44 protein-coding genes and 1 rRNA gene (1 of these 45 only partly in view) are annotated in these 51,780 nt (G+C 38.3%); 18 read left to right on the top strand and 27 right to left on the bottom strand.

The annotated features are described in order from the left end of the window. Positions 1 to 141: 141 nt before the first annotated feature. The 3 genes from rrf (at position 142) to G9H65_RS06715 (ending at position 3,058) form a co-directional block, all read left to right on the top strand. A 5S ribosomal RNA gene (rrf, locus tag G9H65_RS06725) occupies positions 142 to 253 on the top strand. Between the two features lie 454 nt (positions 254 to 707). Then, positions 708 to 920, top strand: a complete 213-nt coding sequence (locus tag G9H65_RS06720; RefSeq protein ID WP_166374577.1) for a hypothetical protein — start codon at positions 708 to 710, stop codon at positions 918 to 920. A gap of 692 nt (positions 921 to 1,612) precedes the next feature. Next, on the top strand, positions 1,613 to 3,058 hold the full coding sequence (locus G9H65_RS06715) for a Kelch repeat-containing protein (protein ID WP_166374576.1): 1,446 nt from the start codon (positions 1,613 to 1,615) through the stop codon (positions 3,056 to 3,058). Here the strand turns inward: G9H65_RS06715 and G9H65_RS06710 are convergent. The 4 genes from G9H65_RS06710 to G9H65_RS06695 are packed head-to-tail and all read right to left on the bottom strand — an operon-like array spanning position 3,055 to position 8,951. After that, positions 3,055 to 3,480 (bottom strand): Fur family transcriptional regulator, encoded by a 426-nt coding sequence (locus G9H65_RS06710; protein ID WP_166374575.1) that lies wholly within the window; start codon positions 3,478 to 3,480, stop codon positions 3,055 to 3,057. The two genes, G9H65_RS06715 and G9H65_RS06710, sit on opposite strands and share 4 nt — an antisense overlap. A gap of 4 nt (positions 3,481 to 3,484) precedes the next feature. Beyond that, complete coding sequence (locus G9H65_RS06705; RefSeq protein WP_166374574.1) at positions 3,485 to 5,284, bottom strand: ABC transporter ATP-binding protein; 1,800 nt, start codon at positions 5,282 to 5,284, stop codon at positions 3,485 to 3,487. 4 nt (positions 5,285 to 5,288) lie between these two features. Then, positions 5,289 to 6,326: a gliding motility protein GldB-related protein gene (locus tag G9H65_RS06700; protein ID WP_166374573.1), complete on the bottom strand. Its 1,038-nt coding sequence runs from the start codon at positions 6,324 to 6,326 to the stop codon at positions 5,289 to 5,291. Continuing rightward, positions 6,327 to 8,951 (bottom strand): valine--tRNA ligase, encoded by a 2,625-nt coding sequence (locus tag G9H65_RS06695; protein ID WP_166374572.1) that lies wholly within the window; start codon positions 8,949 to 8,951, stop codon positions 6,327 to 6,329. A gap of 131 nt (positions 8,952 to 9,082) precedes the next feature. On the opposite strand from G9H65_RS06695, the gene G9H65_RS06690 reads away from it, so the two are divergent. Beyond that, entirely contained in the window at positions 9,083 to 9,514 is a 432-nt protein-coding gene (locus G9H65_RS06690) for a sterol desaturase family protein (RefSeq protein WP_262887528.1), read from the top strand. A 2-nt stretch (positions 9,515 to 9,516) separates the two neighbouring features. On the opposite strand, the gene G9H65_RS06685 is transcribed toward G9H65_RS06690, so the two are convergent. The 3 genes from G9H65_RS06685 to G9H65_RS06675 are packed head-to-tail and all read right to left on the bottom strand — an operon-like array spanning position 9,517 to position 12,414. Beyond that, positions 9,517 to 10,767, bottom strand: a complete 1,251-nt coding sequence (locus G9H65_RS06685) for a sulfate adenylyltransferase subunit 1 (RefSeq protein WP_166374571.1) — start codon at positions 10,765 to 10,767, stop codon at positions 9,517 to 9,519. Positions 10,768 to 10,785: 18 nt separating this feature from the next. Further along, positions 10,786 to 11,706, bottom strand: a complete 921-nt coding sequence (cysD, locus tag G9H65_RS06680; protein WP_166374570.1) for a sulfate adenylyltransferase subunit CysD — start codon at positions 11,704 to 11,706, stop codon at positions 10,786 to 10,788. A gap of 15 nt (positions 11,707 to 11,721) precedes the next feature. Further along, positions 11,722 to 12,414 (bottom strand): phosphoadenylyl-sulfate reductase, encoded by a 693-nt coding sequence (locus G9H65_RS06675; protein ID WP_166374569.1) that lies wholly within the window; start codon positions 12,412 to 12,414, stop codon positions 11,722 to 11,724. 126 nt (positions 12,415 to 12,540) lie between these two features. On the opposite strand from G9H65_RS06675, the gene G9H65_RS06670 reads away from it, so the two are divergent. From G9H65_RS06670 to G9H65_RS06650, 5 genes are all read left to right on the top strand, one after another. Further along, entirely contained in the window at positions 12,541 to 13,236 is a 696-nt protein-coding gene (locus G9H65_RS06670) for an AlbA family DNA-binding domain-containing protein (RefSeq protein WP_235927474.1), read from the top strand. Further along, positions 13,233 to 14,606: a monooxygenase gene (locus G9H65_RS06665; protein WP_166374568.1), complete on the top strand. Its 1,374-nt coding sequence runs from the start codon at positions 13,233 to 13,235 to the stop codon at positions 14,604 to 14,606. The genes G9H65_RS06670 and G9H65_RS06665 overlap by 4 nt, the downstream gene beginning before the upstream one ends. Before the next feature lie 48 nt (positions 14,607 to 14,654). Beyond that, positions 14,655 to 15,515 carry a dienelactone hydrolase family protein gene (locus G9H65_RS06660; RefSeq protein WP_166374567.1) on the top strand — a complete coding sequence of 287 codons (861 nt, stop codon included), beginning with the start codon at positions 14,655 to 14,657 and terminating at the stop codon, positions 15,513 to 15,515. Between the two features lie 342 nt (positions 15,516 to 15,857). Then, entirely contained in the window at positions 15,858 to 17,819 is a 1,962-nt protein-coding gene (locus G9H65_RS06655; protein WP_205753257.1) for a KUP/HAK/KT family potassium transporter, read from the top strand. A 1-nt stretch (position 17,820) separates the two neighbouring features. Beyond that, on the top strand, positions 17,821 to 18,213 hold the full coding sequence (locus G9H65_RS06650) for an HIT family protein (RefSeq protein ID WP_166374566.1): 393 nt from the start codon (positions 17,821 to 17,823) through the stop codon (positions 18,211 to 18,213). Here the strand turns inward: G9H65_RS06650 and G9H65_RS06645 are convergent, their stop codons facing one another. Genes G9H65_RS06645 through G9H65_RS06630 form a run of 4 tightly spaced genes read right to left on the bottom strand, consistent with a single transcriptional unit; the run spans position 18,214 to position 25,052 of the window. Beyond that, complete coding sequence (locus G9H65_RS06645) at positions 18,214 to 19,239, bottom strand: NAD(P)H-dependent glycerol-3-phosphate dehydrogenase (protein WP_166374565.1); 1,026 nt, start codon at positions 19,237 to 19,239, stop codon at positions 18,214 to 18,216. A gap of 38 nt (positions 19,240 to 19,277) precedes the next feature. Beyond that, the gene (locus G9H65_RS06640; RefSeq protein ID WP_166374564.1) at positions 19,278 to 20,954 is read right to left on the bottom strand and encodes a hypothetical protein; all 1,677 of its coding nucleotides are present in this window, start codon (positions 20,952 to 20,954) and stop codon (positions 19,278 to 19,280) included. 12 nt (positions 20,955 to 20,966) lie between these two features. Then, entirely contained in the window at positions 20,967 to 24,260 is a 3,294-nt protein-coding gene (locus tag G9H65_RS06635; RefSeq protein ID WP_166374563.1) for a hypothetical protein, read from the bottom strand. Positions 24,261 to 24,290: 30 nt separating this feature from the next. Next, positions 24,291 to 25,052 (bottom strand): hypothetical protein, encoded by a 762-nt coding sequence (locus tag G9H65_RS06630; RefSeq protein ID WP_166374562.1) that lies wholly within the window; start codon positions 25,050 to 25,052, stop codon positions 24,291 to 24,293. A gap of 442 nt (positions 25,053 to 25,494) precedes the next feature. Here G9H65_RS06630 and G9H65_RS06625 point away from each other — a divergent pair, with 442 nt between their 5' ends. Next, complete coding sequence (locus tag G9H65_RS06625) at positions 25,495 to 25,932, top strand: Lcl domain-containing protein (protein ID WP_166374561.1); 438 nt, start codon at positions 25,495 to 25,497, stop codon at positions 25,930 to 25,932. A gap of 1 nt (position 25,933) precedes the next feature. Here the strand turns inward: G9H65_RS06625 and G9H65_RS06620 are convergent, their stop codons facing one another. From G9H65_RS06620 to ettA, 5 genes are read right to left on the bottom strand one after another with little or no spacing between them, the layout of a single operon-like run. Next, positions 25,934 to 26,392: a DUF1569 domain-containing protein gene (locus G9H65_RS06620; RefSeq protein WP_166374560.1), complete on the bottom strand. Its 459-nt coding sequence runs from the start codon at positions 26,390 to 26,392 to the stop codon at positions 25,934 to 25,936. Positions 26,393 to 26,402: 10 nt separating this feature from the next. Then, positions 26,403 to 28,613, bottom strand: a complete 2,211-nt coding sequence (locus G9H65_RS06615; RefSeq protein ID WP_166374559.1) for a glycosyl hydrolase family 28 protein — start codon at positions 28,611 to 28,613, stop codon at positions 26,403 to 26,405. Between the two features lie 56 nt (positions 28,614 to 28,669). Then, complete coding sequence (locus G9H65_RS06610; protein WP_166374558.1) at positions 28,670 to 29,629, bottom strand: AAA family ATPase; 960 nt, start codon at positions 29,627 to 29,629, stop codon at positions 28,670 to 28,672. Positions 29,630 to 29,659: 30 nt separating this feature from the next. Further along, positions 29,660 to 30,031: a DMT family protein gene (locus tag G9H65_RS06605; RefSeq protein ID WP_166374557.1), complete on the bottom strand. Its 372-nt coding sequence runs from the start codon at positions 30,029 to 30,031 to the stop codon at positions 29,660 to 29,662. After that, entirely contained in the window at positions 30,032 to 31,699 is a 1,668-nt protein-coding gene (gene ettA / locus G9H65_RS06600; RefSeq protein ID WP_166374556.1) for an energy-dependent translational throttle protein EttA, read from the bottom strand. It lies immediately after the preceding gene. A gap of 219 nt (positions 31,700 to 31,918) precedes the next feature. Between ettA and G9H65_RS06595 the strand changes: the two genes are divergently transcribed. Beyond that, the gene (locus tag G9H65_RS06595; RefSeq protein ID WP_166374555.1) at positions 31,919 to 33,193 is read left to right on the top strand and encodes a DUF349 domain-containing protein; all 1,275 of its coding nucleotides are present in this window, start codon (positions 31,919 to 31,921) and stop codon (positions 33,191 to 33,193) included. Here G9H65_RS06595 and G9H65_RS06590 read toward each other — a convergent pair. Further along, positions 33,179 to 34,549, bottom strand: coding sequence for a UDP-N-acetylmuramate--L-alanine ligase (locus G9H65_RS06590; RefSeq protein WP_166374554.1), 1,371 nt, complete (start codon positions 34,547 to 34,549; stop codon positions 33,179 to 33,181). The genes G9H65_RS06595 and G9H65_RS06590 overlap by 15 nt on opposite strands. A gap of 102 nt (positions 34,550 to 34,651) precedes the next feature. Between G9H65_RS06590 and G9H65_RS06585 the strand changes: the two genes are divergently transcribed. Both G9H65_RS06585 and G9H65_RS13455 read left to right on the top strand, forming a co-directional pair. Further along, positions 34,652 to 36,133, top strand: a complete 1,482-nt coding sequence (locus tag G9H65_RS06585) for a type III PLP-dependent enzyme domain-containing protein (protein WP_166374553.1) — start codon at positions 34,652 to 34,654, stop codon at positions 36,131 to 36,133. Between the two features lie 10 nt (positions 36,134 to 36,143). Then, complete coding sequence (locus G9H65_RS13455; protein WP_262887527.1) at positions 36,144 to 36,266, top strand: hypothetical protein; 123 nt, start codon at positions 36,144 to 36,146, stop codon at positions 36,264 to 36,266. On the opposite strand, the gene glpK is transcribed toward G9H65_RS13455, so the two are convergent. Both glpK and G9H65_RS06575 read right to left on the bottom strand, forming a co-directional pair. Beyond that, entirely contained in the window at positions 36,263 to 37,753 is a 1,491-nt protein-coding gene (gene glpK / locus G9H65_RS06580; protein WP_166374552.1) for a glycerol kinase GlpK, read from the bottom strand. The genes G9H65_RS13455 and glpK overlap by 4 nt on opposite strands. Positions 37,754 to 37,759: 6 nt before the next feature. Next, positions 37,760 to 38,464, bottom strand: a complete 705-nt coding sequence (locus tag G9H65_RS06575) for an MIP/aquaporin family protein (protein WP_166374551.1) — start codon at positions 38,462 to 38,464, stop codon at positions 37,760 to 37,762. A gap of 162 nt (positions 38,465 to 38,626) precedes the next feature. Between G9H65_RS06575 and ruvB the strand changes: the two genes are divergently transcribed. Further along, a complete protein-coding gene (gene ruvB, locus G9H65_RS06570) occupies positions 38,627 to 39,652 on the top strand; it encodes a Holliday junction branch migration DNA helicase RuvB (protein WP_166374550.1) in 1,026 nt (341 codons plus the stop codon). Positions 39,653 to 39,910: 258 nt separating this feature from the next. On the opposite strand, the gene G9H65_RS06565 is transcribed toward ruvB, so the two are convergent. Then, entirely contained in the window at positions 39,911 to 40,717 is an 807-nt protein-coding gene (locus G9H65_RS06565) for a T9SS type A sorting domain-containing protein (protein WP_166374549.1), read from the bottom strand. Between the two features lie 173 nt (positions 40,718 to 40,890). Between G9H65_RS06565 and G9H65_RS06560 the strand changes: the two genes are divergently transcribed. Both G9H65_RS06560 and G9H65_RS06555 read left to right on the top strand, forming a co-directional pair. Continuing rightward, the gene (locus G9H65_RS06560) at positions 40,891 to 42,750 is read left to right on the top strand and encodes an ATP-binding protein (protein ID WP_166374548.1); all 1,860 of its coding nucleotides are present in this window, start codon (positions 40,891 to 40,893) and stop codon (positions 42,748 to 42,750) included. 11 nt (positions 42,751 to 42,761) lie between these two features. Further along, positions 42,762 to 43,469, top strand: coding sequence for a response regulator transcription factor (locus tag G9H65_RS06555; RefSeq protein WP_166374547.1), 708 nt, complete (start codon positions 42,762 to 42,764; stop codon positions 43,467 to 43,469). Here G9H65_RS06555 and serS read toward each other — a convergent pair. The 4 genes from serS to G9H65_RS06535 all read right to left on the bottom strand — a co-directional run bounded on the left by serS (position 43,462) and on the right by G9H65_RS06535 (position 47,311). Then, positions 43,462 to 44,733 carry a serine--tRNA ligase gene (gene serS, locus G9H65_RS06550; RefSeq protein ID WP_166374546.1) on the bottom strand — a complete coding sequence of 424 codons (1,272 nt, stop codon included), beginning with the start codon at positions 44,731 to 44,733 and terminating at the stop codon, positions 43,462 to 43,464. The genes G9H65_RS06555 and serS overlap by 8 nt on opposite strands. A gap of 10 nt (positions 44,734 to 44,743) precedes the next feature. Continuing rightward, complete coding sequence (locus tag G9H65_RS06545; protein ID WP_166374545.1) at positions 44,744 to 46,066, bottom strand: aspartate kinase; 1,323 nt, start codon at positions 46,064 to 46,066, stop codon at positions 44,744 to 44,746. A gap of 18 nt (positions 46,067 to 46,084) precedes the next feature. Further along, positions 46,085 to 46,561: a 6,7-dimethyl-8-ribityllumazine synthase gene (gene ribH, locus G9H65_RS06540; protein ID WP_166374544.1), complete on the bottom strand. Its 477-nt coding sequence runs from the start codon at positions 46,559 to 46,561 to the stop codon at positions 46,085 to 46,087. Between the two features lie 72 nt (positions 46,562 to 46,633). Then, positions 46,634 to 47,311 (bottom strand): tetratricopeptide repeat protein, encoded by a 678-nt coding sequence (locus tag G9H65_RS06535; RefSeq protein WP_166374543.1) that lies wholly within the window; start codon positions 47,309 to 47,311, stop codon positions 46,634 to 46,636. 189 nt (positions 47,312 to 47,500) lie between these two features. Between G9H65_RS06535 and G9H65_RS06530 the strand changes: the two genes are divergently transcribed. Beyond that, positions 47,501 to 49,084 carry a glycerol-3-phosphate dehydrogenase/oxidase gene (locus tag G9H65_RS06530; protein WP_166374542.1) on the top strand — a complete coding sequence of 528 codons (1,584 nt, stop codon included), beginning with the start codon at positions 47,501 to 47,503 and terminating at the stop codon, positions 49,082 to 49,084. On the opposite strand, the gene G9H65_RS06525 is transcribed toward G9H65_RS06530, so the two are convergent. Next, complete coding sequence (locus G9H65_RS06525) at positions 49,081 to 49,302, bottom strand: DUF2795 domain-containing protein (protein WP_109324052.1); 222 nt, start codon at positions 49,300 to 49,302, stop codon at positions 49,081 to 49,083. The genes G9H65_RS06530 and G9H65_RS06525 overlap by 4 nt on opposite strands. 180 nt (positions 49,303 to 49,482) lie before the next feature. Between G9H65_RS06525 and G9H65_RS06520 the strand changes: the two genes are divergently transcribed. Continuing rightward, a complete protein-coding gene (locus G9H65_RS06520; protein WP_166374541.1) occupies positions 49,483 to 50,241 on the top strand; it encodes a copper homeostasis protein CutC in 759 nt (252 codons plus the stop codon). Here the strand turns inward: G9H65_RS06520 and ftsZ are convergent. Further along, positions 50,238 to 51,524 (bottom strand): cell division protein FtsZ, encoded by a 1,287-nt coding sequence (gene ftsZ / locus G9H65_RS06515; protein WP_166374540.1) that lies wholly within the window; start codon positions 51,522 to 51,524, stop codon positions 50,238 to 50,240. The two genes, G9H65_RS06520 and ftsZ, sit on opposite strands and share 4 nt — an antisense overlap. A gap of 55 nt (positions 51,525 to 51,579) precedes the next feature. Then, positions 51,580 to 51,780, bottom strand: partial view of a M20/M25/M40 family metallo-hydrolase gene (locus G9H65_RS06510; RefSeq protein ID WP_166374539.1) — the 3' portion only. It continues 1,290 nt past the right edge of the window; the window shows 201 of its 1,491 coding nt (coding positions 1,291–1,491); its start codon lies off the right edge, out of view; its stop codon occupies positions 51,580 to 51,582.

Here is a 51,780-nt window from a genome sequence, read left to right as displayed (position 1 = left end):
GGTCGATAGGCTACAGATGTAAAGGCAGTAATGTCAAAGTCGAGTAGTACTAATTACCCGAAAGCTTACTTTTATTAAAAAAATGCAACGACTGTTTATTTTATCTCACAATATGGAAAAAGGCTAAAACCTTGCAAGATTTATGGAGCCGATAGGACGGGTGTTCACCTCTTCCCATCTCGAACAGAGAAGTTAAGCCCCGCACCGCTGATGATACTGGGATCAAACCCGGGAAAGTAAGTAAGCTCCAAGTTATTATTACACAAGCCCGCTAGATTCTAGTGGGCTTTTTTTTGCTAAATGAAGAATGTAAAATGAAGAATGTAGAATTAGTGGTTAGTTATTAGGACATAAATTGAAGCCAATTCCATTTATAATTTATCATTCATCATTTGCCATTTATTCGTGTAGCATTGTTGGCATAAACCATTTCACGGTCTTTCTTTTTTTTATAAAATAAGAAACAGAAAAAACGGAAGTAATACGGTTAATCCAAAACGAATTCCGCATGCGCGGAACCGATGCTCACTCCGCATACGGCTTTAATCTTTGACGCCAACGCACGCAGCCTATGCGCATGGTCAAATATTCGCCTTCCGCTTCGCTCATGCTACGTTCCAATTTTTCGTTTGGATTAACCGTTCAATGTAAAATGAAGAATGTAAAATTTTTGATAGAAAACTTGTCGTGCAGCCCTGCGAAAGGTGATGAAAGAAGCGGTAGACGAGGTTTTGACCTCAGCATCAGCATGGGCGATGCGCGTCGGAGTCAAAAGTATAGGCGATAGCGGAGTGAATCACGGTTCCGCAAAGCGGAATTCGCCTTGGCTGAACGACAAAGAAAGAAGTTTTTTTGTTTCTTTTTTTCAAAAAAAGAAAGGCCTTGGTAAGTTTGATTCAGTAAAAAGAATTGTTAAATAAATTCACATAATTACATTTCCTAGTTAAAAATCTCATTGGTCTTTCTTTTTTTTTATAAAAAAAGAAACAAAAAAAACAGATGAAATACGGTTAATCCAAAACGAATTCCGCATGCGCGGAACCGATGTTCACTCCGCATACGGCTTTAATCTTTGACGCCAACGCACGCGGCCTATGCACATGGTCAAATATCCGCCTGCCGCTTCGCTCATGCTACGTTCCAATTTTTCGTTTGGATTAACCGTTCAATGTAAAATGAAGAATGTAAAATTTTTGATAGGAAACTCCGTCGTGCAGCCCTGCGAAAGGTGATGAAAGAAGCGGTAGTATTAGTTAGTATGGTTTCTTTTTTATTGTTTAGGATGTAGAATGATATTGTTTGCGAATAATGTTGGCTGAGGTTCTCGAAGCCAACATTTGACATGGGATTGAAAATTTCGATTATCTCTCATTCGACATGCCCCTTCGGTTAACCTCTCCATGTAGAATGTAAAATGAAGAATGTAGAAATATTGGTTAGTTATAAGGGTTTAGTTATCTAGATAAAGAATTGAGCTAAAATCCATTTATAATTTATACTTCATCATTTATAATTTCGTACCTTCTTTTCTCTTCTTAATTTAGGATAATAGCTTACCGATAAATTTAAATGCTTCAGGTGGCATTCTTATTATATTTAATACATTTGGGGCATGAAGCTTTTTTGGTTTATTTTATTTTTCTTCCTAGTTCCAGGTTTCATCAAGGCCAACCAATTCGCCTATTTTCTGAGTAGTAAGGACCATCATGCTTATCGAATTGATTTAGTAAAGAATGAAATAGCCCGACTGGATTCTAATTCTAATTGGGCCTTTTTCAATAGCCTAAAAACGGATTCTACTTATCATCCAGATTTTATGAAGACTGCCGAGTTTACTGTCTTGCAGAAAACTAATTCCAACATTATTTACATCTTTCAAGAATGCACCAATCAAATATATGTGGTTGATTTAACTAATTTTAAATTGATGCGTAAAGATGAAACTTATTATAGAGGTGATAATTGCTTTGCATATCGTTTTTTCAGAGGAGACAAAATGTATTCTTTAGGAGGTTATGGTTTTTGGAGAACCAATAATCATTTGATTTATTTTGATACAAAGACCAAAGAGTGGGAATCAGTAAATGCTGAAGGACAAGCTCCATCAGGAATGTACCATGGTTTTGTTTCTTATTTTCCTGAAAAAGATGTCATCATTTCTTTTTCAAATTATTCTACTGATGTGAGTACTAATTATGGAAAACTTCAGTTAGATCAAACTATTTATCAGTTTTCTTTCTTTACAAAAACTTGGACGAAATTAGGTAAAATTACCCACTCAGTTATTAGACAAATTTTAGAAGACTATAGCTATCATGATAGACGTCATTTATTCTATACCGGTAAATATTTTGTCTTTGAAACATCTTCCAATAGAAATGGAATTCATACATATTATTTTATTAATCCACGTACTTTAGAAGTTTTGGAATATAAAGATCTAGAACTTAAATATGCGCGCATTGCCTTAGGGGCCTCTCAACCTCAAAATCCTAGTATTTTTATACATGGGCCTTGGTTATTAAACGTTTTACAAAATCCAAATCCAGAATCTCCTGATAGTTTTCTTTACATCAATTTCGATGATCTGGCAGCCAATGCCACCTTCATTGGTTTTTTGACTGATTTACCATGGTATCAAAGTGATTGGTTTTTTGCTTCCGTTTTAATCACATTGGTTTCTTTACTCATTCTTTTGATGAGGAAGATAAAACCTAATAGCTCCCATAAAGAAGCGCTTAAGCCGCATATTCAAGAGGTTAAATGGGATATTGATCCAACTTCATTACGACTTTTACAAGCTATCCTTACTAATCAAAATACAGATGGAGCAACTATTGATGAGGTTAATCGGATTTTGGATATTGAGAATGTCGCATTTGATTCCCAGCGCTATCGAAGAAGTTCCATGATTAATCAAGTAAATCAAACACTAGCTCTGCTTACAGGGGAAAAGAATAGTATTATTCGAGTGAATTCAGAGGAAGACCGAAGGCAAAAGCGTTATAAAATTAATCCTAATTGCCTTACGTTACTTCAAAGTAAATTGAACAATTAAGGTCGATTGCATAGATTACAAATTCCTTGAATCAATAAATTACTTTCTTTTTTTGTGAAATTTTCAGGTAAACTGATGCTTGGAATATGAACCAATTCCAAACAAGTAGTTTGTCCACATTGGTCACATTTAAAATGCACGTGATCGTGCTGATGAGGGTGCCCTCCTTGATGACAAAGTTCCTTACATAAGGCATATTTGATTCCGCCTATGTCATCTAGGACTTTATGTATTAAACCTTGACTTAAGAATGTTTTGAGCGTACGATATACGGTAACACGGTCAAATTTACTACTCAATTCCTGCTCAATATCACCTTGACTTAAGGCATATTCATGTGATTGCAATAAACCCAATACCTCCATTCTACAGGGTGTAGGTCTAAGGTCAAAATCAGATAAACTAAGTGCTTTGTGCCCCATTCTCTTAGAGATGATCAGACTGCAATTTGACCATTTTTTGATAAATTCCATCGTTTAGGCTCATCAATTCCTCATGATTACCCGTTTCAACAATCTGACCTTCTTGCATGACAATGATTTTGTCGGCCGATCGGATGGTCGATAGACGGTGAGCGATGATTAAACTGGTACGATTTTTCATTAATTCCTCTAATGCCGATTGAACCCATTTTTCCGACTCCGAATCTAAAGCACTTGTCGCTTCATCCAACAACAAAAACTTGGGGTTTTTTAAAATAGCTCTCGCAATGGCAATGCGCTGTCTTTGTCCGCCTGATAATTTTACACCTCTTTCCCCAACCAAGGTTTCCCACTTTTCAGGAAATGATTCAATGAATTGTTTGGCAAAGGCTAATTCAGCAGCTTTTTCTATTTCTTCCATCGTTGCACCCGGTTTACCATATGCAATGTTCTCACGGATACTTCCTCCAAACAGTAAAACTTCTTGAGGTACTAAAGCCACTAATTTTCTCCAATCACCCACATCGAACGATTGTATATCCTGATTTACCAATTCAATTTTCCCCGAATTCGGTTCATAAAAGCGCATGAACAACTGGGCTAATGTTGACTTACCTGTACCAGAACTACCTACTATGGCTACTTTCTCACCAGGTTCAATGGAGAAGTTGATACCTTTTAATATTGGGACATTCGGCCTGCCAGGATAAGTAAAATGTAAATCTTTGACTTCAATTCTTCCAAATGGAATTTCAATTTCTGATTCCTTTTCCATGTTTATTTCAGATGGATCATCTAAAATTTCTAAAATCCTTTCAGAAGCTCCAATAGTCTTTTGTAACTGAGCATAAATGTCGCCTAGTCCACCTACCGAACCCCCAATAAAAGCAGTATAAAAGATAAAAGTCAGTAGCTCAGCCAGAATTAAATCACCTGATGAAACTAATTGTGCTCCATACCAAACCACTCCAACGATTCCACCAAAAAGAGCGAAGATGATAAAGCTGACAAAACCTCCTCGAAAAGTCGCCGCCTTTAACGCTTGATCCACCACTAAATTTAAGGATTGTGTATAGCGATTAACCTCCCATTTTTCATTGGTAAAAGATTTGACTGCCTGAATGGATTGGAAAGTTTCTTCCACAATGATGTTGGTGGATGCCAATTCATCTTGAGATTTTTTAGAAACTTTGCGAATAAATCGTCCAAAAACTAAGGCCGCAATGACTAAAACAGGAAATGTGGCTAACATAAACAAGGTTAGTTTCCAGGATATGTAGGTAATTAAGGCAATTCCACCTACTAGAGTGAAGATTTGTCTAAAGAATTCCGCCAAGGTAATGGAAAGTACATCTTGCAATTGGGTGATATCGGAGGTAATTCGACTCATCATTTCTCCTACTCGGCGTTTTTCAAATTGGAAAATAGGGAGAGTAATGATCTTGGAATAGAGATGTTGACGAACGTCCCTCATCGCTTTTTCGGATACCTGAGCAAAGGTATAAATCCTGAAAAAGGATAAAATGGCCTGTATTACTAAGATTGAAAAAAAGAAGATGGTTACTTGATTGATGGTAAAATGCGATTTCCCTTCCATTACTTTGGTCATTTCGCCAATTAATAATGGGAAACTCAAGGTGGTTAAATTCGAAAAAAACAAAAAGAACATTCCTGCAATGAATGTCCATTTATACGGCAAAATAAATTTGTAAATACGTAATGCTTTGCGAATTCCTTCTTTATTAACTTTTTTGGCATCTTTAGGGTCAGCTCCTTCTCCAAATTTCTCGTGTCTCTTTGCCATATGATTATTCTTTCGCTTTACCTCTATATCCTGAGGCCTGGAATAGTTGATTGGCATTTGGTTTTGCCATGATAGAAGCCAAACTTTCTTTTGGATGATTTGTTTGATAAGCATCAACGATTCTCCATCCTAACCATCGACCTATAGAACCCGGACATGCGGGACCTATTTCAATCGTTTTGGGTCTTTCCCCCAAATATTTGGCTTTGGTGAATTCATCCTGTTTGTACAACAAAGATTGATCAATAAAATGTTCCCAAATTTCTTGTTGGAACATGTCTGATTCCGCTAATTCTGTTTGAGTGTATCCAAATAATAAGCTATCCGCTAAAGCAGGGGCCATTTTTTTAGCAAATGCATAGCTTTTCCCATACCAAATCATATCGCTTAGCATAGTCGCATTTTCTGCATCATGTTGGTTGAAATAGCCCGCATACAATAATAAAATTTGACCGACTATTGCTCTAGGTTCTAAGCGCCTTAATTGGTAGTCATATACATTCTGAGGGAGATACAGACCCTTTTTTCCCATGAAATAATCTAATCCGATGATGATTAGGGTATCGCTTACAACAAGATGTTGGGTTTTGAAATTTCCTACAGCTCCAAATCCAGTAAATACTGTTCTGATTTTAGGTATTTTAGCTTGAGGGAATTCATTCTTTATTTCTTGGAATGCAGCTTGTAACTCATTCTCCAATATTTTTCCACCAAAAAAAGCTTGTTGCTGACTTTGTTCATAAAATTTCTTAAGTGCAGGATTTTGGAAAAGTGCAAAGAAATTTTTCGCTAGCTCAACAGAGCGATTTGTTCCAACAGAAAAATAAGCCTGTAAGACCTCAGGATGCTTGCGAAGAATACTGTCGATTTGTTTTTCAGTCGTACTATTCGCAATAGTCTGATCTAAACGCTGTATATCCAATTGAATGGTTGGCGCATTAGCCTTGGTTTCCTTTTTGTCTTCCGCATTACCGCAAGACCCAAAGAAAAAAGGGGCAATGATCAAGCCTAAAAATCCAACATAGCGCTGAACGTTTTTCATCTAGTTTAAACGGGCTAATAACTCTTTCAAGGATTTGATTTTGTTTTCAGCATCAGAAAGCTTTTGTCTTTCTCTTTCTACCAAATCCGCTTTGGCATGTTGAACGAATTTTTCATTGGCTAATTTTGCCTCAACGGATTTTTTAAACCCTTCCAAGTAAACCAATTCCTTTTCCGTCTCTTCTTTTAACACAGTTGGATCCTCGTCATTGGCTAATGGAACAAAAAACTGATCGGATTTTACGACAAAAGTTTGTGCCTCTGAAATAGATTCTTGAATGAAAGAAACCGAATCTAAATTGGCCAATTTAATTAAGATCGCATTAATGGCATCATATGCACTAGACTGATCCGTTTTGATACATAAACTAAGCGCTATTTTAGGAGAAATCTGCTTGGTATTTCTAATCTCTCGGATTTTTGTAACAATCTCAAACATGGCATCAAACTGGGAAATAATCGAAGCTTGAACGGGCTTTGCTTTCGGGAATTCAGCTTTGCAAATACTGATTCCTTCTTTTCTTTCTTCCATATTCTGCCAAATTTCTTCGGTAATAAAGGGCATATATGGATGTAATAATCGCATCAATTGATCAAATAAACCTAAGGCTTTGGCCAAAGTCTCAGATGCAATTGGGCTTTGGTATGGAGGTTTGATAATCTCCAAATATTTGGCACAATAATCATCCCACACCAAATTATAGATACTTAATAAAGCATCCGAAATACGGAATTTTTGGAAATGATCCTGTACATCTAGGATTGTTTGAGATAATTTAGATTCAAACCATTCCGTCGCTAACACATGTTCTGGTAAAGATTTACCTGATTGAACTTCTAATCCCTTCAATAAACGGAATGCATTCCAGATTTTATTGGAAAAATTTCTCCCTTGTTCGCATAATTTATCATCAAACAACAAATCATTACCAGCTGGTGCAGAAAACAATAATCCCGAACGGACACCATCCGCTCCAAATTTTTCGATTAATTCCAATGGATCAGGTGAATTTCCCAAGGACTTAGACATTTTTCTGCCTTGCTTGTCGCGGACAATACCCGTTAAATACACATTTCTAAAAGGTAATTCGCCTCTCCATTCATATCCTGCCATAATCATACGGGCTACCCAAAAGAATAAAATATCAGGTCCCGTTACTAAGTCGTTGGTTGGATAGTAGTAATTGATTTCTTCATTATCCGGGTTTTCGATACCATCAAACACGGAGATTGGCCACAACCACGAGGAGAACCAAGTATCCAATACATCAGGATCTTGCGTTAAATCATCTTCTACTAAGGCAAATAATTGGTATGTATCTCGAGCGATGCGCAACGCTTCTTTCTTATCTTTCGCCACAATCAGCGTTCCATCTTGTAAGTAAAATGCAGGGATTTGTTGGCCCCACCATAATTGGCGAGAAATACACCAATCGTGTACATTTTCCATCCAAGAACGGTAGGTATTTTTGAATTTGGCTGGATGCAATTGGATGTTGTCATTCATGACATTTTCCAAAGCAGGTTTCGCCATTTCCTCCATTTTCAAAAACCATTGCAATGAAAGCTTAGGTTCAATAACGGCTCCTGTACGTTCAGAAGTACCAATAGTCGATTTATATTCTTCGGTTTGAATTAAATATCCTTCTTCCGTTAATTGTTTGACAATTCGTTTTCTGGCTTCAAAACGATCCACGCCTACAAATAGCACGGCTTTTTCATTCAAAGCACCATTGTCGTCAATGATATCAATTACCGGTAATTTATGTTTAATACCTAGTTCATAGTCATTTAAATCATGGGCTGGAGTTACTTTAAGACAACCTGTTCCAAAGTCGGTACTGACATATTCGTCAGGAATAATGCTGATTTCACGATTGATCAATGGAATAAAGACCTTTTTGCCATGCAAGGAAAGATAGCGTTCATCCGTTGGATTAACACAGATGGCAGCATCGGCCATGATGGTCTCAGGGCGCGTAGTGGCAATGGTAACATGTCCAGAACCATCAACTAGAGGGTATTGGATATGGTATAATTTGGCTTGAACATCCTTGTAAATAACTTCTTCATCTGACAAAGCCGTTTTACCTTGTGGGTCCCAATTGACCATTCTAACACCTCGGTAAATTAATCCTTTGTTGTACAAACGAACAAAAGTATCAATTACAGCCTCATATAATGAAGGCTCCATCGTGAATCGGGTACGATCCCAATCACACGAAGCACCTAATTTTTTTAATTGATCTAAGATAATTCCGCCATACTTTTCTTTCCAGTCAAAAGCATATGTTAGAAATTCTTCCCGACTAATATCCTTTTTTTCGATGCCTTTTTCTTTCAACATCGCAACTACTTTTGCTTCGGTAGCAATGGAAGCATGGTCTGTCCCAGGTACCCAACATGCTTCTTTTCCTTCCATACGTGCTTTTCTAATCAACACGTCTTGGATGGTATTATTTAACATATGCCCCATGTGCAAAACACCCGTCACATTGGGAGGAGGGATGACGATGGTATAGGCTTCTTTATTGGGATCTGGTTTGGAAGCAAATAGCTTATTTTCCATCCAATAGGCATACCATTTTTGCTCTATTTCTTGGGGGGCGTAATTTTTGTCAATCATAAAGGAAGATTCTTGCCGTATTCTAGGAACGGTTTATTATAGCCTACAAAGATAATTGATTTAGCTCAAAGAGGAAGGTGGAATTTTAAAACAATTCGACGTAATTTCGGTTGAAATTGAAAACAGAAATCATGGAAATAGGATTGTGGCTAGGTACTTTTTTGCTGATGGAAGGAATGGCCTGGTTTACCCATAAATACATCATGCACGGTATCATGTGGAATTGGCATGAGTCACATCATGTACATCACAAACATGTATTGGAAAAAAATGATTTGTTTTCGGTGGTGTTTGGAGTTTTGTCGACCCTAACCATCATCATAGGTGCTGAAATAGAAGCTTACAGGCCCTTATTGTGGATAGGTTTGGGTATAGCAACCTATGGTTTGTGCTATTTTATCTTTCATGATATCATCGTCCATCGACGAATCAAAATCAAGTTTAAAACAAAGAATAGTTATTTGAAGCGCTTGATTAAAGCCCACTACGTTCACCATGAAGTGCATGAAAAAGAGGGCGCAGAAGCTTTCGGTTTCTTGTACGCCCCCAAAAAATATGAATAGGTTTATTTAACGAAACCTACGCCAACCGTTGAGTTAGAAAACTCGTCTACCAATATAAAAGCTCCATTGGAAGGATTTTCTGCATAGACATCCGCCATGATGGGCTGTGCTGTACGCAATTGTATTCCTCCAATTTCATTGAGTTTTAGAGAGTCTACATCTTGGCTAGATGTTTGCGCTACCACATCCAATCGCTCTGTTATTTGAGAGATTTTGGCTTTAGTCAAATTTACTCCATGCTGTAATAAATATGTTTTTCCTGGACTTAAAGCTTGGTGATCTAACCAGCAAATTTGGGCAGTAAAATCTTTTAATTGGGGTGCTTGCGTATCTGAAGCTAATACCAAAGAATTTCCACGAGAAATATCCACGTCTGTTGTTAATGTAATCACGACCGAATCTCCAGCGACAGCACGCTCTAATTGCTCCCCAAATTTTTCAATAGAAGATATAGTGCTTTCTTGGCCAGTGGGTAAAGCTTTGATGACATCCCCAACTTGAAATGTACCTGAACTGATTTTTCCGGCATAGCCACGGTAGTCATGGTATTCCTCTGTTTTTGGGCGAATAACCCATTGAACAGGAAAACGAGCGGGAGCATGAGCTAGGCTTTCGGCATATTCAAATGCTTCTAATTCACCCAATAAGGTATTTCCTTGATACCAAGGCATCTTATCCGCAGCTTGGGTGATGTTCTGTCCAAACAGGGAAGAAATAGGCAAAAAGCTGATTTCTTGTCCTTCAAAAGTGGTTTGAGCGACCAATGAACCTAAACTATCTTTGATGGCTTCAAATTTAGCTTCGTCATATTGAACCAAATCCATTTTATTCACACAAACAATGACTTTGGGAATGCGGAGTAATGCCGCAATAGATAAATGCCTAGCTGTTTGTTCTACGACACCTTGGCGAGCATCCACCAAAATCAATGATACTTTGGCATTGGAAGCCCCAGTAACCATGTTACGGGTATATTCCACGTGACCGGGTGTATCTGCAATGATGTATTTACGTGTGGGAGTGGAGAAATAAATATGTGCCACATCGATGGTGATGCCTTGTTCTCTTTCCGCGATTAAACCATCTGTTAAAAGAGAAAGATCTAAAAAATCTAAACCTTTTCTTTTGGAAGCACTTTCTAATGCTTCAATTTTATCTTTAGTAATTGAATTGGTTTCATATAATAATCGACCAATTAAAGTACTTTTTCCGTCGTCTACAGATCCTGCAGTAGCTATACGTAAAATATCCATATTCCTTTCTCTCTCCTGTTAAAAATATCCCTGTTGCTTTCTTTTTTCCATGGCGGCTTCCGAGCGCTTATCGTCGATACGAGCGCCACGTTCTGAAATTTCCGCTGATAAAATCTCTTCAATGATGATGTCAATTTCAACCGCATCAGATTCTACCGCAGCTGTACATGTCATATCACCCACGGTTCTAAAACGTACGGTGGCTTCAAATGGAATTTCATCGGCTTCTTTATTCAGGTAGGCTGAATCTGCCCAAAGCATACCATCACGTTCAATAACTTGGCGTTGGTGCGAGAAATAAATGCTTGGGATTTCCATTTTTTCTTCCTTGATGTAATTCCAAACGTCTAGTTCTGTCCAATTGGAAATAGGGAAAACACGCACATTTTCACCCACGGCAATACGGCCGTTCAACATATCAAATAACTCAGGTCTTTGTCTTTTGGCATCCCATTGACCGAAATCGTCACGAACAGAAAAGATGCGTTCTTTTGCTCTGGCTTTTTCTTCATCTCTTCTAGCTCCGCCGATACAAGCATCGAATTTGAATTCTTCGATGGTATCTAATAATGTTACGGTTTGAAGGACATTGCGAGAGGCATATTTACCCGTTTCTTCTTTGGCTTTTCCTTGGTCGATGGAATCCTGAACATAACGTACGATCAATTCTGCTCCAGTTTCTTTGGCTAGCCAATCTCTAAATTCAATGGTTTCAGGGAAGTTGTGCCCTGTATCAATATGTACCAAAGGGAAAGGGATTTTTCCAGGGAAAAATGCTTTTTGAGCTAATCTAACTAGAGTAATAGAATCTTTACCTCCAGAAAACAGTAAAGCTGGGCGCTCAAATTGAGCGGCAACTTCACGCATGATATAAATAGATTCATCTTCCAGTTTTCTTGGAAACTGTCCTATTTTGTCTTTAATGGTTGAATTTGTCATAAAATGGCTAATAAATTAGGCGTGTAAACCACATTCTTTTTGAGAGTTTTCCCACCACCATCTGCCTGCCCTAGGGTGTTCACCCTCTGCGATGGCACGGGTACATGGTGCGCAACCGATGGAGATAAAACCTTTTTTATGCAAGGGGTTTTGGGGTATTTTATGGTGTACTAAATATTGATTTAATTCATCCAATGTCCAATCAATTAATGGGTTGATTTTGAATAATTGTCTTTGTTCATCCCATTCTACAATGGGCATATTGGCTCTATTTTCAGATTGCTCAGCTCGTAAACCTGTTATCCAAACCTTTGCTCCTTGCAAAGCTCGGGATAAAGGTTCCATTTTGCGAATAAAACAACATTCTTTTCTGTTTTCTACTGAATTATAAAAGGAGTTGAAGCCCTTTTCTTTCACTAGTTTTTCCACCGATTCTGATTTTGGGAAAAAAGTATCAATCGTAATTTGATACTTTCGAGTAGTTAAATCCATTAATTCATAGGATTCTTGAAACTGACGGCCGGTATCTAAGGTGAATATGTGTATAGCTAAAGATTGACTAGCTATGGCGTATAAAATGGCTTGATCCTCTTGCCCAAAAGAAGTAGAAAATACTATTTTCTCAAGGGGGAATAGTTGAGTCAATACACGCAATCGTTCTTCTAGAGATAGATTTGCTAAGGTTTTTTCAAGGGTTGAAATATCCATGCTCTTAAAATTTTCACAAAAATACACAATGTCTATTGAATTACTATACTTGACATTAAAAAGATTTGCATGATGTGTGCGAAGGCAATAAATCTTTTGTAAATTCATCACGATAAATAAGGTAGAATGCATCAAGGCTCTGAGATTTGGTGGAATGAGGGAATGGAGGAAGATAAATCCCCCTTTTTGGACTTGAAGGCTATAAAAAACTTGGTTAAGCAGGGCGAGGGTTTGCGCTTGGAGTTTAAAATGAAAGTGAAATTCCCAGAAAAGATTATCAAAGAAATGGTAGCTTTTGCGAATACGGATGGAGGAACACTTTTAATAGGTGTCAGTGATGAGGGGCAAGTTCAAGGAGTGAAATTTGTGGATGAAGAACAATTTCTATTGGATCGGGCTATTGAAAAGTATTGTTTCCCTGTGTTTTCCTACACTAATTATCGCGTGGAAATAGATTCTCAAAGGGCAATTCTTGTTTATCACATATTTCCCAGTATCGACAAGCCTCACTTAGTACAAGTAGCAGATGAATCTCAGCCCAAGTGTTATGTGCGCATCAAAGATCGTACGGTACAAGCGAGCAAGGAGATGAAACAAATACTTAGAAGAGAAAATGAGGAAGGCATTCAATTTAGTTTTGGGCCGGCTGAAAAATGGTTGATGGAGTATTTGCATGAAAATCAACAGATTACATTAGCTTTGTTTGCAGAGAAGCAATCCTTACCACTTTGGCTAGCTTCACGGAAATTAGTTCTATTGGTTTTGGCGCGTGTTTTACGCATTTTGCCAGGCGAAGTATACGATATTTATACCTTAAGATGAAAAACTGTTATTGGGCAATATTTGCTTTAAGCCTGCTTTTTTCTGCTTGCACGAAGCAAGCTGTAGAGCCTGAAAATTCCACCAATCCAGCTAGTTCAGTTACCTCCTCGTTTGATTTAATCCAGGATCGAATATTGACTCCTTCTTGTGCTACTGCAGGTTGCCATCTAGCTACCACCGATGCTTCCTTTGCCCAACATGGCTTAGTACTTGCTAAATCATCCTCTTACGCTCAACTGGTAGGAGTCGCTGCTAAAAACTCCAATGCCGTCCTCAATAAAATCTTACGAGTTACCAAATATCAATCCACGCAAAGTTTATTGTATCATAAATTGAATTGGGATGTTGCCCATCATTCCAGCATAGATTATGGTGTGCCCATGCCTTTAGGAGGCAAGCCACTGTCAGTTGGACAATTGAAATTTATCCAAAATTGGATTGAAGCTGGAGCTCCTGAAAAGGGAGAAGTAGCCGATGCCAAACTATTGGATGATACCACACCTAGTTATGCGGCAAGCTCAGATTTTAGTCCATTATCTGAACCATCCGCCGAAGGAAAAGAGGGAATTCAATTGAAAGTCGAGAAGTTTTCTGTCGCACCTAATTTTGAACGTGAGTTATTTGTTCGCAAGCCTTTAAATAATTCAGCTCCCGTCTATGTTTCCCGCATTAAGTTAAAGTCAAGGCCCAATAGCCACCACATGGTTCTGTATGATTTCGAAAATAAACAAACATTGCCTAACTTAAATGAGGTGAGGGATTTGCGTAATAGTGATAATAGCATCAACGTGTTTACCTTTTTGCAAATGCAAAATCACCTTTTCTTGGGGGGCGGCACAGATCCTAATTCAGATTATACTTTTCCTGAAGGAACGGCATTATTGCTTCCTGCCAACAGCTCTATTGATTTAAATCCTCATTATTTTAATAAAACCAACGAGGTGATCTTTGGAGAAAACTATGTCAATCTATATACCGTTAAGGCTGATCAAGTGAAAAAGGTAGTGCAAATGATCAATTTTAATAACACCAATCTAACGATACCTGCCAATCAAAAGACCGTCATATCCAAAGATTTCACCTTTGATAAGGCTGTAGCCATCGTGTCTTTAACTTCCCATACCCATCAGTGGGGTAAATTATTCCAAATTAAAATTAAAGGAGGAGCCCGTAATGGTGAGGTAATTTATGAAAGTACGGATTGGGCACATCCGAAGGTTATTAATTTTCCCCAAGTGATTGAGCTAAAAGCAGGAGAAGGATTAACTTCGGTGGTTACTTATGAAAATAATACGAATCGCATCATTCGCTTTGGTTTAACTTCCGAAGATGAGATGGACATTATATTTGGATATTACTACGCACTTTAAGACAGAGAACTACATACATATTCACTCACATGCTTAAATGAAAAAATAATGGATCAGAAAATTATCAACCTGTTTGATGAGTACACACACAAACCATTAAAAAGGGAAGTGTTTTTAGCTAAACTGAGCAAATTAGCTGGAGGAACAGCGGCTGCTTTAGCTATTTTACCCATGTTAGAAGGCAATTATGCCATGGCGAATCAAGTATCAGTTCAAGATGCTGATTTATTGATGGAGGATGTTTCTTATCCTTCTAAAAATTGTAACATGAAAGGCTATTTAGTACAACCGAAATTATCTAAAGGAAAATTAGGTGCTGTATTGGTCATTCATGAAAACAGAGGATTGACTCCACATATCAAGGATGTAACTCGCCGAATTGCCAAAGCAGGATACATTGCTTTGGGTATTGATGCACTTTCTCCCTTTGGAGGAACTCCTGCTAATGAAGATGAAGGACGAGCCTTGTTTGCTAAATTGGATGCGGTGCAGAATTTAGAAAACATTAAGAGTGGTCTGGATTATTTACGAGGATTAAAAAACAGTAATAAAAAAACGGGGGTAGTTGGTTTTTGTTGGGGCGGAGGCATGGTCAATTCCATGGCAGTTATGGACTCTGAATTAACAGCTGCTGTAGCCTATTATGGTCGACAAGCAGAAGTAGCAGATGTTCCCAAGATCAAAGCCAAATTGATGCTGCAATATGCTGGTATGGATGAGCGAATCAATGCTGGGATTCCTGCTTTTGAAGAGGCCTTAAAGGCGAACAAGAAGGATTATCAACTATTTGTGTACGAAGGAGCGCAACATGCCTTTAATAATGATTCTTCTCCAGCACGTTATAATGCTGAAGTGGCTAAATTGGCATGGACAAGAACCATGGGTTTATTTGAGCAAACATTGAAATAATCATACTAGAGGGAAGCTAAAGGCTTCCCTTTTTTTTGAATCATTCAAGGTCTATGGCTGGGTTTTTAGTTCGATATTTTGCTTTTTGTACCTGTTTGCTCCGCCGAACCAATATTATTTGTTCTGAATATGTGCGAATTAGGCGCTGTAAATCAATTTTTTAGGGCAATTTTAATAAAATGAAAAATAGCTGTTTTTTATATCAAAATTGAAGGTATATTTGCTGCCGTTTCTTGAAATATGTCAAGAAAGCAACCAATAATAGTACAATTTTTTGCAAATTTTGCATTCTTACGTTAAACTAATTCGCTTGGTAATAAATTTACGCTCCCACACTTTATAATGGAACAAAAACACAAAAACACGGCTACTGCAGCTGGACTGCTCGTAGCCATGGGTATCATCTACGGAGATATTGGGACATCTCCTTTGTATGTTATGCAGGCCATCATAGGAAAAGATCCTATCAATGAGCTGATGATATTGGGGGGCTTGTCTTGTATTTTTTGGACACTGACCCTTCAAACGACTCTCAAATACGTTATTTTAATTTTACGTGCCGACAACAAGGGTGAAGGAGGAATCTTTGCCTTATTTGCTTTAGTTCGTCGACATGCCAAATGGTTGACTTTACCAGCCATTATCGGCGGAGCCACTTTGTTGGCTGATGGTATCATTACGCCGCCCATTTCAGTTTCTTCTGCTGTAGAAGGATTAAAAATGCTGAAAACCAAAGAGGGTTTACCCTATGTGACAGACACGGTACCTATTGTAATTGTCATATTAACGGGATTGTTTATTTTTCAAATTTTAGGAACCAAGGTTGTAGGTAAGTTATTTGGACCTATCATGTTACTTTGGTTTAGTATGTTAGCCTTGACAGGATTGTTATGGATTGAACATGATTGGAGTATCCTTCGTGCAGTATCTCCTCATTATGCTTGGGCCTTATTAACTTCCCATCAAGCAGGTACTGCAGGTTTCTGGACATTAGGTGCGGTGTTTTTATGTACCACCGGAGCGGAAGCTTTATATTCTGATTTGGGACATTGCGGTCGGGATAATATACGGATCAGTTGGATATTCGTCAAAATAGCTTTGTTGCTTCAATATTTTGGACAAGGGGCTTGGTTATTGCAACATCAAGGGATGTTGCTTGATGGTAGAAAACCTATCTTTGAATTGCTCCCTAGAGAATTTCTATTCACGGGAATTTGTATAGCTACTGCTGCAGCGGTCATTGCAAGTCAGGCCTTAATTTCAGGATCATTTACGCTGATTTCAGAAGCGATACGTTTGAATTTTTGGCCAAAGGTCCGCCTCATATATCCATCAGACCAAAAAGGTCAATTGTATGTTCCTTCTATCAATATTTTTCTTTGGTTGGGATGCGTAGGTGTCGTACTCTGGTTTAAGGAATCTGCGAATATGGAAGCAGCCTATGGTTTGGCAATTACCCTAACCATGTTAATGACTACCTCATTGATGGCTTATTACCTACATATCAAGAAGATTGATATGTGGTGGATACTCTTATTTTTAGTCGTTTATATCTCTTTAGAAGGGGCATTTTTAGTAGCTAATTTGCAGAAATTCTCCCATGGGGGTTATGTGTCCTTGTTTATAGCCGGTGTCATTTTATTGGTTATGTATGTTTGGTTTAGGGCTACTCGTATTAAAAAGGACTTAACGGAATACGAAAAACTAGCAGACTATGTAGAGCCTTTGAAAGAGCTAAGTCGTGATGAAACCATTCCCAAATACGCTACTCACCTGGTATTTATGTCCAACGCAGGTCGTGTTTCTGATATTGAGTCCAAGATTATCTATTCCATCTTCCAACGTAGACCGAAGCGTGCAGATATTTATTGGTTTGTACACGTTGACACGTTAGATGAGCCTTATACTATGGACTATAAGGTAACGGTGATAGAGCCGGATGATATCATCAAGGTGAATTTTAAATTGGGTTTTCGAGTAGAGCAAAGAATCAATTTGTACTTTAGAAAAGTAGTGGAAGAAATGGTGGCCCGTGGAGAAGTGGATATCACCTCCCGTTATAAGTCATTGAATGAGCAAAACGTGATAGGTGATTTCCGATTTGTTGTATTGGAGAAATTTTTATCCTTTGATAATGAATTGCCATTGATGGATCGACTGGTCATGAAGTTTTATTTCTTCTTAAAACAGTTTATGAATTCAGAAGATAAATGGTTTGGTTTAGATAGTGATGCGGTAAAATTGGAGAAAGTACCATTGATTATCAAGCCTATTTCAAAATGTAATTTGAGACGCGTAGACTAATATGAGCACGATATTTAGCAAAATAATTACGGGAGAAATCCCTTGTCACAAAATTGCTGAAAATGAGCAATTTTTAGCTTTCTTGGATGTGATGCCATTAGTGGAAGGACATGTATTAGTAGTGCCAAAAGAAGAGACGGATTATATTTTCGATTTGGCACCGGATCAATTGGCCGACTTGATGAAATTTGCTCAGTCCGTAGCACCTGCCATCCGAAAAGCCATTCCTTGCAAAAGGATAGGGGTAGCGGTTATTGGTTTGGAAGTGCCACATGCTCACGTGCATTTAGTCCCAATGACCACCGCTAATGATTTGAATTTTACCCAAGCAAAATTGCAGGTTAGTCAAGAATCCTTGGCGAAAACGGCTGAATTGATTCGCTCATTTTTGTAGTTATTTCAGAAATCCCTTCAATTTATTCATTTCCAATTGAGGGTTGGCTTTCTCATATACAATCGCATAAACGGCTTCTATAATGGGCAATTGGATTTTATGTTGTCTAGAAATATGGTAAATACTTCTCACCGCATAATATCCTTCTGCAATCATATTCATTTCAATCTGGGCTGATTTGACAGAGTATCCCCGGCCAATCATATTACCAAATGTTCTATTTCTTGAGAACTGAGAATAGGCAGTTACTAATAAGTCGCCCAAGTATCCTGAGCTATTTAAATCACGATTAGTTTCAGGATCTACTGCATCCAAGAATAGCTTTATTTCCTGCATGGCATTGCTAACCAAAACGGCTTGGAAGTTATCACCAAAACCTAAGCCTCGGGTGATACCGCAGGCCATAGCTATGATGTTTTTAATAACAGCACAATACTCCACTCCATATAAATCTTCAATGGCATGGGATTGTAGAAATCGGCTATTTAATAAATTTGAAAAAGACTGAGCCAATGCCAAATTGGGAGATGCAATGGTCAGATAGGACTGTTTTTCCAAAGCCACTTCTTCGGCATGACAAGGGCCAGCGATCACACAGGTTTGACCTAGTGGTAAGTTGAATTCCCTTTCTATCCAATCAGTCACGAGCATATTTTCTTCAGGAATCATGCCCTTGATGGCAGAAACCACTTTTTTGCCCTCGAAATGTTTCTTATTTAGATCTTTTAAGGTACTTGGAATAAAGGCGGCGGGTACAGCTAAAATAATGTATTCTACCCCATGCAAGGCATCAGACATTTTATGGTATGTCTTAACTTTACGTGGATTAATAGCCACATCCGTTAAATAGCTAGGGTTGTGGTTGTATTTTCGGATAAAATCAACATCAGTTTTTCTACGAATCCACCACTTGATTTTAACTTGATTTTCAGACAATATTTTTACTAGAGCAGTTGCCCAACTTCCTCCTCCCAATACCGTAATATGGGTAGGAATTTTTTTCTTAAGTTCCTCGATTTGACTCATAGCGCAAAATTAATTTAAAAAGGTGGAATGAGTTTAGATTAAAAGGAATAAGTAAGTACTCCACCAAAATTATACCCTAGACTTGGGTAATTCAGGTATCGTTGGAAATTTCTATTCAGTAAGTTATTCAAATTAACTCCTAAGGCAAGCTTATCATTAAATTTGAAATTGACATGGCAATTTAAATCAAAAATCTCCTCCATGGCTTTCACTTTTGATTCGGAAGGACTCCAGGCGTATAAACCATTGATGTATTCAATCGTAGGAATGATGGAGAGTTTATTGCCTAACAAGATGGTTCCATTCCAATTGATTTTCCAAGCTGGTCTGTGGAAAGCTTTTTCTAAATCACCCAAAGATTCGTAGTTGTCGTAATTAAATCGAACTGCACTTTTGATGGATTTACTCACTTGTAAGTCAAAGTTTCCAGAAAAGGTAGTTACCTGAACTTTTTTTAGACCACCCACATAAGTGAGGACAAATTGTTTGGGATCAAGTAAGGAATTGGAAATGATTGGTAAATCCGTGTATTCGGAATAGGCAATTTTAAATTCAAAATCGATATCCCCTGCTTTGTCTTTATCTGACCGGTTCGTCCCTTTAATTCCAGCATATAAATTACCCACTTGTGAGGAGTTTTTCAATAGGATAGTAGGAGCCATCCAGGGGTTTTGTTTCACAAAATTGGCATAGGTATTGAATTGAACATCCCCACCTAGGCCTGCAAAAAAGTGGATATAATCTAAGCTAGAAAAGTCAATCAAGAATTGAGGGAAAAAACTTGTTTTAGCAGGCTCAGGGCCATCGCTTGTTTCTTGTAAGAAATGCGCCCCAGCAGAAACAGTGACAAAGTAATTGGAGAATGTGTAAAAGGGTCTAAGTCTAGAAAAACTTCTAGTGAGGGTCATGTCAGGCGTTTTATATTCTGAAAGGATCATTTCTCCACTTAAATTGATGAAGGAGTTTGACTTCAATTTGATTTTGGAATAGAATGAGCCATTGCTCGTTAATTCACTGACATCACTCAAATTACTGATTCTTGAAACATCAATACTGGCATTAAAATCAAAGGTGGATTTGGGAATGTTGGTGCCAAATTTTCCAAAGAAATTATAGGTATCATACACCAAACGCTGATCTCGGAAACTAGGGATTTTTTGCCCTGGCTCAAATCCATAATAGTTGGTGCCTAATTGGGAATAGGCAACATGGGTCTCTAGTTCTAATTTACTATCGGCTCTAGACCGACTCCAAATTTTGATATTATTCAGTTTTTTCTGAGAAAAAATGTCTGCCACCGGGCCTTCTGCATAGGCATCATGAGATAAATAAAAACCTAATCGCTGATCAGCTTTATTGAGGTTTAAGTTTAAATAGGTATATCCAAAACTGCCAGCACCTACTCGAATGATGTTGTTATTCAAGGAATCTAATCCAAAAACCTCCCCATCTCTTGGATTGATTTTTGACCATTTTAAGGAATGTACTTCTTGACTACTCCAATTCAATGGGACTTCGACAGGTTTTTGATTACTTTTCTTGTCGCGAAAAGTAGGAAATTTTATTTTCTCTTGAGAAAGTTTCAATTCTCCTAGATTGACCTCTCGGTTTATTCGAATGGTATCGGCTGTCTGAGGAACAAAAGACATAGCCATTTCGGACTTAACCATTAAGCCAACAAGAATAAAAATATAGCGTAGGTATGAATTGCTCATTGTTCTTTCAATCTATTTTAATCGGCTCTTGGCTAGGTTTCTCACATCATTTTCTTTCGCCATATTTTGGGACAATGCTGTATAATATCCCATGGCTTTATCCTTTTGGTCCAGTGCCATTAAATTATCTGCATACAATAAAAGACCTCTGAAATAGGTTTTTTTAGTACGGATATTCGTAGTAATAACCTTACGAATCAAAGTTTTATCCAATAATTCATCCAATTCTTGGTGTTTCTTTTCTTGGAATAAAAGCTGCGCATACTTCAGTTCTGCTTCTGCACCAATTACAATCTGTTGAACCACAGGACTTAAGTGGTTATTAACACTGATTTTCTGTAGCCATTTCTTGACTAATTCAGGCTGTTGTGCCTCAATTGCTACTTGAAGATAATTTTGGTATAAGGTATTTTTCTCATCTGCTTCATACAGCTCATCCCAAGTAGATGTTAAATTATATAAGGAATCTAACTGTTTCGTTTGCAAATAAATACTAACTAAATTTTCATTGGCCATTTTTTGGTGACGGCTGACTTTGGTATAGGACTTGATAAATTGAAAGGAGCGTATAGCTGTTTCCAATTGTTGATTTATCAAAGCAATCTCTCCAGCTCTTTTGGCTGCACTGATGACTTCTGCTTGCTTAAATTTCTCTTTTTTGTGGATAATTTGCTGGTAATATTCAATGGCACCAGGGTAATCATGAAGGCTATCTGAGCTGGATGCTAGATTCTTCAACAAGGTATTGCTGTTCGTAGAATTAGGATAGATTTTTTGAAATTCCAATAAGGTAGTACGGGCTACATCCCAGCGTTTGCTTTGGTAAAGTTCCATACAATCTTCCCAAAATTTCTCCTCACTGCCATATTCTTGGTAATGCTTTTTCACCCATTCTACCTCAAGGTTCAATCGCTTATACAGGTTTTTAAGCTTATTGACCACGCTAACACGTATGGTATCCCCTTGACTACTAGCTAATTGTTCTTCCTTGTCTTGAATGGCTAATCGTCCCATAGACATTTGATCATCCCCCTGTGAAAGAATGGATAATTTTTCGTAGGTCTGGGATCTAAAATCTAATGCTCTTTTATAATGGACAGAGGTTTTGGCATTTTTTTGTAAAATATCCGAGAAGCCCTTAATCGCTTGTACATAATTTTCTCGCCCACCTTTTTGGTATAAACTAATCCACTGATTTAAGGTTGCGATCTCCTTATTCTTAGAATTCGGGAACTCTTGTAAGAATTTTCCATATAAATCACTCACATCATCGTATCGACGCAGCTTTTCCAGAATCTTGATTTTATCCCATAAATAGCCTTCTTTTTCTTCAGGATTGCCTTTTTCATACGCAATATCTAATAGGCCAATCGTTTGTGCCAACAGGTTATTTTCTTGATATTCACTAGCTTCTTTGGTGGAATTGTACTTCCAAACTTCAATCACTTTTTTACGTGTTGCAGCATTTGCTAATGGAGAATGAAATAAGTTGGAAGCCAAGGCCAGTTGTAATGGTCTTTGTTGATTTAGGTCAATCAAAGTATTCAACAAGGCAGATTTAATTTGATATTTCAAGGTCGAGCTATCCAAGATTAATTCTCTACCCGGATTAGTAGGAATCGGACTTTGGTATAGGGAAGTATAGATTTGAATAAGGTTATTCAAATAAAATTGATGCACTTTTTCTTCCTCCTTATTCAACTTCTGATTCTTCTTTTGAAGGTAATTTTTAGCCAAAAATCCATAGGTTTCTCCTTGCATGACCTTGGCTAAATAGACCAATTGGGGATTGTAAGGGTAGGCTTTCACTTCTTCGATCAAGGCAAACAAGGGATCTACTTGGGCAAGGTTATTTTCTAGGTCAAATAATGAAACGGCCAAGCTATACACTCTTTCTTGATAAGCTTTTTTAAATTCCTCTGTTTGTAGCGCATTAAAGGTGAAAAATTCTTTCACTTGGAATATGCCTGTAGCTTGAATACTGCTTTCACTGATGGCATGGATAATCATGGTATTCAATTTGGCCAGGTGCTTGCTTTGAGGGTATTGTTGTACAAATCCTTTGATTTTACTCATTAAGGCATCAAAATTGCCTTGGTTTTCTACGGCAACGAGCTGATTATAATAGGCGTCTTCTGATAAGGATTTATTCCAATTGATTTCAATGGCTTTACTCAAGCTATGGCTGGCCAATTCATATTGTTTTAAATGAAATTGAGACATCCCAATCTGGTAGTAAACAAGCTGGCTTAATGAATCAGTCAGACTTTCATTACTTGCAATTTTTTTGAGCATGCTTTCACTTGCTTGGTATTGTCCAGATTTGAATAAAGAAAAAGCTTGTTTCAAAGGAATCTCCTCTGTATTGCTTTGAAATACAGACCTTTTACGTTCATTTAGGACCAAATACTGGGCATAAATTTCAGCGGATTTATTGAATTTCCCTTGGTTAAAATAGATATCCCCTAATAGACGAGCTATGTCAGACTTGTCTACTTCTCGAGTATCATGAAGTACAATTGGTTCTGCATAAGCAATTAATTCGGCATACTTTTCAGGGCCCATTTGGTAATATGCCTGAGTAATCATGGTGGGGATTTGTCTCTTGATTTTTACCCAAACAGAATCTGAAAGTGGGACTTGTGCCAACTTTAATGGCGCTTCATCGGCTTTTTTAAGATCAAATATGGCCGCTGAAAATTGCTTTTGATTGAGTTTTAATAAACCGGAATAATAGGAAGCCGCATAGGCTACAGATTCATTATCATCATTACTTAATAATTCAAATAAGCTAAAGGCTTTCGTATTTAGTCCAACTTGCAAATAACATATGGCCAGCTGAAAGCGTATTTCAGGATCAAGAATAGAAACGCGCTGTTCGATGTATTGTATCGCATCTTGGTATTGGCCCGCTTTATAGAGAAAACTTCCGATTTCTTTGACCAAGATGGATGTCTTCAAACTAGAAGGATGATTGGCTATAAATCGTTCTACAGCTACTTTAGCCCGAGTGGTATTGATGTAAAAGTCGCATAAAACGATGAAAAACTCAGCATCTATAATTTCGTTAGAATTGCGGTCAAAGTCCTTGGCATTTTTTTCTAAGAATAAAGAAAATTCCATTCTAGCGGCAGCATAATTAGCTGCGTTGTAATAATCTTTAGCTATCCTAAACTGTTCAGATGGACTTTTGTTGATATTGGAATCTTGAGAATATGCCCGATAGGAAATCATCGTGACCATTCCCAATAGGAATAACAACAGGTAAATGGGTCTATAAAAAAGGGCTGATTTATTTGCCTTCATTGTGTCAATATGCTAATTGGGTATTGTGGACTAATTCAAAATGTACTCTTTTTTTGAAGAGACAGCTAGTCCGATCCCCACTTTTTTAGTGTTTTGTAAAACAAAACGATGGTTCTTAAAATAATTAGTTAAAATACCTTCCACATTGCTTTCGCAATCACTATTCGCTTGAATCTCCTTCACCGTTCCATCGGCCTTAATCTTGATCCTGAAATCAATGGAGCAAGCTGTAGATCCGCTAGGAATCAAACTCTGTAGACTTTTCCCACTTGGCCATTCCCAAATGCCATTGTTGATGGGAAAGGGAATAACAGGTGGTTCTTCCTCCAGCTCTGGACCATCTGGTTGACCCTCGTTAACATCCCCTAGGGCATCAATTCTACCAGGGTTCCCTTTGATCTTATCTTGTTCAGGTGGTCTTACTGCCGGTGTAGGGTCGTCATCGGGCCTGATTTCTGGCGGTAAGAACTTGGTAGTGGTAACCTTAGGGATTTCTTTGGGTGGGGGAGGCGCTAATTCATCCTGTTTTTTGACTGGTGGAGCAGGGGCTAAACGCATCACTTCAGCGGTTACTTCCTTACTTAGGTCTGTTTTATCCTGCTTTGAATCCAGCCAAAGATGTACGCAAAACATCAAAACTATGACAAAAGTAAAAAGAATAGATCCTTGTAAGGCGGATTTGTTTAAAGTAGAAGGATAACTTTTCCTTATTTGAAATGCACCGTATTCTTGATTTCTATGCTGAAATACGATTTCATCTAAAGTAGTAAGTTCTTCTAAATTTGCTGACATAATTAATCTGGCTAACAAAAAATGCTAGGAGGTTGATCCGCTTTAGCTTATAAAACGTTTGCAACCATCACATATTTCCTTTGAAATTTTCTTTGCATCATGCCCATCTGAAAATATACATTTCTTTGTTTATAAAAGTACCATAGACAAAAATGGTTTTAGTATAAAATCATATAATGACCTTCCATTCCTTCCTAAAATTGGGAGAGTAGGATAGGTTAAAGCAATGATTATGTAGGTTTTGGTTAAGTTCAATGTAAAATTATTTCAAAATACAGCTTTTTGGCCTTATTTGCAACATGAATAGACCAATTGGCCTAAATTTACTACCCTTAAGATCTTTTTGTCGGGCAAAGTTCATACAACCAATTCCTTCAAAATTTCAACCTAATGAAATGATTGTTGGAATTATTTCGGAACTTTGACAAGGAATAACCATTGTATGTCAGTGAAATTTTTTACCATCTTATTGTTTGTAATTAGTGGGTCCTTTTTTTCCATGGGTCAAAGGGCTAATGTTAAAGCACCTCAAGAAAAATTGGGAGGTTTTTTGATTTTTGAAAAAGATACTCACGGCTTGATCGCAACGACCAAAGATATTGGTCAATACGATTATCCTAACGCCTTATTAGCCTGTGAAAACCTCGTTTTGAATGGATTTGATGATTGGAGATTACCAAGTCGAGAAGAGTTTGAATTAATTCATCAAAAACTGAATCTCAAAAAAATGAAGTCCAATAATGTATTCAAATCAGCCTGGTATTGGACCTCCACCGAAATAGATCAAGAGCATGCTGTAACCCATAACCTGAATACAGGTATGCAAACAAATTATTTCAAACGATTGAACATGCGGGTTATAGCGGTTAGATCTTTTTAAATCAAACGCCAAACTGTTTTAAATGGTGATCTAGGTGCTTGTAAAGCATGTTATTCCATTCACTTTCTTTTAACATGCCTAAACTTAATGAGGCTTGCTGACAAAGTTGTTCCGCCCCCATTTTTTCAATGTCCGTTATGTAGCTTTTTAGGCGACGCTTTTCATTTTCAAAATCATGAATTTCTACTTTGATAAACGCAGGGGCTGTAGGCGCATTTTTCTGATAGGGAACCTCATTGGTCAAGGTTTTCTTGAGAAATAATTTCAAGATTATTTTCATGAACCAAGGTGGCTGCTGGGTATTTTCGCCCTTAATTTGTTCATAGGGAACACAGAGATGTGCCAACATTTGAGCCACATGCATCTTTCCCCATAATGCTGGAGAATCAGGTTGCAGGGCATCAATTCGCTCAAAAATTTGTCGACTTGTTTCAGATGAAAAAATGGATGGAAAAGGCATGCTAGTGGTTTTATTTTTTCAATGTTAGTTCTTTCCCAGAAAATTTCCAATGCTGAACATGATAAAGTTCGCTTTTTCTGTCTTTATTTTTTGTGAATGTAACTTGCTCTAAATCAATACTATCTGCTTCAATGACTCGGTAAGCCTGATCGCATTCAATTTCAATATCCTTTAATTTGATTTCTTTGATCGGCATTTCAGGTAAGCCCCGAATAAGTAAACCTGTGGCAGCGCCTTTTACACGAATACCCTCTGCCCATATAGATCTAAATTGTGGAGTTCCTTCGTTGATGGCCATAGCTGCTATCACAGGCTTTTCCTCACCATTCCCAAAAGTGCTCAATGGATCTTTTCCTTGGTAATACATGTCAAACAAGATGGCTTCTCCAGCAATATTTTTCATGAGGATATCACGGATATAGACGTTTTCTACGATTCCGCCTCGACCCCTAGCGGTTTTAAATCGAAGCCCTACATCCGTTCCTAAAAACTGACAATTAGAAACAAATATATCATGTACTCCACCCGACATTTCACTTCCAACTACCACACCCCCATGTCCATGAAATACTTGGCATTGATCTATCCAGATATGGGCACTAGGTCTCGCTCTTTTTCGACCCTCTTCATCCTTTCCTGATTTAAGACAAATTCCATCGTCTCCGACATCAAAACTGCTATTTTTAACTAAAACATATTCACAAGATTCAATGTCTATCCCATCTCCATTTTGTGCAAACCAAGGGTTTTTTACTTTTATTTGATTGACAGTCAGGTGTTTGCAAAGTAGTGGGTGAATGTTCCATGTAGGGGAATTTTGGAAGGTTACACCCTCCAACAATATTTGCTCACATTCAATCAAGCTAATCATGTTAGGCCTTAAAAATTCTTTAATTTCTTGGGCATTTTCGATATTCCAACCTGCAGCAACTACTCCTGGACGGTCTATATTTGCAGCTTTTAATGCGCCAGCCGTAGGGTACCAAGTGTCCTTAGATTCATTTATTACGCCACCTGATTTCACTAAAGTGGCCCATTCACCAGCGGTTAATTTACCTTTCTTAACGGGTCGCCAAGCTTCACCAGCGCCATCGATGATTCCAGCCCCAGTGATGGCGATATTATTAGCCTGATATGCTGAAATGGGTGATTGTGCTCGAATAGCTTCCACTCCTTCCCAATAGGTTTTCACCAAAGGGAAATCGGTACTTTGATGGCTGAATTGCAGCAAAGTACCAGCTTCCAAATGTAAGTTAACCTGCGATTTTAATACAATAGGGCCACTCAACCAAAAGCCTGCGGGAATGTTAACTACACCGCCTCCTTGGGCAGAACAGAGGTCTATCGCTTGTTGGATTGCTGCCGTATTTAGATATGTCGGAGATGATTTTGCCCCATAAGAGACAATCGAAAATGTGTCTTTTTTAAATGCCGTTCCTGCTACTAGCGGTAATTCATATTGATATTTCTGACTAAAAGCTGATTTTTTAAGGAAGCTTCTTAGCGCTTCATTGGAATCAAAAATGGCGGAGGCAACAGCCTGAGCCATCCAAGATGCACCATACACAGAAAAGTGGGTGTCATCTGCTACGCCTTTCATGAACTTTTTAAAGATTCCAGCTGGGTAGTGAAGGTATATTTTTTTGGAATGTTCGGGACCTAGTTTTTCTATCTGTGCCCGACTGATTTTCTCTAAATCGATAAGTAAAACTTTTTCTTGTTTGGCCACTTCACGAACCACTTGTGGGTATTCGCCATGTTGGTCCACGAATGTACCTGTAGAGTCAAATTTTCTTCTTTGTATGGAGGTTAATAGTACAGGAATCCCCCCTTTAGAACGGGTTTCCTTTACGTAGCGAGTCAGGTTTTCACGGTAATCGGTTTGTGCAGCGGCATATCGGCTCGTATCGGAAAATTTGGCATCATTATGGCCAAATTGGATGAACACATAATCACCCTTTTTAATTTGTTGGAATACCTTAGCCCATCTACCTTCGCGACGAAAGCTTTTGGTACTCCGACCGTTATAGGCATGGTTTTGAACTTCAACAGCTTCATTGAATAAATGAGCAAAAGGCATACCCCAGCCTGTTTCAGGATAATCTGCTGGAACCTTATCTGCCATGGTAGAATCTCCAATGAGAAAAACCCGTAGTGGCTCTGAGGCTTGGAAACTAAAAAGAGCCAAGCTTATAAAAAGGAATAATAGGCGAGTTTTCATAGACAGTGTTTTCATTGTCTATAAAAGAAAATCAGGGGTCAAATATACCCGTAGACTTAGCGATTAATCGCCACGCTACTTAAAATCGATTGGATAATCTGAAGCGTACTTATATTATCTGCTTCCGCCACATAATTTAATATGATGCGATGATTTAATACGTCGGGGGCCATTTCCTTGATATCCTCAGGCAACACATAATCTCGTCCTTCCAAATAGGCCATCACTTTTGCGGCAAGATTTAAGTGGATACTTGCCCGTGGAGAAGCACCGAATTGGATGTAATTGGCTTCTTGAACTAATCCATATTCGGCGGGATTTCGAGTAGCAAAAATGAGCTCAATGATGTATTTTTCAAGGGTTTCACTGATCGTAATCTGGTTGATTTCCTTTCTGATTTTTTGAATATCTTCCAAATTCATCATGGTTTTCACTTCATATTGGAAGTCCATGTTCGACATTTTACGCATCACTTCTAATTCCTGTTCTTTGTCTAAGTAATTCAGGAATACTTTCAGCATGAAGCGATCTACTTGAGCTTCAGGTAAGGGAAATGTTCCTTCTTGTTCTACAGGATTCTGAGTAGCTAAAACCAAAAAGGGTTTATCTAAAGGATAGGTAGTGTCACCGATAGTTACTTGTTTTTCTGCCATGGCCTCCAACAAGGCAGATTGTACTTTAGCAGGGGCGCGGTTTATTTCATCCGCCAAGATGATTTGAGCAAAAATAGGTCCCTTTTTTACTTCAAACTCATTTTTTAGAGGATTGTAAATCATGGTACCTACCAAATCGGCGGGTAATAAATCTGGGGTAAATTGAATACGGTGAAAGTTGAGATCGAGAATTTTAGCTAATGTATTAATGGTCAAGGTTTTTGCTAAGCCTGGAACACCTTCTAATAGCACATGGCCTCCTGTAAATAGGCCAACTAACAGTCGATTGATCAACCTTTCTTGGCCTACTACTACTTTACTCATCTCCTGTAAGAGGGCATTTATTTTTTCTCTAGATTCCATTGTATCAGTAATTTTTTATCCCTTTGGAGTTTACCATTTTTTAAAAATAACATAAACTGCCAGAAGTATTAGGCCAAATCCCAAGAAATGATTCCAAGCTAGTTTTTCGGACTTGACAACGAAAATAAGAAAAAGGGTGAAGACTATTAGGGAAATAGCTTCTTGAATGGTTTTTAATTCAAAAAAGGAGTAAGGGCCGCCATTATCTTTAAATCCAATTCGATTGGCAGGTACTTGCATCATATATTCAAAAAAGGCGAGTCCCCAGCTGAAAAATATGATGGTCCAAATGCCCGCATGCTTCAGCCAGGAACTTTCTTTCCATTGTAAATGCCCATACCAAGCCAAGGTCATAAAGACATTGGATAATACGAGCAATGCAATGGTGATGACTCCTCTCATTTAGTTTATTTTCTTGTATCGGATACGCTTAGGGTTAATGTCATTGCCCAAGCGTTTTTTTCTAGCTTCTTCGTATTCTGAATAATTCCCTTCAAACCAAGTAACCTGAGAGTCACCTTCAAAGGCTAAAATATGGGTAGCGATACGGTCTAAGAACCACCTATCGTGAGAGATGACCACCGCACAACCCGCAAAATTCTCCAAACCTTCTTCCAGGGCACGGAGTGTATTTACATCCAAGTCGTTGGTTGGCTCATCCAGAAGTAATACGTTAGCACCTTCTTTTAACATCATGGATAGATGCACTCGGTTACGTTCTCCACCAGAAAGGTTGCCGATTTTTTTCTCTTGATCAGCTCCGTTGAAATTGAATTTACTCACGTAGGCACGTGCATTACTTTGCTTTCCACCCAACATCACCCAATCATTTCCATCTGAAATAGTTTCAAAAACAGATTTTTCAGCTTTTAATTGATGGTGTTCCTGATCCACATAGGCTAGTTGTACCGTTTCTCCTACCTCAAAGCTTCCTGTATCGGGTTGTACCTGTCCTGTGATGAGTTTAAACAAAGTAGTTTTACCCGCACCGTTGGGTCCGATAATACCGACAATACCCGCAGGAGGCAATGAAAAACTTAAGTTCTCAAAAAGTAATTTGTCCCCATATGATTTAGAAACACCTTGTACTTCAATGACCTTATTTCCCAAACGTGGACCTGCAGGGATATAGAGTTCTAATTTATCTTCTTTCTGTTTATTTTCTTCCGAAAGGAGTTTTTCATAGGCGCCGATACGCGCTTTAGATTTGGCTTGTCGTGCTTTAGGAGCCATTCTTACCCATTCCAATTCTCGTTGTAAAGTCTTCTGACGACGCGACTCCGTTTTTTCCTCTTGGGCCAAACGGTTTTGCTTTTGCTCCAACCAAGAGGTATAATTTCCTTTCCAAGGAATACCTTCACCACGGTCTAGTTCCAAAATCCAACCAGCTACATTATCCAAGAAGTAACGATCGTGGGTTACTGCAATGACCGTTCCTTTGTATTGACGTAAATGTTCTTCTAACCACCAAACGGACTCCGCATCCAAGTGGTTGGTCGGCTCATCGAGTAATAAGACATCAGGCTCTTGAAGTAAGAGGCGGCATAAGGCTACACGTCTTTTTTCTCCCCCCGACAAGGTACTAATAAGGGCATCGGATGGTGGACAACGCAATGCATCCATCGCCTTTTCCAAACGGTTATCTAGTTCCCAAGCATTGAAATGATCTAATTTTTCTTGCACTTCGCCTTGTCGAGATAATAATTTGTCAAAGTCTGCATCGGGTTCTGCAAAGGCCTCATTGATTTCATCAAATTCCCTCAACAAGTTTTTAATTTCGGCTACACCTTCTTCTACAACATCCAATACAGTTTTATTGGGATCCAATTGTGGTTCTTGTTCCAATAAACCGACGGTATATCCAGGAGAAAAGACGACTTCCCCTGTGTAGGATTTATCGATGCCCGCAATAATTCGAAGTAAAGTAGACTTACCTGAACCATTGAGACCGAGCACACCAATTTTGGCTCCATAAAAGAATGAAAGGTAAATATTTTTTAAAATGGTTTTCTGTGGAGGGATCGTTTTGGAGACCCTTTCCATGGAAAATATGATCGTTTCGTTGCTCATGTGGGGTTTGAAATTTTAATAAGCTACAAATATCGGAAAAAGCTGGAAACAGTTTCTTGATTATTTTTGGATTACCTATATTTTTAAAAAGATTATTAATTCAAAATGTTTAGAGATTTATTAAAATTTAAATAATTTAGGGCTTTGTAAAAAGATAGTTTAAACCACACCTAATTTTTGAGCCAAGGTATTTGCCTGAAGCTCTCTCAGATCAACAAGATGGAAGCAACCACCTCCAATGAATACGGGTTTTGTCAGGATGGCAAAGTCTATATCAAAGCATTTCTTAACTTTCCTGAGCGTGAAATAGGCTTTGTTCGTAATACAGAACAAGAAGCACTTCAGTATTTTGTCAATCGATTTGAATTGGCCAAGAAAAAAGTAGCTGATCTATCCAACGAAGTAAAGGAAGTTCAAAACAAAGGGTCATTTTTGACCAAAGTAGTTCAAATGAAAGCTTATTTAGCTGAGTTTGATGGTTTAGGAGATTTTAAACCTTTGTTTGATGAATTAGAACGGATAGAAGAGTTTTTACGCTCGTTGATTCAACAAAATCAAGTAAAGAATTTAGAGATTAAACGGGCACTCATTGAGGATGCAAAAAACGCTGCTCATGGAGAAGATGTTCTGTTAGCTACCGAACAATTGGTAGAAATTAAATCCAAATGGGTTAAAACAGGTCCTGTAGATCGCCAGTTTCAAGATGAATTAACAGATACTTTTCAAGCTATTCTAGAAGCATTTTTCCTACGTAGAAGGGTTTATTTTGAAGAAAAGAATCGAATCATCGATGAAAAAATAGCCAAACTTCAAGGATTTATTGATGGGGTGCATCAATTGAGAAAAGCACCCGATATCGATGATTCAGTAGGTAAAGTAAAAGAATTACAAAAGGAATGGAAAACCGTATTAGGTTTACCTCCCAAGAAACAATCCATGCTTTGGAAGAATTTCAAAAAGGCAAACGATATGTTTTTTGAAAAATACAATCGAATTAAGGGCATTGAAGTTAAGCCGCGTATTGACCCTCGCATGCAGGAGTTAGTGGCCATGACCCAAGAATTGGAATCAAATTTAAGCGATCAGGTTAACATGCCGGCTATAGCCGATAAGGCAAAGGCCTATTTGGTAAAATGGAAAGAAATTACCGCTCAAATGAAATCCTTGGATCGTAGTTTGGCTGAGCGTTTCAGAACCATTTGCGATAAGATCTTTGAAATGAATTATCTGCTACGCGTTATCTCATATCGCCATCCAGCATTGAACGATAAGCCAAGAATAGAGCAATTAAAAATCATGATTAATCAGATGGATTACATGACCAAAAAAGAGCGAAGTGAATTGGAAAGTTTTATCGCCCAAGCTGAGCAAGATCGCCAAATGGAAGAGAAACCAATCCAAAGTAAAATCAACACGCAAAAGCGTAAAATCAGCATGAAGGAGATACTCTTGACTGGATTTAAAATGGAATTAGATCAATTACTCAACGCTTAGTCCCATTTGAAGGGCTAAGTCCATCAAGTTTAGCCCATCAAAGGTTCCTGATGACATCATCAACAGGTTGCTTTGTGCCCAAGACTGTGTGTGTAAATAAGCCATTAAATCAGCGGGATTTCTCAGGATAAGTAGATGGGGGTGCTCAAAATACTGTTGTACTTGATCATCTTCCAATCGGTCCATTCTTTTTATTTCACGGGCATGTTCGCTTAAATAGATCACTGCTACATCAGCAGCCTGTAAAGTCTTGGCATAATGCGGTAAAAATGCAGGATTTAAGCTACTGAACGTATGTAATTCTAGGCATGCAATCAGCTTTCTTTGTGGATATTGACTCTTGACCGCCTGGGTAGTTGCTTTTACTTTCGATGGAGCATGGGCAAAATCCTTATAGAATAAACAAGAATCCGATTTCCCAACCAGCTCTAGCCGTTTAGCCGCACCTTTGAATGATTGTATGGCTTGGTAAAAATCATTCGTAGAAACACCCACTTGTTCGCAAAGTAAACGGGCTCCATTCAAGTTTTTCAAACTATGTTCTCCAAATATCTGGATTTCGTAATCTTTTCCATCCAAACCTTTTAAAATGGTTTGTCCGTTTTTGATGTAGGAAGGGTGAGCTGCATAGCCTGTTTTTTCGGTATGATTTGGGCAAGACTCCGTTAATTGTTCCAGTATGGTATCCGTTTGGTCGAAAAATAAAGTACCAGCCTTCGGCATGGACTTGATTAATTCTTCAAAAGAAGCCGTGTAGGATTCGAAAGTCGGGTATACATTAATATGATCCCAAGCAATCCCAGAAATCAAAGCAATATGGGCTTGGTATAATAAGAACTTCGCCCTTCTGTCGATAGGCGAAGCCAAATATTCATCTCCTTCAATAACGATGATAGGAGCATCTGATAATGATGCCATGAAGTCGAAACCTTCTAGACGCGCACCCACTAAATAATCAAATTTTTTATGGAGTGTTTTGAGCACGTGAAGCACCATGGATGTAATACTGGTTTTCCCATGGCTACCTGCAATAACGATACGTTGCTTGTTTTTACTGTGTTCGTACAAGAAGGAAGGATAAGATTCTATACGAAGACCTAATTCTTGAGCTTTTAGTAATTCGGGATTATCCAGACGAGCATGCATGCCTACAATCACGCAATCTAAATCTGTTGTGATTTTCTCAGGATACCATCCGAAGTGCTCAGGTAAAATACCATGTTGGTCAAGTAAACTTTTAGAAGGTTCGTAGATTTCATCATCTGAACCGGTAATTTTATATCCTTGAACCTGAAGAGCTAAGGCTAGATTATGCATCGCCGCACCACCTATAGCGATAAAATGAATTTTTGGCATGTAACATTGTATAGAATAGTTTGCAAAGTACATACTTTTATTGCAGTTTTGCACGTTTTTCCACAATTCGAGAGTACTCGTTTTTTAATTTGGTAAGTATCCATGAAAAATTACATCGATCTAATTGATCAAACCATTGAATTCCCTACCAGAGAATTTAATATCAATGAGAACAATGAGTTATTGTTTAATAATGTGCCTTTGATGGAGATTATTAAACAGTATGGTACGCCATTAAAATTATCCTATTTACCCAAGATTGGTGAGCATATCGATAATGCCAAATTATTGTTTAGAAATGCAATTAAGAAGTACAATTACAAAGGAAATTATACCTATTGTTATTGTACCAAATCATCTCATTTCTCCTTTGTTTTGGATGAGGTAATTAAGCAGCATGTACATTTAGAGACGAGTAGTGCCTTTGATATCCCGATTATCCGTGATATGTATGAGCGTGGAAAAATCTCTAAATCAACGTATATTTTATGCAATGGCTACAAGCAGCCATTGTATACGCAATACATCTCTGAATTTATCAATGAAGGTTTCAACTGCATTCCAATTTTGGATAATTTGAAGGAAATTGATTTTTATGAGAAGTCGGTTACAGCGGATAAGGTAAACTTGGCCATTCGCATTGCAACGGATGAGGAACCTGATTTTGCTTTTTATACTTCTCGTTTGGGAGTACGCTATTCCGATGTAAATACCTTGTATTTGGAGAAAATTAAGCCTAATCCTCGTTTTAATTTGAAGATGTTGCATTTCTTCATCAATACAGGAATTAAAGATAGTGCTTATTATTGGTCGGAGTTAAGTCGATTTATTTACAAGTATTGTGAGATTAAAAAAATATGTCCAGAATTGGATTCCATTGATTTAGGTGGAGGCTTACCGATTCAGACATCCCTGCAATTTAATTATGATTATCAGGCCATGGTGGATGAGATTGTAGAATCAATCTCTTGGATTTGTAATAAAAACAACGTGCCTGTTCCGAATATTTTTACTGAATTTGGATCTTATTCAGTAGGGGAAAGTGGAGCTGTTTTATATGAGATTATTGATCAAAAATTGCAAAACGACAAGGAGCTTTGGTATATGATTGATGGATCTTTCATTACTCAATTGCCAGATTCTTGGGGAATGAACCAAAAGTACATTATGCTACCTGTGAATAATTGGGGTTCGCCTTATCAAAAAGTGAATTTAGGAGGCTTGACTTGTGATTCCATGGATTTTTATAATACGGAAGCGCATAGTTCTGACTTGTATTTACCTATTTTTGAGGAAGCTTCGGAGCGACAATACGTTGGGTTCTTCCACACGGGAGCCTATCAGGAGTCTTTGGGAGGTTATGGAGGTATTCAACATTGTTTAATTCCAGCACCTAAACATGTGATTATAGATCGTTTGGAGGATGGAACCGTAACAACTCGCTTGTTTTCAGAGGAGCAAAATAGTAGCTCTATGTTGAATATTCTAGGTTATAACCAAGCGGTGACGATACAGCAGGAAGAGGATTTGAAAGCGAAAATTGAGCTTGAGATTAAATCAAAAACTAAATTAGCATCTGTTTAAAATCAATGATATGAAAAAAATATTGGCCATCGTGTTGTTTTCCACTTTTGTTTGTGGGGCATGTTCACAAAATACCAATTGTCCAGCTTACGGGACTACCCGTGCTGACGCACCTAAAGTGAAGCGAGGTTAATCCTCCCAGTTAAAGCTTTTTGATACGGCTTTTTTCCATTGTTTTTTCATATGGGAACGTTGGCTGTCTTCCATTTGGGAATTCCAACGGTGTTGGATTGCCCAATTTTTCTTCAGATCTTCTAAGTTTTCCCAATAGCCTACCGCTAAACCTGCGGCATAGGCAGCGCCTAAAGCTGTGGTTTCAATAATTTTGGGACAAATGACTTCTTGTCCTAATATATCCGATTGGAATTGCATCAATAATTCGTTTACCACCATACCCCCGTCTACTCTCAAAGATGAAATAGAGATTCCTGCGTCTTTTTCCATGGCTTCTAATACTTCCCAGGTTTGAAAAGCAGTAGCTTCCAAGGCCGCACGAGCAATATGGCTTTTATTCACATAGCTGGTTAAACCCACTAATACGCCTCGGGCATCTTGTTTCCAGTATGGCGCATATAATCCAGAAAAAGCGGGAACAAAATAGCAACCTCCATTATCTTCTACCTCTTTAGCCAAATTTTCAATATCAGGGCTGTTTTGAATCAGGCCTAAATTATCACGTAGCCATTGAACAAGGGAGCCTGCAATAGCAACGGAACCTTCTAGGGCATAATGTACAGGTTCATTGCCCAATTGATAAGCTACGGTGGTCAATAAACCAAATTGGGAAGGAATGGCTTGTTGGCCAGTATTCATTAAAAGAAAACAACCTGTTCCGTAGGTATTTTTGCCTTGTCCTGGATCAAAACAGGTTTGACCAACCAGGGCAGCTTGCTGGTCGCCCAATATTCCAGCCAAAGGTACACCCTCTAACACACCTTTGGAATTGGCATAAACTTGTGAGCTTGCCTTAATTTCGGGTAGCATGGCTTTAGGAATATTTAATACTTGTAAAATTTCATCATCCCACGCGCAAGTAGCTAAGTCCATTAATTGCGTTCTACTGGCATTTGTGACATCGGTGATATGAATTCCGCCTTCCGTTCCTCCTGTTAATTGCCATGAAATATAGGTATCCATGGTACCAAATAGGGCATCACCTTTCATGGCATCTTCTCTTAAATCTGGAACATGATTTAGTAGCCAACGCAATTTTAATCCACTAAAATAGGTGGCTAAAGGTAATCCCGTTTTAGCTCTGAAACGATCCATGCCACCATCCTTGGCTAGTTCGGCCAATTCAGATCCAACGCGGGTATCTTGCCAAACTAAGGCATTGTGGTAAGGTTTACCAGTATTTTTATTCCAAACAACGGTTGTTTCTCGTTGATTCGTAATTCCAACAGCAGCGATATCTCGAGCAGATAATCCAGCCTTACCTAAGGCAAGTCCAATGACTTCTTGTACATTTTGCCAAATTTCCTCCGCATTGTGTTCTACCCAACCAGCTTGAGGATAAATTTGCTCATGTTCTTTCTGCCCCATGGAGATAATTTCTCCACCTTTGTTGAATATAATGAATCTAGAACTAGTTGTTCCTTGATCAATGGATCCGATATACATACCTAATTATGAGTTTAATGTAAGTAAATAGGCACCAATTAAAGCACCTGCTGATGGGCCTAACACGGGAATCCAAGCATATTCCCAGTCACTTTTTCCTTTGTGAGGAATTGGTAAAATGAAATGCATGATGCGTGGGCCTAAATCTCGAGCGGGGTTAACCGCGTATCCTGTGGTTCCACCTAAAGCTAAGCCAACTGCCCAAACAAGTATTCCTACTAAGAAGGGCCCAAGACCATGTTCGATGGTAGAAAATGTACCTAAGGCAACAATGATAAACGCAGAAGCAAAGGCTTCTGAGATAAAATTGAAAGGCCAAGATTTTATTGCTGGATCGGTACAAAAGGAAGCTTTGATGGCTCCAGGATCTTCAGTTACTTGATAGTGAGGATGATAATGTATCCAGACCAATAATTGTCCTAGCATAGCACCTAGTAATTGGCCACCCACATAGGTGGTAAAAAGCGACCAATCTCCGGATTTGGCACAGCCAGCAATGGTAACAATAGGATTTAAATGAGCTCCTGGGCTACCAAAATAGGTAGAAATGAATATTCCAATGGTAACAGCAAATGCCCAAGCAGCCGCTATAGCCAGCAATCCAGTCTGATGCCCTTTGGTGCCTTTTAATAAAACATTGGCAACTACACCATTTCCTAAGTAAATCAAACTGGCTGTGCCAGCTAATTCTCCAATAAAAATTGAACTCATTGTTTAAGGTTTAAATACCATCAAAAATATGAAATTTATCTATAAAAATAGGCTTTTTTTTAGAGGGTAGATTTTATTTTTCGAATTTAATTTTGATTGAAATGGTCATTTATTGCAGGCTTAAATTTATCTTTGATTAAGGATTATAAATTTTTAAGTTTTATGCGTGAAGACTATTTGAAGGGAGATTCTGAGTCATTACCTCAGCAGGAAAAAGAAATAGATAAGGCTTTGCGCCCATTGAGTTTCTTTGATTTCACGGGTCAGGGAAAGATCGTTGAAAACTTAAAAATATTTGTGGGTGCTGCAAAGGCCAGAGAGGAGGCCTTGGATCATGTATTATTGCATGGCCCTCCGGGATTAGGCAAGACAACCTTATCACACATCATTGCCAATGAATTAGGTTCTACGTTAAAAATATCTTCAGGACCAGTACTGGATAAACCCTCTGATTTAGCGGGTTTATTGACCAATTTGCAGCCTTATGATGTATTATTTATAGATGAAATCCATCGCTTAAATCCAATTGTGGAAGAGTATTTATACTCAGCTATGGAGGATTATAAAATTGATATCATGTTGGATTCAGGTCCTAATGCCCGAAGCATACAGATTGGCTTGAATCCATTTACCTTGATTGGAGCTACTACTCGAGCTGGATTATTAACTTCACCTTTACGAGCTAGATTTGGTATTAATGCTAGATTGGAATATTATGATGCCAAATTATTGACGACTATCGTAAAGCGTTCTGCGACCATTTTGAATATGCCCATCGATGAAACGGGTGCTTTTGAAATAGCGAGAAGAAGTAGAGGTACACCTAGAATTGCCAATAATTTATTGCGAAGAACCAGGGATTTTGCACAAATCAAAGGTACGGGAAGTATTGATGTGGAGATTGCCAAATTTGCTTTGGAGGCCTTGGATGTTGATATGAATGGCTTGGATGAAATGGATAATCGCATTTTACTAACGATTATAGAAAAGTTTAAGGGTGGACCTGTGGGTTTAACGACCATTGCTACGGCATGTGGAGAGGAAGCAGAAACCATTGAAGAAGTATATGAGCCGTTTTTAATTCAAGAAGGATTTCTGAAAAGGACGTCTAGAGGCAGAGAGGCTACAGAAAAAGCGTATCGGCATGTGGGTATTGAGCCAAGGTCTCAAACGGGTACACTGTTTTGATTTTTTATTTTTTAATTAACGCTGTCAAGGTTTTAAACCTTGACAGCGTTGGTAAAAGTCCTCATTTTCATTTTAAAAATCAATCAGTTTCTTGGTATTTTTCGGACAAAACCAATTCATTGATTTTGTCCGAATTTTATCAGTTTTTTAAACGGATCAGGGAAAAGAAAGAATTAGTTTTGCCTAACGCTGGCAAGGTTTAAAACCTTGACAGCGTTGTTGAAAAGAGGCACGTTTTTCTATTAGGCGGATTGAATATTAATCTATTTTAACTCGAATGACAGCTCCATCATTACCCTGAGTCACTTGAACAAAATATACTCCGGAAGCTGCTTTCTTTATTTCGACTTGCCCTAAATAACGGCCTTGAAAATCTTTAACCATTTCAGAAGCCACTTCTTTTCCATTCACATCTCTAACCGTAATCGCAACATTTCCTTTTTCCGGTGCATGAAAACGAATGTTTAAGGTTCCATTAAATGGATGATTTGGGTTAGCAAAAAGTCCTTTGATCGTGCTGGATGCTTGTCCTCCTGCAAAATTTCGCCCACCCATTGGGAATCCCTCACCTTGAAGTCTTCTTAATCCTTCAAATTCAGGGCCATTTTCATCAAAATCAAATTTGAAGTTCTTACCTCCTGGCAATTTCTCCACATGTACTTCCATATCCTCTGGCCCATGACGGAAAATACGAACCTGCTTATCATCCATCTGTTTTTTCAATTTCCGCATTCGTTTTTCAACACGAGCCATTTGTTTTCTATCTATATCTGGCATGGGATCCATCGCATCCATGGACATTCTATTTCCACCCCGCTTACGGATATCCATCGTGATGATTTTCGTTTTCCCATCGGATTTCCCCATTTCCTTATTCAAGGAGTCGTTCAAGTGTTTTATACCAGCTTCTGCTAAATCAGGATTAGCAAATGTCCGCTCAATAACTTTCTGTTTGCCATTTTCTTCTACAACAATCTTTATAGTAGATTCCGATTTTGGCGCATCTTGTGCCAAGGCCAAGGTTCCCATCGTTCCCAGTAGGGCCGATAAAATGAATGTTTTCATGAATTTTTAATTTTTGTGACGGCACAAACTTAGATAAAGCATTCAATACTTGACTGTTAAAGAATGTTAAGTGGCGTTTGAATAGAAAAATGGACCAATAATTCCTTTAATTTTGTTATTCCATGTTTTGAATAGATATGTCCCAAAAGAAAATACGACTCATAATTGGCTTAATGACATTAGCATTGATAGGCTTAATCTCCTTTCAATCTTATTGGCTTGGTTTTATGTTGGAAACCAAAAAAGAGCAATTAGCTGCCGATATCCGAAATGGAATGGAAAAAGTGGTCCGTAAGTTGGAAAAACAAGAGCTATATGTCCTTTCCCAAAAGCAAAGAGAATATGAAAGTCAGCAAAAGGAGATTGCTGCTTTGGAAAAGAAGCTAGCATCCAAATCGATTCCAGTTCCTCCACTTCCTCCTCAAATGAAAGACCCAGCTTTTGCCCAGCATGATCCCTTGGAGCTGCTCACTGAAGATTTTTCACACGAGTTCAAAATAAATCAAGCGGAGCTTCAAGCTTTAAAAAAATTCCAACAAAATGAGATGCCTAATGACATCTTGTATGTTAGAAAGTCGTTTATGTTACCCAATGGACAGATTGCTGAAGTAACTGAAGAATACCAAATCAACGCTGATTTGAAGGGGATCAATCGCCGTTTAAGGGAAGAAAAGCAATTGAATGACATGATGGGAGCTGTAAAACCACGCGTTTTGCAAGAGCTGAACCGAATTAAAGAAGCCAATCGCGCGAGAGCAAGAGAAGCTAAGCGATTCAATGATTTGAACCGAATGCGGCCTAAATTTTTAGCACAATTGCATCAAGAAGACCAACAAAAAACTAAGAAAATCAATGCCCTCACCATCAATGCTCAAAAGTTAAAAGAAGAAAAGGCCCAGCTTCAAAAAGTGTTAAAAAAGACAGAAATGGCCAAGGAGGTTTTTGCGGATTTCTTATTTAAAGAAAGACCCATTACGCAACGAGTTTCCACCAAACATATTGATAGTTTAATCAGGCAAGAATTGGCAGAAAAGGGAATTACAATGCCCTATGTATTTGGAATTGGTCCCAAAGAGTCTGCCGAAAATAAAAACTGGATATATACTTCAGCGGGCTTAATGAAAACACCAAGGGCGCAGTCGGCTTCGTTTATTACGCCTTTATTTCCAAATGATTTACGGCCTAGTGGCCAGTACCTGCAAATTTATTTTCCCAATCAAGAAGCATTAGTTTGGGAAGCGATGAGCTTTAGTTTTTTAGGTTCTGCTTTATTATTATTGATTATGATAGGGTGCTTTTATATCGCTGTTACCACGATTTTAAAACAAAAGAAATTGGCTGAAGTGAAAAATGATTTCATCAATAACATGACCCATGAGTTTAAAACGCCGATTTCTACCATTTCTTTGGCAGCACAATTAATCCAAGAAGAGTCTAATGGTATCAAAAATGATTCGATCAACCGATATTTAGGGATTATCAAAGAAGAAAATATTCGATTAGGCCGACAAGTGGAACGGGTATTGCAAACGGCGCAGATGGAAAAGGAAAACATCGTGTTGAAAAAGAAGGAGGTTAATCTGAACTCCTTAATTCAACAAGTGGCAGAGATGAATGGCCCTTTAATTCAGTCGCAAGGAGGACATTTGAATTTGTTGCTGGATGCTCCCAATGCTCAAATTGAAGTAGATGAAGTGCATATTTCCAATGTTCTTTTCAATCTACTCGATAATGCCATAAAATATAGTAATGAGAAACCTGAAATTACCATTAGTACGAATGCTAGTCCCACATCTCTCAATATTCGTATTTCAGATCAAGGCATTGGAATGGCCAAGGAGGTACTTGGTTCTGTGTTTGAGCCATTTTATCGGGTTCCAACAGGAAACGTACATAATGTAAAAGGTTTTGGCTTAGGATTGAGCTATGTGAAAAAAATTGTGGAAGCGCATGGTGGTACCGTTCAAGTTTCTAGTCTACCACAAATTGGAAGTACGTTTGAGATTAATTTACCTTTTCACCCAACCGTTTAATATCAACAAAAATGGAAAATAGTCACCCATCTATTTTATTGGCCGAAGATGATCCAAATTTAGGTTTATTATTGTCTGAATTTTTAAAAAAGAAGGGGTACGATGTGCAGTGGGCACAAAATGGAGATGAAGCCTTGGATCTGTTTGTTAAGGAACCATTTGATATTTGTCTACTGGATGTCATGATGCCCAAGAAGGATGGTTTTTCTTTAGCTAAAGATATCAGGGCGACACACCTGGAAGTGCCCATTATTTTTCTAACGGCCAAATCCATGGAAGAGGATACATTACAAGGATTTAAAGTAGGCGCTGATGATTATTTGACCAAACCATTTTCCATGGATGTCTTGGTAGCACGTATTGAAGCTGTTTTACGTAGAACACATTCTGGGAAGTCGGTGCCTAGTTTAGCAGATGAAGTTGCTTTGGGAGATTTTGTTTATGTACCTCAAAAAATGAAATTGATTTTGGGCCAAACAGAACAAAAATTCACGCCGAAAGAAAATGACTTGATGAAGCTTCTTTGTGAAAATTTGGGAAGACCAGTGAGTCGAAGCTATGCGCTGAAATTAATTTGGGGAGACGATACGTATTTTAATGCAAGAAGCATGGATGTATACATGACCAAACTGCGAAAAATGCTGAAAGAAGACCCCCGCGTGCAGCTGATGAATCTGCACGGCGAAGGTTTTCGACTAAGCGTAGAAGGGCTTAGTTAATGTATTCAAAGCCACAATATGGCACAAGCACTGGAGGAATCTTAATTCCATCAGGTCCTTGATTATTTTCTAATATTGCTGCCACGATGCGTGGAAGAGCTAAGGCTGATCCATTTAAGGTATGGCAAAGGATGGATTTTCCGTCTACTTTGGTACGTAATTTCAAGCGATTTGCCTGAAATGTTTCAAAATTTGAGACAGAACTCACTTCCAACCAGCGGCCTTGTGCAGCCGACCAAACTTCCATATCATAAGTTAAAGCCGAAGCAAAACCCATATCACCACCACAAAGTCGTAATACGCGGTATGGTAATTCCATTTTTTGTAAAAGACCTTGAACGTGTTGCGACATTTCCTCCAAAGCCTGATAAGATGTTTCGGGTTTGTGAATCTGTACAATTTCAATCTTATCAAATTGGTGTAAGCGATTTAAACCACGTACGTGGGCACCCCAAGAACCTGCTTCACGACGAAAGCAAGGAGTATGACCTACGTTTTTTATCGGTAATTCTTTTTCGTTGACAATCACATCCCGGTATAAATTGGTAATAGGTACCTCCGCCGTAGGAATTAAATAGAGCCCTTCCTCTTTGGTCACATACATTTGCCCCTCTTTATCAGGCAATTGACCTGTACCAAATCCCGAATCTTCATTGATTAAGATAGGAGGTTGAATCTCGTAGTAACCGACCTTAATGGCTTCGTCTAAGAAGAAATTAATTAATGCCCGCTGCAAACGAGCACCTTTACCTTTATATACAGGAAAACCCGCTCCTGTGATTTTGTTTCCTAAATCAAAGTCGATGATGTCATATTTTTTGATCAAATCCCAATGAGGCTGAGCTGCATCGCCTAAATCAGGAATAGAGCCCCAGCTTAAAACCACTTCATTGTCTTCGGCCGTTTTTCCTTCTGGAACAGAGCTGTGAGGTAGATTAGGAAGGGTAACTAATAGTTCATAGACCTCTTGCTCTGCATTTTTTGCGGCATCTCCCAACTCTTTAATATTAGCTTTTAAGTCAGCTGTTTCTGCTTTTTTGGATTCAGCTAAATCAGCTTGACCATTTTTCATTAAGGCCCCAATCTCCTTGGCTGCGGCATTGGATTTCTCTAACGCTTGTTCTGCTTGCTGCAATAATGTTTTACGCTTGTCGTCTAAGGAAATCAATTGCTCGACAACCTTTTCTGCTTCAAAAAAACGTTTTTTCTGTAAACCTTGAATGGTTACTTCGGTATTAGCACGGATAAAAGCAAGCGTTAGCATAGGATCAATTTTAGAAGAATAAACCTTCGTTTAAGGCATTTAATGACTCATTTTTATGTTTGGCATCGACCAATAAGGAGATATTATGCTCTGAAGCACCATAAGAAATCATGCGAATCGGAATGTTTTTCATAGCGTTCAATACTTTGATGGCAATACCTTCTTTATCTGCCCAGAAATTTCCAACAATACAAATAATCACTTGGTCATTATCTGGATCTTCCAATTCAGCAAATTCTCTTAACTCGCTCATGATGGAATCTAAGTGCGTGGTTTGGTCTATGGTAACCGAAACAGAAACCTCCGAAGTAGTAATCATATCCACTGGAGTTTTGTATTTTTCAAATACCTCAAATACACGTTTTAAGAAACCATAGGCATTTAACATACGAGTAGAATGTATGTATATGGCCGTAATATTATCTTTGGCAGCAATGGCCTTAATTTCAATGTCGGTTGATTTCTCGGAGATCAAAGTACCATAAGCACTTGGTTCCATGGTATTTTTCAAACGCACTGGAACCCCTTTTAATTTGGCAGGAGTAATGGTACTAGGATGTAAGATTTTAGCTCCGAAATAAGCTAATTCTGCTGCTTCAGCGAAGGATAATTCACGAATAGGGAAGGTGTTCTTCACAATACGGGGGTCATTATTATGCATCCCATCAATGTCAGTCCAAATTTGAACTTCTTCCGCAGAAATCGCTCCCCCAATTAAAGAAGCCGTATAATCGGAGCCTCCTCTTTTTAAATTATCCACTTCTCCCTGCGGATTACGGCAAATAAATCCTTGGGTAATGTAAATTTGTTTACCCGGTTCTTTCGCCAAAATAGCTCCTAAATTCTCTTCGATTTTCTTTAAAATGGGCTCATTATCTTCATCAATCACCATAAAGTCCAAAGCTGGAAGTAATAATGAATTAACTCCTTCTTCTTGAAGATAAGCTTCAAAAATTTGTGTTGATAACAATTCTCCCAAGGCAACCATTTCTTTTTCTTGCTTGGTTCCATATGGACTGCTTGCAATTAATCCATCAATGAAAGCAAATTCTTTGTCGACAATGGATTTACCTTTTGCTAAACCTTGTTCTGTCTGGTATAATTCCGTCAAAAATAGATCATAGTGACTGCGCAATGCTTGAGCTTTAGTTTGAGCTTCAGCAATTTGACCAGCTAATAGTGATTCTGAAATTGATAATAAGGAATTGGTACTTCCTGAAAGAGCTGATAATACCACGATTTTAGCTTTTCCGTCTTCGGTAATCAATTGACGGATCGACTTCATTCTTTCTGGTTTTCCAACGGAGGTCCCTCCAAATTTCCAAACTTGCATATGGGTTATATTATGAGTTTATATAGCTAGCATTTTAATAGCTGTTATGGCCGCTTCATCGCCTTTGTTTCCATGTTTTCCTCCCGCACGATCCATGGCTTGTTCTTGGCTATTTGGTGTTAAAACCCCAAAGATGACAGGTTTATCGTATTTCAAACTGACATCCGTGATTCCTTTTGCCACGGCGTCACAGATAAAATCAAAATGACGCGTTTCTCCTTGAATGACACAGCCTAAACAAATGACCGCATCAATCTCGGATTTTTGAGCCAATTTTTGAGCACCTAGGCTTAATTCAAAACTCCCTGGAACTTGTACTCGATGAATGAATTCAGCTTGAGCACCATGGGCCAATAAGGTGTCAACACAGCCTTGAAACAAAGCTTCTGTCACTTCTGTGTTCCACTCAGAAACAACTACCGCAAAATGTTTATCTTGAATATTCGGCAGACTTTCAGTTGAAAAATCACTTAAATTTTTATGTTGAGATGACATCTTGAATGGATTAAAACAATAAGGGATAAAAGCTGCTGCTCTTATCCCTTTCTGATATAAAAATTTATCTAATTATTCAGAGATAGAGCTTTCTAGTTGAGCTTTATATTTCTTAGCAGGTACAGCTTCTGCCGACTCTGGAAATTTTTCCGTGATGTCCGTGTAAGCAGCTAAGGCTTCTTTTCCTTGTTTATTCGCTTCATATGCCGTAGCCAATTTTAACAGGTAAGTAGGAGTAAAGAATTTGTTTGGCTTATAATCAGCGGCTTTTTTGTAATAATCAATAGCTTCGCCATATGATTTCTTTTCTACGTAAGCATCTCCAATTAAGGAATAAGCTCTTGCTTGCACTAATAAATCACCACTGCTGAAGTTCTTCAATTTTTCAATGGATTGATCAAATTTACCTTGCTTCAATAAGGCGATACCTTGATATAAATCAGCTAAATTTTGCGTATTTCCACCGAATTCGTCAGAAATCTTATTTAATTCCTTGGTAGCTTTTGATAAGGAATCAGATTCAAAAGCATAAACAGCTTTGAATAATTTCTTCTCACCTTCCTCATCTTGAGTCTGGGTGTACCACTTATAACCTAAGGTTCCTACTACTAAGGCCACGATGATGGCGCCTAATCCTAATATGGAAGTTTTATTTTGCTCAAAAAATCCAGTGACCTTGGTTAACTCTTGTTGTAGCGCCTCTGGGCTTTCAATAATTTCAATCGTTTCTTTAGTTTCTTTCTTTGCCATATTACGTCCTTATTTCAGGAGTCTAATTGTATTATCCTTTCATTACATGGGTACAGACCCATCAAAGGTTTGCAAAATTATAAAATCTCTTTCATTTATATCAATATTAATGGAATCTTTTCGGTTTTATTTTCCTGATTCTTTAGTAAATTCGTCGGATTACGGATTTTTCAAGCTTAAATTTAGTACATGGCATTTTCCCGGATTGATCAATTTCAAAAAATTAAAGCAAATGAATCTGAATATGATATTTGTATCATAGGGGGTGGGGCAACAGGTGCTGGTGTGGCACTGGATGCAGTATTGCGTGGTTATAAAGTTTTATTGATTGAAAAAGGGGATTTTGCTGGACAAACCTCCTCCAAATCCACTAAATTGGTTCATGGTGGAGTTCGTTACTTAGAACAAGCCGTCAGGAATGTTGATTGGCAGCAATTTAAAATGGTGTATAAGGCTTTACATGAACGTAAAGTGATGTTGCAAAATGCGCCACATTTAGCTCACCCTTTGGCATTATTGACTCCCTGTTATTCTTGGTGGGATCGAATTTATTATGGCATAGGTATGTGGTTGTATGATCGAATCTCGGGGGTAACAAATTTGAAAAACAGTCAAGGATTAGGCAATCAACGCATGGAACAATTAGTGCCTAATCTGAAAGTGAAAGGAATGTCTGGCGGGATTTTATATTACGATGGCCAGCTTAATGACGCGCGCTATGCCTTGGCAATTTTGCAATCGGCCGAAAAGGAAGGGGCCGCCATCTTAAATTACTGTGAATTAAGTCACTTTGGTTTAAGTCCAAAAAGCTTAAAAATCAAAAAGATTCATTTTAAGGATTTAATAGACGGAGAGGAACATGAAGTAAGTTGTAAAGTGGTAGTAAATGCCACAGGGCCTTTTACCGATCATATCCGACAATTGGCCAACTTGAAGTTGAAACCCAGAATGAAAGTTTCAAGAGGTGCTCATATCGTATTGCCTAAATCCTTTTGGTCGGGGGATACGGCTTTATTAATTCCAAAAACAGATGATGGTCGGGTGGTATTCATTATCCCATGGAGAGATTATGTGCTCGTTGGAACAACGGATGAACCCGATGAATTGATGGAAGATCCCAAGATTAGAGCGGAAGAAGAGGCCTATTTATTGGATTATTTTAATCGTTTTGCCTTAAATATGGCTAGTCAAGAAGATGTTTGTTCTGGATTCGTAGGTCAAAGACCTTTATTGCAAGTAGGCCTTTCGGATGCGATGCAATCAGACACCAAGTCTTTGGTACGTGATCATGAAGTAGAAGTAGACCAACGAAGTAAGTTGGTAAGCATTATGGGAGGTAAATGGACGACCTATCGTGTTATGGCAGAAGATACGATGAATGTGGTGGAAGAAGAAGTTTTACATCGACATAAACAAAACTGTCATACCAAAGACTATGTGCTTTTTGGAGGTGAGAAGATCGATGAGATTTTTTGGCAACAAAGAATTAAATCGCTCAATATTAGTGATTTAAGTGCCCGTCATTTGCGGGAAATATATGGATTCACTGCCTTGAAAGTATTGGAGTATTGTGAAAGAGAAAAGGGTGGTTTGGAGTTAATCCACGCATCTTTACCTTATTTACAAGGAGAATTGAATTATTTGAAAAATTATGAAATGGCGGAATGTTGGGAAGATATTTTATACCGCCGTTGGGGGATTAGTTTGAGAGATCAAGTGAAGGGGAAATTGATTAAGGACATAAAAAAAGAGGCTTTCGCCTCCTTTCATTAATATTCGTCCTCATTGAAGAAGAAGTCGTCTTTGGTTGGGTAATCAGGCCAAATCTCTTCGATGCTCTCAAAAGGTTGACCATCATCCTCTAATTCTTGCAAGTTCTCTACCACTTCTAAGGGAGATCCTGTACGAATTGCGTAGTCAATTAATTCATCTTTTGAAGCAGGCCATGGTGCATCTTCTAAATAGGAGGCAAGTTCTAGTGTCCAGTACATATGTTTAATTTTAATTCTTAAAGATTCAAATTTTTGTCCTTTTCTCTTTTAGATTCTTAAGAATCAAAGATTTATCGGACTGCAAAAGTAAAATAAAAAAATATTTATGAAAGATTTATTTTTTAAATTTTGAATAAATAAAAATAAACTGGTTTTAACGCTTATAGAGCCCTATTTTTTATGTCAGAATCCCGTACGATCTCGGTAGAAGTTTGTAGTTATTCCCTTTTTTCTTGTTTAGCCGCCGATCAGGCAGGAGCTGATCGTGTAGAATTATGTGCTTCACCATGGGAAGGAGGAACAAGTCCCTCCGCTGGTCTAGTTTTAGAAGCCTTAACTCAAACATCTTTGGGAATTCATGTGATGGTGAGAGCGCGTGGTGGCGATTTCTGTTATGATTCTTATGAAAAAAAAACCATGTTAGCCGAGATAGACCAATATCTTACTTTGGGAGTGCATGGTTTGGTTATTGGGGCACTAAATCCCCATGGCGACATCGATCTGAATTTTTTAAAGGAAGTCAAATATATTGTTGGTGAATCTGCCGAGCTAACTTGTCATCGGGCCATTGATGTCTCTAGGGAACCTTTGGAAGTGATGGAGGCATTAATTGATCTAGGATTTAATCGAATTTTGACCTCAGGTCAAAAAAACAAAGCCATGGATGGAATTGAAGCAATAGCTACTTTGGTAGAAGCCGCTCAAGGTCGAATTCAAATCATGGCAGGCAGTGGAGTAAATCCTCAAAATTGCTTACAACTAGTAGATGCCGGTGTAGATGCCGTTCATCTTAGTGCAAGAACCACACGAGAGTCGGACATGAAATACCGCAGGCCAGGTATTTCCATGGGTGGAGTAGCCGAAATCTCAGAATTTGAGGTAGCTTATGCCAGTCAAGAAATTATTCGTGAAATAGTTTTTAAAATCAAAAACTGTTAATTCTCGTACAATGGAGTTTCAATCCACTCTTCTTGAGGAATTCGACTTAAATCATACAAGGGGATTTGATTTCTTTGATAGGTAGGAATGGCGAAGTCGCTTTCATCGGGTCCCCCTTTTTTGTAATGGTCTACCATTTTCTGGAAACGAACTTCTTCACTTTCTGTGGAGGCAGAGTTCGTAGCTCCGAACTCATCAAATTCAACAGTAGCACCCGAGATTAATGAGGCAGGCTTATTGGCTGTTCCATAATGTCTAGTATCGCTGAATAAGAAATCATCCAAAGCATTTTGCTCATGTTCAAATCCAGCCGCTATCACAGTTAGGTATAAATCCTCTCCCAATTCATCATCGGTAGAGAAACCAAATTTCACCATATCTGCTTGGTCATTAATACGCCCATTCAAGTATTCAATGATGATATTTTGTTCGCTCATGACCAAAGCATGTTCCGAACTTGTGGAAACTGTAACTAAGATGCGTTTGGCACCTTTGATTTCCTGAGAATTTAATAATGGAGATTCTAAAGCTTCCGCAATGGCTTGAAATGCACGGTCTTCGCCTTTTCCCAATGCGGAACTCATCATGGCTTGCCCTGCATTTTTCAATACCTTCTTAACGTCCATAAAGTCCGTATTGATATCTCCAGGTTTGGCAATAACGTCTACCACACTTTTTACAGCTTTAGCCAGAACATCATCTGCTTTCGCAAAAGCATCTTTGACAGCCAGTTTCTCATAAATTTGAGCTAGCTTATCATTCATGACAACTAGGACAGTGTCACAATAGGTTTTTAATTCTTGGATTCCTGTTAAGGCATACTGGATTTTTTCCCGACCTTCCCAAGCATAAGGGGCAGTCACCACAGCCACCGTTAATAAACCTCTTTTTCTAGCAATTTCAGCTACAACTGGGGCAGCTCCTGTTCCTGTACCTCCTCCCATACCTGCGGTAATGAAAAGCATTTCAGTACCACTAGTTAATACGGCATTAATCTTATCAATACTGTCTAATGCAGCTAATTTCCCTACCTCAGGATCAGTTCCAGCACCAAGCCCTTGTTCTCCTAATTTGATTTTCGTCTTAACAGGATTCGATGCCAAGGCTTGCGAATCTGTGTTGCAAATAATCAAATCCGCTCCTTTGATCTTCATGTTATCCATGTGGCGAACCGCATTAGAGCCTCCACCACCAATACCAATAACTTTGATGATGGATTTGAAAGAAGATTCAGGAACAATTTCCATTTTATGATCGAAAAAGGAAGGGTTCTGGTTATTCATGATGTAAATATGCTTTTAGGGAATAATCTAATAAATGAAATCGAATGTATGCTGTTTAATCTTTACCCCAGCGCCATTCATTACCTAGCTCTAAATCTCTTCTCAAATTTTGTTTGATGAAGAAATCACGAGTGGAGTAAAAATCTAGTTTTTTGGCTGGAATGGAGTTGGCATTGGCTACTCCGTACAACAACATAGCTGTGTATTTTACGGTACTTTCTAATTCTTTTTTGTTGACCAGATCAAAAGAGTCACA

It is taken from the genome of Aquirufa ecclesiirivi (assembly GCF_011250515.1).
Taxonomy (GTDB): domain Bacteria; phylum Bacteroidota; class Bacteroidia; order Cytophagales; family Spirosomataceae; genus Aquirufa; species Aquirufa ecclesiirivi.
This window is presented reverse-complemented; position numbering and strand designations above follow the sequence as displayed.

Bases quoted from the DNA above. Each gene is read 5' to 3' on its own strand.
- ruvB (WP_166374550.1), top strand. From the start codon at position 38,627: ATGCGTGAAGACTATTTGAAGGGAGATTCTGAGTCATTACCTCAGCAG.
- G9H65_RS06655 (WP_205753257.1), top strand. From the start codon at position 15,858: ATGGAACAAAAACACAAAAACACGGCTACTGCAGCTGGACTGCTCGTA.
- ribH (WP_166374544.1), bottom strand. From the start codon at position 46,561: ATGTCATCTCAACATAAAAATTTAAGTGATTTTTCAACTGAAAGTCTG.
- ettA (WP_166374556.1), bottom strand. From the start codon at position 31,699: ATGAGCAACGAAACGATCATATTTTCCATGGAAAGGGTCTCCAAAACG.
- G9H65_RS06675 (WP_166374569.1), bottom strand. From the start codon at position 12,414: ATGGATATTTCAACCCTTGAAAAAACCTTAGCAAATCTATCTCTAGAA.
- G9H65_RS06555 (WP_166374547.1), top strand. From the start codon at position 42,762: ATGGAAAATAGTCACCCATCTATTTTATTGGCCGAAGATGATCCAAAT.
- G9H65_RS06615 (WP_166374559.1), bottom strand. From the start codon at position 28,613: ATGAAAACTCGCCTATTATTCCTTTTTATAAGCTTGGCTCTTTTTAGT.
- G9H65_RS06525 (WP_109324052.1), bottom strand. From the start codon at position 49,302: ATGTACTGGACACTAGAACTTGCCTCCTATTTAGAAGATGCACCATGG.
- G9H65_RS06695 (WP_166374572.1), bottom strand. From the start codon at position 8,951: ATGATTGACAAAAATTACGCCCCCCAAGAAATAGAGCAAAAATGGTAT.
- G9H65_RS06620 (WP_166374560.1), bottom strand. From the start codon at position 26,392: ATGCCTTTTCCATCCATTTTTTCATCTGAAACAAGTCGACAAATTTTT.
- G9H65_RS06595 (WP_166374555.1), top strand. From the start codon at position 31,919: ATGGAAGCAACCACCTCCAATGAATACGGGTTTTGTCAGGATGGCAAA.
- glpK (WP_166374552.1), bottom strand. From the start codon at position 37,753: ATGTATATCGGATCCATTGATCAAGGAACAACTAGTTCTAGATTCATT.
- G9H65_RS06545 (WP_166374545.1), bottom strand. From the start codon at position 46,066: ATGCAAGTTTGGAAATTTGGAGGGACCTCCGTTGGAAAACCAGAAAGA.
- G9H65_RS06575 (WP_166374551.1), bottom strand. From the start codon at position 38,464: ATGAGTTCAATTTTTATTGGAGAATTAGCTGGCACAGCCAGTTTGATT.
- G9H65_RS06625 (WP_166374561.1), top strand. From the start codon at position 25,495: ATGTCAGTGAAATTTTTTACCATCTTATTGTTTGTAATTAGTGGGTCC.
- G9H65_RS06705 (WP_166374574.1), bottom strand. From the start codon at position 5,284: ATGGCAAAGAGACACGAGAAATTTGGAGAAGGAGCTGACCCTAAAGAT.
- G9H65_RS06635 (WP_166374563.1), bottom strand. From the start codon at position 24,260: ATGAAGGCAAATAAATCAGCCCTTTTTTATAGACCCATTTACCTGTTG.
- G9H65_RS06650 (WP_166374566.1), top strand. From the start codon at position 17,821: ATGAGCACGATATTTAGCAAAATAATTACGGGAGAAATCCCTTGTCAC.
- G9H65_RS06560 (WP_166374548.1), top strand. From the start codon at position 40,891: ATGACATTAGCATTGATAGGCTTAATCTCCTTTCAATCTTATTGGCTT.
- G9H65_RS13455 (WP_262887527.1), top strand. From the start codon at position 36,144: ATGAAAAAAATATTGGCCATCGTGTTGTTTTCCACTTTTGTTTGTGGG.
- G9H65_RS06530 (WP_166374542.1), top strand. From the start codon at position 47,501: ATGGCATTTTCCCGGATTGATCAATTTCAAAAAATTAAAGCAAATGAA.
- G9H65_RS06690 (WP_262887528.1), top strand. From the start codon at position 9,083: ATGGAAATAGGATTGTGGCTAGGTACTTTTTTGCTGATGGAAGGAATG.
- G9H65_RS06645 (WP_166374565.1), bottom strand. From the start codon at position 19,239: ATGAGTCAAATCGAGGAACTTAAGAAAAAAATTCCTACCCATATTACG.
- serS (WP_166374546.1), bottom strand. From the start codon at position 44,733: ATGCTAACGCTTGCTTTTATCCGTGCTAATACCGAAGTAACCATTCAA.
- G9H65_RS06535 (WP_166374543.1), bottom strand. From the start codon at position 47,311: ATGGCAAAGAAAGAAACTAAAGAAACGATTGAAATTATTGAAAGCCCA.
- G9H65_RS06685 (WP_166374571.1), bottom strand. From the start codon at position 10,767: ATGGATATTTTACGTATAGCTACTGCAGGATCTGTAGACGACGGAAAA.
- G9H65_RS06665 (WP_166374568.1), top strand. From the start codon at position 13,233: ATGAAAAACTGTTATTGGGCAATATTTGCTTTAAGCCTGCTTTTTTCT.
- G9H65_RS06715 (WP_166374576.1), top strand. From the start codon at position 1,613: ATGAAGCTTTTTTGGTTTATTTTATTTTTCTTCCTAGTTCCAGGTTTC.
- G9H65_RS06640 (WP_166374564.1), bottom strand. From the start codon at position 20,954: ATGAGCAATTCATACCTACGCTATATTTTTATTCTTGTTGGCTTAATG.
- G9H65_RS06670 (WP_235927474.1), top strand. From the start codon at position 12,541: ATGCATCAAGGCTCTGAGATTTGGTGGAATGAGGGAATGGAGGAAGAT.
- cysD (WP_166374570.1), bottom strand. From the start codon at position 11,706: ATGACAAATTCAACCATTAAAGACAAAATAGGACAGTTTCCAAGAAAA.
- G9H65_RS06590 (WP_166374554.1), bottom strand. From the start codon at position 34,549: ATGCCAAAAATTCATTTTATCGCTATAGGTGGTGCGGCGATGCATAAT.
- G9H65_RS06700 (WP_166374573.1), bottom strand. From the start codon at position 6,326: ATGAAAAACGTTCAGCGCTATGTTGGATTTTTAGGCTTGATCATTGCC.
- G9H65_RS06520 (WP_166374541.1), top strand. From the start codon at position 49,483: ATGTCAGAATCCCGTACGATCTCGGTAGAAGTTTGTAGTTATTCCCTT.
- G9H65_RS06710 (WP_166374575.1), bottom strand. From the start codon at position 3,480: ATGGGGCACAAAGCACTTAGTTTATCTGATTTTGACCTTAGACCTACA.
- G9H65_RS06630 (WP_166374562.1), bottom strand. From the start codon at position 25,052: ATGTCAGCAAATTTAGAAGAACTTACTACTTTAGATGAAATCGTATTT.
- G9H65_RS06585 (WP_166374553.1), top strand. From the start codon at position 34,652: ATGAAAAATTACATCGATCTAATTGATCAAACCATTGAATTCCCTACC.
- ftsZ (WP_166374540.1), bottom strand. From the start codon at position 51,524: ATGAATAACCAGAACCCTTCCTTTTTCGATCATAAAATGGAAATTGTT.
- G9H65_RS06565 (WP_166374549.1), bottom strand. From the start codon at position 40,717: ATGAAAACATTCATTTTATCGGCCCTACTGGGAACGATGGGAACCTTG.
- G9H65_RS06660 (WP_166374567.1), top strand. From the start codon at position 14,655: ATGGATCAGAAAATTATCAACCTGTTTGATGAGTACACACACAAACCA.
- G9H65_RS06610 (WP_166374558.1), bottom strand. From the start codon at position 29,629: ATGGAATCTAGAGAAAAAATAAATGCCCTCTTACAGGAGATGAGTAAA.
- G9H65_RS06605 (WP_166374557.1), bottom strand. From the start codon at position 30,031: ATGAGAGGAGTCATCACCATTGCATTGCTCGTATTATCCAATGTCTTT.
- G9H65_RS06720 (WP_166374577.1), top strand. From the start codon at position 708: ATGAAAGAAGCGGTAGACGAGGTTTTGACCTCAGCATCAGCATGGGCG.